The following is a 49,386-nucleotide window of genomic DNA, read 5'->3' as shown; positions in this document are numbered from 1 at the left end:
GCGTAGCAGTCGCGCACCGTGTCGACCAGGATCCGCACCCCGACCAGGTCGTAGATGTCGTTGAAGTCGCGCCCCCGCACGATCATCTTCTGGTAGATCGAGTAGAGGTGCTTCGGCCGCCCGGTCGTCTCCGCCTTGATCTTGGCGGCCTTCAGGTCGGTGCCCACCTTCTGCGTCACCTGGCGCAGCAGCGACTCCCGCTGCGGCTGGTGCTCCCCGATCAGGCGCAGGATCTCCTCGTAGCGCTTCGGGAACAGCGTGCCGAAGGCGAGGTCCTCCAGCTCCCACTTGATCGTGTTCATGCCGAGGCGGTGCGCCAGCGGGGCGAGGATCTCCAGCGTCTCCTTGGCCTTCTGCTCCTGCTTCGGACGGGGCAGGAAGGTCAGCGTCCGCATGTTGTGCAACCGGTCGGCCAGCTTGATCACCAGGACCCGCGGGTCCTTGGCCATGGCCACCACCATCTTGCGGATGGTCTCCGCCTTGGCCGCGTCGCCCAGCTTGACCTTGTCGAGCTTCGTGACGCCGTCGACCAGGAGCGCGACCTCGCCACCGAAGTCGGCCCGCATCTGGTCGAGCGTGTATTCGGTGTCCTCGATCGTGTCGTGCAGCAGCGCCGCCACCAGCGTGGTGGTGTCCATCCCCAGGTTGCCCAGGATGGTCGCCACGGCGAGCGGGTGGGTGATGTACGGGTCGCCGGACTTGCGGTACTGACCCGAGTGCCAGCGGGCTGCGGTGTCGAAGGCCCGCTGCAACAGCCGGGCGTCCGCCTTGGGGTGCGCGTCCCGGTGGGCGGCGATCAGCGGCTCCAGCACCTCGCTGACCGGTGAGGTCTGCCAGGGCGCGTTGAACCGGGCCAGCCGGGCCCGCACCCGCCGGCCGGTCGGCGCGTTGGAGAGGGCGAACGCGCCCCCGGACGTGGGATCGCCGGAACCGTCGTCGTCCGGGAACGGGACGACCGCCGCGCCGCCGTCGGCCGTCGCGTCCGGCGTGCCACCGGTGGCGTCGATCGCCCGGGGCGGCGGGTTGCCGTTGCGTTCGGTCACCGAGCCGTCCGCGTCGCCTGTCGGGTGCACCGTGCCCTCCACCGGAGGGACGACATCGTGGGACACCGGCCTCCTCACCGTTCGCCGGGATGCGCCGACCGTCCGGCCGACGTCTGGTCCAACCGACCCGAGGGTCGGCGTTGTTCCGCGCCGGTCACCGGGGCTGCGCCCCGGCGGCTCGCCGCCCGGACGGTCGCCCGCCCGGTCAGGCAAAGGGCAATGCTACCCGTACGCAGGGTACGGCACCGCTCCCCCGGGCGGTCCGTGCCGGACAGCCGACGGGGCGAGGCGGCTCAAACGGTCAACAGGGCATGGACCGGGCGCGGAGCGAGCCGTTCCCGGCCCTGGAGGAAGCCCAGCTCCAGCACGACGGAGAAACCGGCGACCGTACCGCCGGCCCGTTCCACCAGCGCGAGCGTGGCCTCGGCGGTGCCGCCGGTGGCCAGCACGTCGTCCAGCACCAGCACCCGGTGCCCGGCCGTGAAGGCGTCTTGGTGCACCTCCAGCGTCGCCTCGCCGTACTCCAGCGCGTAGGAGGCGGAGTGGGTGGCCCGGGGCAGCTTGCCCGCCTTGCGCACCGGCACGACACCGACCCCGGTGGCGTACGCGACGGCCGCGGCGAGCACGAACCCGCGCGCCTCGATGCCGGCGACCGCGTCGAACGAGTCCCGCCCGTGGTGGTCGATGATCCCGTCGATCACCGCACGGAACGCCGCGCCGTCGGCGAAGAGCGGCATCAGGTCCTTGAACATCACCCCGGGCTTGGGGAAGTCCGGCACGTCCAGCAGCCGGCTCGCGACGAGCCGGGCGACCTCCGGGCCGCTGTCTCCCCGTACGCCGGTGGTGTGGGTCTCCGTCACGGTGCGTCCCATGTCCTCTCGAAACGACGACGGCGTCCGTCATGCCGAAGCAACAGCATGACGGACGCCGTCCGGTCGATTTCGTCCGGGCCTGCGTCAGCGGCGCTTTCCGCTGCCCGGCCGGTTGCCCCCGCCACCGGCGGGGCGGCTGCCCCGGGCGCCGCTGGGGCGCTTGGCGGCCGGGCGAGCGCCGACCTTGGGCGCCGCACCGGCCAACGCAGCCGCGTCCGGGTCGATCGGCTGGTCGTCGTCGGCCGCGGGCCGCGGGGCGCCCTTCGGGGTGACCTCGCCCCGGGCGATGGCGGCCCGGCGGGAGAGCACCCGCTTGTTGTGGGCGCTGATCCGCGGGTCCTGGTTCTTCAGCAGCACCAGCAGCGGGGTGGCCAGCACGATCGAGGTGAGGAAGGCCACCGCCATGCCGACGAAGAGCACCAGTCCCAGGTCCTTCAGGGTGCCCGCGCCGAGCAGGCCGGCACCGATGAAGAGCAGACCGCCGACCGGCAGCAGCGCCACGACCGAGGTGTTCAGCGACCGCATGAGGCTCTGGTTGAGCGCCAGGTTGGACGCCTCGCCGTAGGTGACGTTGTTGTTGGCGGTGATGCCCCGGGTGTTCTCCTGCACCTTGTCGAAGACCACCACCACGTCGTAGAGCGCGAAGCCCAGGATGGTGAGGAAGCCGATGATCGTCGACGGGGTGACCTCGAAGCCGACCAGCGAGTAGATGCCGGCGGTGAGGATCAGGTTGGTCAGCAGCGAGACGATCGCGGCGACCGCCATCCGCCACTCGAAGCGCAGCACCAGGTAGACCGAGACCACCGCGATGAAGATCAGCAGACCGAGGAATGCCCGCGAGGTGACCTGGCTACCCCATGCCTCGGAGACCTGACTGCCGCTGATCTCATCGGTCTGGATGCCGAACCGCTCCGCCATCGCGGCCTTGGCCGCCTCGGCCTGCTCCGGGGTGAGCTGCCCGGTACGCATCTCGTAAGTCTCGCCGCTGGTGCTGCCGACCTTCTGGGCGGTGACCACCTCGACACCGGGCGCCTCGGCGGCGAGCACGTCGTCGACGGTCTGCTCGGCCCGCTCCAGCGTGCCGACGCTTGCCGGAACCTGGAACGAGTTGCCGCCGGCGAACTCGATGCCGAGCTTGAAGCCGTTGAGCGCGAAGCTCAGCACCGCGATCAGCACCAGCGCGCCGGCCACGCCGAACCACAGCTTCCGCTTGCCGACGATGTTGAGATCGGCCTCGCCACGGTAGAGCCGGGCGGCCAGACCACTCTTCGCCATCTCAGGCCTCCTTGACGCGCGGGTTGCGGGCGGTGCCCGACTCGGCCGACCGGGCCGGCAGTGCCCGGCCCAGACCGCTGACCCGTGGAGACAGGAACGCCCGGGTGCGGGCGAACATCGTCATGATCGGGTGGCGGAAGAGGAACACGACGACCAGGTCCAGCACGGTCGCCAGGCCGAGCGCGAAGGCGAAGCCCTTCACCGCGCCGACCGACACGATGTAGAGCACCACGGCCGACATCAGCGTGATGGCGTTCGCCGAGATGATCGTCCGGCGGGCCCGGATCCACGCCCGCGGCACCGCGCTGCGTGGACTGCGGCCCTCGCGGATCTCGTCCTTGAGCCGTTCGAAGTAGATGACGAAGGAGTCCGCCGCCACACCGAGGGAGACGATCATGCCGGCGATACCGGCGAGCGTGAGCGTGAACCCGATCGACCGGCCGAGCACCACCAGCGCGCCGAAGACCAGCAGCGCGGAGAGCACCAGGCTGAGGAAGATGACCGAGCCGAGCAGCCGGTAGTAGAAGAACGAGTAGATGATGACCAGCAGCATGCCGATGCCGGCGGCCAGCAGACCCGCCTGCAGGTGGCTGGAGCCCAGCGTCGCGGTGACGTTCTGCTGCTCCTGCGGGACGAACGTCACCGGCAGCGCGCCGTAGCGGAGCTGGCTGGCCAGCGCGTTCGCGGTCTTGCTGTCGAAGCTGCCGGTGATCTGCGAGTCCCCGGTGAGGACACCCTGGATCTCCGGCGAGGAGACGATCTCGTTGTCCAGCACCACCGCGACCCGGCACTTGCCGTCCTGGCCGAGCGCGGTCTGGTCACAGGCCTGACCCTCGTTGTTGAACGACTCGCGGGTCAGCGCCGTCCACCTCTCCTGGCCCTTGCCGGTGAAGTTGAGGCTGACCACCCAGGAGCTGGTCTGGTCGAGCACGGCGGAGGCGTCCTTGACGTCGGTGCCCTCCACCTTGGCCACATCGAGCAGGTACTTCGCGCCGGACTCGCAGGCCACCGCCCGCTGCTTCGGGTCCTTGATCGAGGCGGCCGGCCGCTTGTCGAGCTGGGCGCAGGTGACGGTGGGGACGTTGAACTGCATCTCCGTCGGCAGCACCGCGACCTCCTGCGGGGAGAGCGTGCCGAACGGCTTGAGCTTGCCGGCCAGCGACGGGTCGGCGGTGACGTCGGCCGGGGCCTGCAGGCCCGAGGCGGCGGCCCACGCGGCGGCGCCCACCTTCTGCTGCACGGCCTGGCGCTGCTGCTCGATGCTCTGCGGCACCGGCTCGGCGCTGGCGCTGGCGCTCGGCGCGGCGGCGCTCGGCGTGGCCGACGGGGTCGCGCTGGCACCCGGCGCCGGGGCCATGCCGCCCTGTCCGCCCGCGCTCGGCGAGGCGCTGGCCTTGGCGCTCCCGCTCACCTTCGGCGACGCGCTGCCCGAAGGCTTCGGCGACGCGCTGCCGGACGGCGCCGTGGTGGCGCTGGGGCTCGGCGCCGGCGCGGCTGCGGCCCCGCTGCCGTCGGTGGCCTTGAGCACCTTTCGGAAGCGCAGCTCGGCAGCACTGCCGACATCCCGCAGGTCACGGTTCTCGCCGGGCAGGGAGATGACGATGTTGCGGTTGCCCTCGGTGACCACCTCCGCCTCGGCCACGCCGTAGCCGTTGACCCGGCTCTCGATGATCTGGCGGGCCTCCTCGAGGTTGCCGGAGGTCGGCGGCTTGCCGTCCACGCTGTTGGTGGCTTCGAGCGTCAGCCGGGTGCCGCCGATGAGGTCCAGGCCGAGCCGGGGCTCCAGCCGGTCCTTCCAGCCACCGCTGGCGCCGCCCGAGAAGAACACCAAAAGATAGAGGACGACGAAGATGAACCCGAGGACGGCGAGCTGCCGTCCGGGGCGCATCTGTCCCTGAGGTGGTGCCACGGCTGTCCTGTCTCCCTGTACGGTCACTCCGCTCGCGCGGCAGCGACGACTGTCGGGTCGGGGGTGTCCGCCCGACTGCTCCGGCGGGTCGGCACCAGCTGACGGCATGTCGACCCGGACGCGACGCGGGGGCGCCGCGCGGGCCGACCCGCGCGTCGGCGTCGCACGCCGACCCAACTATCCACTTGTACGGATGTTTCCGCTGCCCCGTCCGGGACGGCTCTCAGTCCTTGATCGGCTCGGCTTCCTCGGTGATCGTCTCCGCCGCCGGCGCCTCGGCCCGCTTGACCACCCGGGCCACGGCCGGGCGCGCGTACCGGGTCTGCACGCCGGGTGCGACCTCCAGCAGGACGGTGTCGTCCTCGATCACGGTGACCGTGCCGTGCAGGCCGCCGATGGTGACCACCTCGTCGCCCGGACCGAGGCCGGACTGCATCTGCTCGGCCTCACGGCGGCGCTTCTGCTGCGGACGGATCATCATGAAGTACATGACGACGAAGAGCAGAGCGATCATGAGGAGCGGTGTCAGACCGCTGGCTCCTCCGCCACTCGCTGCTGCGTAAAGCACGGTGTCGACCTTCCGGTTGGCCTCCGCGCCGACCCTGGCGGGCACCGCAGCGGAGGCGGATTCTCACGTCCTGTAAACCGCGGCGAAGTCTAGTCCCTGCTCCTGAGAAGACCGAATGCGACACAGATCACGAACGGGTCACGGCTGGTCGGTCGATCCCGAGAACAGATCGGGTACCGGTGGGGCTCCCTGCCCAAATGTACCATTCGGGGGCGTACGGCCCAGATGATGCCAGGCGGCCTCCGTCGCCACCCGGCCCCGGGGCGTCCGCGCCAGCAGGCCGGCCCGGACCAGGAACGGCTCGCACACCTCCTCGACCGTGTCCGGCTGCTCCCCCACCGCCACCGCCAGGGTGGAGAGCCCGACCGGTCCGCCCCGGAACGAGTCGACCAACGCGGTCAGCACCGCCCGGTCGAGCCGGTCGAGACCGAGCGCGTCCACGTCGTAGACGGTGAGCGCGGCACGGGCGGTGTCCACCGTGACCACCCCTTCGGCCCGCACCTCGGCGTAGTCGCGGACCCGGCGCAGCAGCCGGTTGGCGATCCGGGGCGTGCCCCGGGACCGGCCGGCGATCTCCGCCGCGCCGTCGGGGGTGATCGGCACGCCGAGGATCCGGGCGGAACGGTGCAGCAGCGTCTCCAGGTCGGCCGGGGAGTAGAAGTCGAGGTGGGCGACGAAGCCGAAGCGGTCGCGCATCGGCCCGGTCAGCAGGCCGGACCGGGTGGTCGCGCCGACCAGCGTGAACGGCTCCACGTCCAGCGGGATGGCGGTCGCGCCCGGGCCCTTGCCCACCACCACGTCGACTCGGAAGTCCTCCATCGCGCTGTAGAGGAGCTCCTCGGCCGGCTTGGCGATCCGGTGGATCTCGTCGATGAAGAGCACGTCGCCCTCGGCGAGGCTGGTCAGGATCGCGGCCAGGTCGCCGGAGCGCTCGATGGCCGGGCCGCTGGTCACCCGGATGCCGGTGCCCAGCTCGGCGGCGACGATGTTGGCCAGCGTGGTCTTACCCAGGCCGGGCGGACCCGAGAGGAGGATGTGGTCCGGCGGGGAGCCGCGCCGCATCGCGCCCTGCAACAGCAGGTCGAGCTGGTCGCGGACCCGGTGCTGGGCGATGAACTCCCCGAGCCGCTTCGGCCGGACGCTGGCCTCCGCGTCCAGCTCGGCGTCGTTGACGTACGCCGAGACCAGGTTCTCGCTCGTCATCGGGCCCGGCCCAGGAGGCGGATGGCCTGCTTGAGCAGGACCGGCACCGGCGGGGTCTCGCCGTCGACGGTCTCGGCGACGGCGGCCACCGCCTGCTCCGCCTGGGCGGTCGACCAGCCGAGCCCGACCAGGGCCTGACGCACCTGCTCCGGCCAGGCGCCACCGGTCACCCCGGCCGCACCGTCCGGGCCGATCGCGACCGGGCCCACCCGGTCGCGCAGTTCGAGCACCAGCCGCTCGGCGCCCTTCTTGCCGATGCCGGGCACCCGGGTCAACGCGGCGGTGTCGGCGTTGGCGATGGCCTTGCGGACCGCGTCCGGGGTGTGCACGGCGAGCACCGCCTGGGCCAGCCGGGGCCCGACCCCGCTCGCGGTCTGGAGCAGCTCGAACAGCGCCTTGGCGTCGTCGTCGGCGAAGCCGTAGAGGGTGAGCGAGTCCTCCCGGACCACCAGGCTGGTGGCCAGCCGGGCCGGCTGGCCGACCCGCAGCTCGGCGATGGTGCCGGGAGCGCACTGCACGGCGAGGCCGATGCCGCCCACCTCCACCACGGCGTGGTCCGGGCCGGTCGCGGTCACCGTGCCGCGCACGCTGGCGATCATCGTGTGCCTCCTCGTCGGGCCTGCTGCGCGGCGGCGGCCAGCTTCGAGCGGGTGCCGCCGCGCCAGNCAGATGGCCAGCGCCAACGCGTCGGCGGCATCGGCCGGGCGGGGCGGCTCGGCCAGCCGCAGCAGCCGGGTGACCATGGCGGTCATCTGCTTCTTGTCGGCCTGGCCGGAACCGGTCACCGCCGCCTTGACCTCGCTGGGGGTGTAGGTCGTCACGGGCAGGCCGACCCGGGCGCCGGCGAGCACCGCGATGCCGCTGGCCTGCGCGGTGCCCATCACGGTACGCACGTTGTGCTGGCTGAACACGCGCTCCACCGCGACCGCGTCCGGCCGGTGCTCGGCGACCAGGTCGGTGAGCGAGCGGTCCAGGTGCAGCAGCCGCATCGGCAGGTCGTCACCGGGATCGGTGTAGACGACGTAGTAGGCGACCAGGGTGCAGGGGCGGCCCGGCACGCCCTCGACCACGCCGACCCCGCACCGGGTCAGCCCCGGGTCGACGCCCAGCACGCGCACGCCGCCTCCTCCCCGAGCCGCCAGCAGTACGTGTGTTCGACACACCCTACTGGTGGCGGCCGACGGGCGGACGGGCGGACACGCCGGGGACGATCGGCGCGGGACGCACCACACACCGAAGCGGTCGAGTATGTGTCGCCGCCCCATGTGCCCGAGGCCACACGCCTCGTAACTTCTTGCGCCATGACGGTAGAACCCGTGGCGGTCCCCCACGTCGTACACGTCGACCTCTCCGGTCGCAACGCCCTGGTGACCGGTGGTGGCAGTGGCATCGGCCGGGCCTGCGCCCTGCGCCTGGCGGCGGCCGGCGCGTCGGTGCTGGTGCTCGACCGCAACGTGGAGGCGGCCAAGGCGGTGGCCGCGGAGGCGGGCGGCCGGGCCGAGGGCGTGGACCTGGCCGACCCGGAGGCGGTGGACCGGCTCGACGTGGACGCCGACATCGTGGTCAACAACGCCGGGTTGCAGCACGTCGCGCCGGTGCAGGACTTCCCGGTCGAGCGGTTCGAGTACATCCAGCGGGTGATGGTGGAGGCGCCGTTCCTGCTCATCCGCCGCGCGCTGCCCCGGATGTACGCCAACGGCTGGGGCCGGATCGTCAACGTCTCCTCGGTGCACGGGCTGCGCGCCTCGCCGTACAAGGCCGCGTACGTCGCGGCCAAGCACGCGTTGGAGGGCCTGTCGAAGGTGGTCGCGCTGGAGGGCGCGGCGCACGGCGTGACCGCCAACTGCATCAACCCGGCGTACGTGCGCACCCCGCTGGTGGAGAGCCAGATCGCCGACCAGGCGGCCAGCCACGGCATCGGCGAGGACGAGGTGGTGGAGAAGATCATGCTGGCCCGGGCGGCGATCAAGCGGCTGATCGAGCCGGCGGAGGTGGCCGAGCTGGTGGCGTACCTGTGCGCGCCGCCGGCCGCCTTCCTCACCGGCGCCTCGATCGCCCTCGACGGGGGCTGGACGGCCAACTAGTGGCGCCGCGCACAATGTCGGTCATGTCGTCGCCGGTGGAGTTCCTGGAGCTGCTGGCGCGCGAGGCCGCCGCGGTCGAGTTCGAGGGCCCGCTGGTCGCCGCGCGCGCCGCCGGCCTGCCCGCCGAGCGGCTGGCCGAGCTGGAACAGGCGAAGGTGGTGGCGCTGCGGGTCCGCGCGCTGCTGGAGCGCCGGCGCCGCCGGGAGACCGAGCTGTCCGGCCTGTACGACACCGCCAGCGACCTGGCCGGCCTGCGGGACCTGGACGACGTGCTGCGGGCGATCGTGCACCGGGCACGGATCCTGCTCGGCACGGACGTGGCGTACATGACGCTCAACGACGACGAGCGCGGCGACACGTACATGCGGGTGACCGACGGCTCGATCTCGGCCCGGTTCCAGCGGCTGCGGCTGGAGCTGGGCGACGGCCTGGGCGGGCTCGTGGCGCAGACCGGAACGCCGTACGTCACGTCGAACTACCAGGAGGACGAGCGGTTCCGGCACACCGGGGAGATCGACGGCGGGGTGGGCGAGGAGGGCCTGGTGGCCATCCTCGGCGTGCCGCTGCGGCTCGGCTCCAGCGTGATCGGCGTGCTGTACGCGGCCAACCGCTCGGCCCGGCCGTTCGCCCGCGAGGAGGTGTCGCTGCTCGTCTCCCTGGCGGCGCACGCCGCGGTGGCGATCGACACGGCCCGGCTGCTGGCCGAGACCCGGTCGGCGCTGGCGGAGCTGTCCACGGCGAACACCACGATCCGGGCGCACAGCAGCTCGGTCGAACGCGCCGCCGCCGCGCACGACCGGATGACCGCGCTGGTGGTGCGTGGCGGCGGGATGGAGGAGGTGGCCGCGGCGGTCACCGAGGTGCTCGGCGGGGCGCTGCTGGCGCTGGACGCCGAGGGGCGGCGGCTGGCCCGGGTCGGTGAGATCGAGGAACCGGACCGGGCGGACATCGTGGAGGCGGTCGCCGCGTCGCGTACGGAGGGACGCAGCGTGCGGCGCGGTCCGCTCTGGTACGCCGCGGTGGTGGCCGGCGCGGAGAACCTGGGCGCGCTGGTGCTGCGCCCGGACGACGAGCTGGTCGACGCCGACCAGCGCATCCTGGAGCGGGCCGCGCTGGTGACCGCGTTGCTGCTGCTGTTCCGCCGCACGGTCGCCGAGGCGGAGGGGCGGGTCCGGGGCGAGCTGCTGGACGACCTGATCGCCCGACCGCTGCGGGACACCGACGCGCTGCGCAGCCGGGCCCGCCGGATCGGGGTGGACCTGGACGCCCCGCACGTGCTGGTGGCGGTCGGTGACGACGCGTTCGCCGAGACCGGTTCGGCCCGGCAGCGGGTGTTGTCGTGGGCCACGACGTACGCGTCGAACCGGGGTGGGCTGGCCGCGGCGCGCGACGGGCGGGTGGTGCTGATGCTGCCCGGTCGGGAGGCCGGCGGGGCGGCCCGCGCGGTGGCCCGGGACCTGTCCCGGGTGACCGGGCGGCCGGTGACCGCGGGGGCGAGCGGGCCGTCGACCGGCCCGGCGTCGCTGGCGGTCACGTTCGCCGAGGCGGAGCGCTGCCTGACCGCGCTGGGCGCGCTGGGCCGGGCCGGGCAGGGGGCGAGCACCGCCGAGCTGGGCTTCGTCGGGCTGCTGCTGGGCGCGGTCGGCGACGCCGGCGACCGGGACGTGGCCCAGTTCCTGACCACCACGGTGGGGCCGGTGGTCGACTACGACGCCCGGCGGGGCACCGCGCTGGTCAGGACGCTTGAGGCGTACTTCGGGGTGGGCGGCAGCCTGGCCCGGGCGGCCGAGCAACTGCATGTGCACGTCAACACCGTGACGCAGCGGCTGGAGCGGGTCGGGCAGTTGCTCGGCGCCGACTGGCAGAAGCCGGAGCGGGCGCTGGAGGTGCAGCTCGCGCTGCGCCTGCACCGGCTGCGCACGCCGGCCCGCTAGCCAAGAGCCGGGCCGGGCCGGGCCGGCGGGTGGGGCGGGTCAGCGGGCGCGCAGGCCGTTCAGGACCGTGTCCACGAGCCGCTCGGGCAGGAGCCGCTCGTCCCACTCGGGGTGCCAGGGCAGCATCCGCTGGGTCAGTATCGGCGCGGTGAGCAGCGCCATGGCGAGGTCGATGTCGATGTCGGCGCGCAACTCGCCGCGCTCAACCGCGCGGCGCAGCACCTCGCGCATGGCCTGCCGGCGTGGCTCGATGATCGCCTCGTACGCCTGCCGGTGAGCGGAACTGCGGGCCACCTCGGGCACCAGGCAGGGCATGATCTTGCGGACCCGCGGGTCGGCGTGCTGGCCGACGGCGCCGACCAGCGCCACCAGGTCGTCGCGGACGGAGTGCCCGCCGGCGGGGGGCGGGACGCCCTTGAGTCGACGCAGGGCGTCCACCAGCAGCGCTTCCTTGCCCGACCAGCGGCGGTAGATGGTGGCCTTGCCGACGCCGGCGCGGGCGGCGATGGCCTCGATGGAGAGCGCCTCGATGGTGCTGCCCTCGGCGAGCAGGTCGAGGGTGGCCTCCACGATCGCCTCGTCCGCGCGGATGCTCCGCGGTCGCCCGGGCGACCGCGGAGCATCCGCTGTGGCACTCATGTCAGACATTGTCCACGAACCTACGCGGTCCCGGCCAATTCCTGCTTGGTGGCCGGAGCGGCGTCGGGTGCCTCGACCGGCCGGCCCGGTATCCAGCGCAGCACGATCACGACGCCGAGCGCGGCCACCACCGCGGAGATGCCGGCCGCCCAGTGCATGGCCGAGACGAAGGAGTCGTTGGCGGCGTCGATCAGCCGGGACGCGGCCGGGCCGAGGCGCTCGGCGACCGCGTACGCGCCGGAGACCGACTCCTGGGCCGCGTCGCGGACCGGTGCGGGCAGGGTGGAGACCGCCGGGGCGACCTGGTCGCGGTAGACCGCGGAGAGCACCGAACCGAGCACCGCCACGCCCAGCGCGCCGGCCACCTGGCGGACCGTGTTGCTGACCGCGGAGCCCACCCCGGCCTTCTCCCGGGGCAGCGCCGACATGATCGACTCGGTGGCCGGCGGCATGATGTTGGCCATCCCGGCGCCCTGGACGAAGCCCACCGCCGAGAAGATCCAGATCGGCGTGTCCGCGTCGATGAAGATGAACGCGGCGAGCGCCACGGTGGTGAGCAGCAGCCCGACCGTCGCGACCGCCCGGCCGCCCCAGCGGCGCACCATCGCGGCGCTGCGCGGCGCGAAGATGAGCTGGGCCGCCGCGAACGGCAGGAAGAGCAGGCCGGCCTCCAGCGGGCTGTAGCCGCGGACCAGTTGGAGGTAGAACGCGCCGAAGAACAGCACCCCGACCGCGGCGAAGAAGACCAGCCCGACCAGGGCCACCGGGGCGGCGAACTGGGGCACCCGGAACAGCCGCACGTCCAGCGACGGGTGGTCGCTGCGCAGCTCGTGCACGACGAACCAGCCGAGGACCGCGAGCCCGCCGAGGACCGCGACCCAGACCTGCGGTCGGCCGAAGCCGTGCTCGCCGCCGTCGATGATGCCGTAGGTGAGCGCGACCAGACCGACCACGGAGAGCAGCACGCCGAGCAGGTCCACCCGGCCGGGAGCGGGGTCGCGGGACTCGGGCACCAACACCGCGACCAGCACCGCGCCGACCGCCACCACCGGCACGTTGATCAGGAAGACCGAGCCCCACCAGTAGTGCTCCAGCAGGGCGCCGCCGAGCACCGGGCCGATGGCCACGGCGAGACCGACCGCGCCGGCCCAGATGCCGATGGCACGGGCGCGCTCGCGGGGGTCGAAGACGTTGGAGATGATCGAGAGCGTGACCGGCATGATGGCCGCGCCGCCGACACCCATCAGCGCCCGGGCGCCGATGAGCTGCGCCGGGCTCTGCGCGTACGCGGAGAGCAGCGAGGAGAGCCCGAACAGCACCAGCCCGAAGATCAGGAAGCGTTGGCGGCCGAGCCGGTCGCCGAGCACGCCGAAGGTGAACAGCAGGCCGGCGAAGACGAGCGTGTAGGAGTTGATCGACCACTCCAGCTCGCTCTGGGTGGCGCCGAGGCCGTGCACCGGGTCGGCGATGGTGCGCAGGGCGACGTTGAGGATGGTGTTGTCGAGGACGACCACGAGGAGGCTGACCACCAGCACCCCCAGGATCGCCCACCTCCTCGGGTGTCCGGTGTTGTCGTGCAGTTCCACTCGGGTTCTCCCCCCGGGCTCACCCGCGTCCAATACGATACGGGACAGACTCGTAATGAAGCCGAGCGTAGGTGAGCGAGTTTCGATACGGAACGGGTTCGTATCGAATGTGCGCCAGGTCACTCCGATGTGGATCGACAGACGGCGGTGGCCTCGGTGAGGGTCCGAAGGCGGCGCGGGGCGGCCGCGACGGGTGGGAACGGCTCGATCCAGCCCGGTCCGGCGGCGAGCACCCGCACCCCCGGCGCGTCCCGTCCCAGACGCACCAGCCGGTACGCCCGACCGGTCAGCGGGGTCTGCGACCAGACCACCACCACCCGCGGCCGGACCCGGGCCACCGCGCTGGCCAACGCCGACCACGGCAGGGCCGGGCCGAGGTGCAGGCAACCCAACCCCTGCTCGCGCAACGCCGCGGCGAGCGCGTGCAGGCCGAGGCAGTGTAGTTCCTGCTCGGCCCCGGCGAGGACGATGCCGCCGGCCGCCGACGCCGGGCCGGGTTGGCGCAGCAACACGTCCAGCCCCGACCGGATCCCCTCGGAGAAGGCGTGCTCGACGGCGACCTCGGCGGCGCCCCGTCCGGGCAACGCGGCGAGCATCGGCGCGCAGACCCGCTCCCACAGCGGTGCCACACCCCACCGGCCGGCCGACTCGACGATCAGCGCGGCGACCCGGTTGCCGTCCAGGTCCTCCGCGGCGAGCGTGAGGTGCTTACGCGCGTCCTCGACCGCCTCGGGCGGCATCGGCTCGGTCACCACCAGACGCACCTTCCGGGTAGACGGTCACTACCCGAGGGTTCGTCGGAACCCGAGGATCTGGATGCGCTCCGGCGGAACACGCCGCCGGACGCGCGGGATCAGGCCGGGACGCGCTCCGGCGGGGCGGACGCCGGGACGGCGGCGCGACGCCGGGACCACAGCCACACCGCAGCGAGCGCGAGGAGCACCAGCATGGCGCCGACGTAGGCGTCGGCCGCGAACGTCTTCGCCGTCCCGGTCATGTGCCCCGACTTCCAGATCAGACCACGCGGGATGATCTCGCCGGTGCGGGTGGGACCCGGCCAGAGCAGGAACGGCAGCACCACGGCCACCGCGACGACGCCGGCGAGCACCCGCGCCGCCCCACCGGTACGGCGCGCCACGTCGCCGGCCACCAGCGCCGCCGGCCCGACCCAGAGCCAGTAGTGCGACCAGCTCACCGGCGAGACGGCCAACATGGTGAAGCCCACCACCACCATCGCCATCGTCTCCTCGCCCCGCCGCTGCAGCGCGACGGCGAGCGCGAGGGCGACCACCGCGACGACAACCACGGAGATCAGCCACCAACCGCTGTTCAGCTCGTCGGTGCCCAGCAGCCGGGCGACCGTGCCCTGCACCGACTGGTTGCCGACGTAGCGCGGGCCCGAGGTGGCCAGCGGGCGGGAGGAGTCGAACGCCCGACCGGCGAGCCAGTAGTCGTACGAGCCGCCCGGCGCGACGATCGCGCCCAGTGCCGTGAGCCCGGCGAAGGTCGCCGCCGCCACGATCGCGGCCCGAATCCGGCGGGTCAGCAGCAGGTAGACCACGAACAGGCCGGGCAGCAGCTTGATCGCGGTGGCCGCGCCGATCCCGATGCCCTTGAACCGGCTCCGGTCGGACCGGGACAGGTCCGCCACCACCAGCAGCAGGATGAAGATGTTGATCTGGCCGAGGTCGAGGTTGCGTTGCAGCGGCTCGGTCCAGAGCAGCGCGGCGAGCACCGCGGCGGACAGGCCCAGCCGCCCCCGGGCGCCCTGGTGTCCGAGCATCCCGGTGGTGAGCCAGAGCGCGGCGAGCATCGCCAGCACGCCCGCCACGCTCCAGGCGTACAGGGCGACGCGCTCGTCGAGCAGGGTCAGCGGCGCCATCAACGGCAGCGTGACCGGCGGATAGGTGTAGGGCAGGTCCAACGCGGTGTAGCCGATCCGGTAGACCGGCTCACCGTCCAGGAAGGCCCGGGCCCCGCCGAGGTACATCGCGAAGTCGGCGCCGCGCAGCGGGTAGTGACGCAGGAAGGCGGCGTACGCGCCGAGGGATGCGACCAGCGCCACCAGGCCGGGCACGAGCAGCCAGTTCGGAAGGGTGATCCGGGGCGCCGCCGGCCGTTCGGGAGGGGTTTCGGCGACGAGCCCGCGAATGCGCTCGATGATCATAGTGGGAGGAATCCTAGCCCTGAGTCGCGACACAGGGAGGCCCGTCGCCGCCCAGGCGGATCAGTCCGGGAAGGTGACCACCCAGCGGGCGCCCTCGCCCCGGGCCAGCCGGTCCAGCGCCGCGGGCGCCTCCGCCAGCGAGACCGTGCCGCTGACCAGCGGCGTCAGGTCGAGGTCACCGGCGGCGAGCGCCGCCGCCAGCTCCGGCACCTCCCGGTCCGGGTCGGTCGAGCCGTAGACCGAGGAACGCAGCGTGCGCGCCGAGTGGAAGATTTCCGACGCGGAGAGGCTGAACACGTCGTCCCGCCCGCCCATGCCGACCACGGTGACCGCTCCCCCGCGGCGGGTCGCCCGCCAGGCCGCGCGGATGGTCGCGGACCCGCCGACGCACTCGAAGGCGTGGTCCACCCCGCGCCCGCCGGTGCGGCCCCGCACCTCCCGGCTGAGGTTGTCGTCGGAGCGCAGGAACTCGGTGGCGCCGGCCGCGAGCGCCAACTCGCGCTTGGAATCCACCACGTCGACGGCGATGATCGGCGTCGCACCGGCCCGCCGCGCGGCGGTGAGCACGGCCAGCCCGACCCCGCCCAGCCCGATCACCGCGACCGACTCGCCGGCGGCCACCCGGGCGGTGTTGCGGACCGCGCCGGTGCCGGTCAGCACCGCGCAGCCCAGCAGCGCCGCCGGGGCCGGCGGCAGGCCGGCCGGCACCGGCACGGCCGCCCGCTCCGGCACCACCACCTCCTCGGCGAGCGCGCCGAGCCCGAGCGTGACGTGTGTCGGTTCGCCGGCGGCGGTCTCCCCGCGCGCCACCGACGCGGCGCTGTTCGCCGCGCAGAGCCAGGGTTCGTCGTGCCGGCAGTGCCAGCAGTCGCGGCAGGCAGGCGCCCAGTTCAGCACCACCGGCGTACCGACGGTCAGCCGGGTGCCCGGGCCGGCCTCGGCCACCACGCCGGTGGCCTCGTGCCCCAACACCAGGGGGTACGCGGGCGCCAGCGTGCCGTTCACCATGGCCAGGTCGGAGTGGCAGAGGCCGGCGGCCCGGATCCGGATACGCAGCTCCCCCGGCCCGGGCGCGGGCAGGCGTACCTCCTCGACGGCCGGGACCTCGTCCCGGCCGCGCACCACGAGCGCCCTCACCGCCGGATCGTCCTTCGCGAGGCGGACTGGTGACGGGTCGACGTGGCGGGCGGCGCGGCGCGGTCCATGGCGTCCTTCGGGTGGGAACCAGCGGTCGGACGTGGCGAGGCTACCCCGGCCCGGTGACCGGTTGCCGCGGGGCGACGGTCGCCGCGTACTCGGCGACGAGGCCGTGCAGCAACGCCTCCAGGCCCAGCGTGAACGCGCCCTCGTCGACGCTGCGCTGGTGACCGGCGAGCCGGTGGGCCTGGTGCAGGTGCGGGTGCGCGGCGTAGAGCGACGGGTCCTCGACGAAGCCACGGGCGAACGAGCCGAGCGCCGAGCCGGCCACGAAGTAACGCAGCGCCGCGCCGACGTGGGTGGCCCGCGCGGGGGGCCACCCGGCCCGGACCAGCGCGCCGTACACCGCGTCGGCCATCGTGAGCGCGGCCGGCCGACGGCCGGGCCCCCGCGCCAGGTAGGGCACCACATGCGGGTGGGCGGCCAACGCGGCCCGGTAGGAGCGGGCCCAGTGGCGCAGCGCCTCGGGCCAGTCGTGCCGGCCGAACCCGCTGACGTCGACCGTCGCGGTGACACTGTCGGCCACCGCGTCGAGGATCTCCTCCTTGGTGGCGAAGTGGTTGTAGAGCGAGGGACCGCGTACGCCGAGCGCGGCGGCGAGCCGCCGGGTGGACAGCGCGTCCAACCCGTCGGCGTCGATCAGCGCGAGCGCGGCCTCGACGATCCGGCCTCGGGTGAGCAGGGCCTGTCTGGGTCGTGGCACGCCGTCATCATCCTCCCTTCCGCCGCAAAACTTCCAGCGCTAGTTTGAGACCGACGCCGACCGAGGGGGACACCGTGGACTTCGCACTGTCCGACGAGGAACGCGCGGTACGGGACACCGTGCGCGCGTTCGTCAGCCGCGAGGTGATGCCGCTGGAGGCGGAGGTGCTGCGCCGCGAGCGGGCCCACCGGCCCGGCCTGGACCGCTCCGAGCTGCGCGAACTCCAGCTCAGGGCGAAGCGGTTCGGCTTCTGGGGCCTGGCCACCCCCGAGGAGTACGGCGGGATGGCCCTGCCCGCGGTCATGCAGTCGTTGATCTGGACCGAACTGGGCCGCAGCTTCGTGCCGTTCCGCTTCGGCGGCGAGGCCGACAACATCCTGTTCCACGCCACCGAGGAGCAGAAGCGCGAGTTCCTGCTCCCCACCATCGCCGGGGAGCGGATCTCCTGCTTCGCCATCACCGAGCCGGGCGCCGGCTCCGACGCCGCGAACATCAGGCTGCGCGCCCGGCGCGACGGCGACGACTGGGTCCTCGACGGCGAGAAGACGTTCATCACCAACGGCAACGACGCCGACTTCGCCATCGTGGTCGCGGTGACCGACCCGGAGAAGGGCGCCCGTCGCGGCGGCGCCACCGCGTTCCTGGTCGACCGCGCCATGGGCTGGCGGTCGGAGTTCATCCAGACCATGGGCGAGGGCGGCCCCGCGGCGTTGGTCTTCGACGGCGTACGGGTGCCGCACCGCAACATCCTCGGCGAGATCGGCCAGGGCTTCGCGCTGGGCATGGAGTGGATCGGCAAGGGCCGCTACACCATCCCCTCGCACGCGGTCGGCATCGCCGAGCGGGCCCTGCAGATGGCGATCGACCACGCGAACGCCCGGGAGACGTTCGGCGCGCCGATCGCCACCAACCAGGCCATCCAGTGGATGATCGCCGACTCGGAGACCGAGTTGGAGGCCGCCCGCTGGCTGATCCTGCGCTCCGCCTGGACCGTCGATGCGGGCCTCGACCCCCGGCACGCCTCCTCGATGGGCAAGCTCTACGGCGCCGGCATGGTCAACCGGGTGGTGGACCGGGTGCTCCAGATCCACGGCGGCATGGGCTACACCCGCGAACTGCCGATCGAGCGCTGGTACCGGCAGGTCCGGCTCTACCGGATCTTCGAGGGCACCGACGAGATGCAGCGGTTGATCATCTCCCGGGACCTGCTGCGCGGGTACACGAAGATCGGCGGCCACCTGGCCTGACCGGTCAGTCGGTCAGCGCCTCGACCGCCCGGTCCACGTCCTCCTGCGTGGTGTAGAGGTGGAACGACGCCCGCACCCGCCCGGCCCGGACCGCCGCCCGCACCCCGGCGCGGGCCAGCCGCTCCTGCGCGTCCGGCACGTCCACGGAGACGATCGCGCTGTCGCCGGGCGGGCGGCCCAACCCGGCGAGGAACCGGTTGGCCAACGCCACGTCGTGGTCGCGCACCGCCACCGGGTCGAGTTCGGCGAGCAGCTCCAGCACCGGGGCCGCGCCGGCGTAGCAGAGCCAGGACGGGGAGATGTCGAACCGGCGGGCGTCGTCGGCCAGCCGCAGCGGCAGGCCGTAGAACGAGGCGCTCGGGTCGCGGCCGGCGTACCAACCGGCGGCGTCGGCACGCATCCGCTCGCGCAGCGCCGGCGCCAGGTAGGCGAAGGCCGCACCACGCGGCGCCATCAACCACTTGTACGCCCCCACCAGCACCGCGTCCGCCCGGTCCGCGGCGAACGGCAGCCACCCGCAGGCCTGGGTGGCGTCGACCACCACGAGCGCGCCGTGCGCCCGGGCCGCCGCGACGATCTCGTCGTACGGGGCGACCGTGCCGTCGGCGGACTGCACCAGGCTGAACGCCACCAGGTCGGTGTCGGCGTCGATGGCGTCGACCAGGCCGTCGAGCGGGACGGTGCGCACCCGCACGCCGCGCTCCTCCTGCACCAACCAGGGGAACAGGATCGAGGTGAACTCGACCTCGGGCACCACCACCGTGGCCCCCGGCGGCAGCGCCGCCGCGATCGGCGCCGCCAACTGGGAGACGGCCGCGCCGATGCTCACGTCGGCCGCGTCCACGCCGACCAGCCGGGCGAACGCGGCCCGGGAGCGCCCGACCGACTCGTCCCACACCTCGAACGACACCCGGCCGCTCCGCCACTCGGTGAGCACCTGCTGCACCGCCGTCCACACCGGATCGGGCGGCAACCCGTAGGTCGCCGTGTTCAACCAGCCCGGCTCCGGTTGCCACAACTTCTGTGCCTGCTCCAGCTCCATGCCGTCGACGCTAGCCACCGCCCTCGCTCGCCGGACACCGCCAATCCCGGCCCGGTGGCTCCGCCCCTTCGCGACGTCCGCGCCGAGGTCCGCCGCCAGGTCGGCGAAGTGGCGGCATCCGACCGCCCGGGACACCACCACGTCGGCGAGCTGAAGTTGGTCAGCGGATGTTGCCGGTGTGCCCGAGCGAGTAGCGGCCGGGCTGCGGCCAGACGGTCAGGCCGTGCGGTCCCCGGCCGACCGGTATCCGGGCCAGCAGCTTGCCGTTCTCCGTACTCAACACGTACACCTCGTCGTGGAAGCGCCCGGAGAGCCAGAGGCGCTTGCCGTCCGACGAGAGGCCGCCCATGTCGGGGCTGCCACCACCGGGAATCCGCCAGGTCGCGGTGGGTGTCAAGCTCGCCAGGTCGAGTACGGTCACGCTGCCCTCGTCGCGGTTGGTGACGTAGGCGAGCCGGGCATCACGGCTGAAGTAGATGCCGTGCGCGCCCCGGCCGGTGCGGACGAAGCCGGTCTGTCGGGTCGCCGCACCGTCGAAGACGTACACGCCGTTGGCGCGCATGTCCGCCACGAGGAAGTGCCGCCCGTCCGGCGTGAGCCGGGTGTCCTGGGGCATGCCGTCACTCGCCTCGGTGAGCCGGAACTCGCGCACCTTGCGGAACGTGGTGGTGTCGAGCACCAGCATCCGGTTGGCGAACTCACAACTGAACAGCATGGTCCTGCCGTCGGCCGAGTAGTCCANCCCATGTCGTAGACATCCAACCGCTGGTACGCCTCGGCCACCACGATCGCCCGTTTGCCGTCCGGGGTGAAGTACAGGTTGTAGACGTCTTCGAGCTTCCTGAACCGCCCCGGCTCACCGGTGCGCGCGTCGATCGGCACCAGGCCGCCGTTGGGGATCTGACTGGAAGCCACGTAGAGCGTGCGCAGGTCGTAGGAGGGCACGACGTGCTGGGGCTCCGGGCCGCCCGGGAACTTCCGTACCACCTGGTAGGTCGCGGGGTCGATCACCCAGACGTCGTTGCTCTTGGTGTTCGGCACGTAGACCAGGGGTCGGTCGTCGCGTACGCGCGGGACCAGCTTGTCCGGACCGGCGGCGGCGTACACGTTGCCGGGCGTCGGGTACGCCGGCATACCGGCCACCAGCGGACCGAACGTACCGGCGGAGCCACCCGCGGACGGGCCGGTCAGGGCCTCTTGGCTGGACGGCCGGTCCGTGCATGCCGTCAGCCCCGCCGACAGGAGCAGGGCCGCCGAAAGCGCCAGGAGCGACCGAGGCGTCATCTCCTGAGCTTAAAGGACAAATTTGAACGTATCCGGCACTTTCTGGTCCGTCGCCGGTAGCCCGGGCTCAACCGGGCGCGGGTAGGTCCGCCAGCACCGTCGCCATCTCCGCCCGCACCCGGGACAGCGGCCAGCCAGCCAGTTCAGGCAGGCCATACCGTTCCCGCAGCCGCCGCACCGCCGCCAGGCCGACCAGATAGCCGCAGCGTCGGGGCAGGTCTCCGCGCAGTGGCGAGTCCCGGGTGAGGAAGTACGCGGCGTGATGGTCCGGGTCGGTGGCGTCGAGGTCGGCCCGGACCCGGTCGAGGATGTCCGGCCAGCGGCGACGGCACTCGTCGAGCCACGGCCGGTGGCCGAGCCGACCGAACCAAAGGTACGCCTCGTCGGGCCGGCCGCTGTCGAGTTCGGCCGTTACCTGGGTGGCCAGCCCTTCGACGAACAGGTTCTTCGCCACCCCGTGCTCCGGCCAGTCACGGATACCGGCCCGGCGGTCGTGCACCACATGGGCGGCCTCGTGCCGCACGAGGAGCCGGACGTCCTCCGGTGGGTCGAGCCGTTCCACGGCGAGGAAGAGCGCGTACCGGCCGCCCAGGTCGTCGGCCCAGCCGTTGGCCCGGTGCAGCCCGACCAGCACCACGCACTCCACCGGGCCGCCGTCGCCGGACCAGCCGAGCGCCCGGGCCGCCGCCGCGACGCCGTCGGGCAGCAGTCCGCGTACCGTCTCGGCGCGGGCCGTCAGGTCGGCCGCCCGGTCGTGGAGACGGTCGACGGCGGCCCGCACCTCCGCCGGGGCGGGCGGGCCGCCGTCGCGGTCCACCACGCGGGCGACGTCCGGATGCCGGTCGAGGTAGCGGGACCGCCACAGCACCGGCCACCGGTCGGCCGGGACCGCGCGACACTCACGCACGACGGCGACGAAGTCGGGTACGAGGTCACGGACGCGCAGCAGGTCGGCGGGGGGCATGTGCCCGATGCTGCCCGATCACCGCCCGCCCCGCACGGTCAGCTCACGTTGGCCGGGCCCAGGACGCTCTTCAGGTCGCCCATCAGCGCGGTGGTCGCGGCGACCCGGAACGGGCCGAGACGCAGCGTGGTGGTCTTGCCGCCGTTGAGCAGCTTGACGTGCACCTCGGTGTCGCCGGGGTGCAGCACCAGGGTTTCCTTGAGCCGTTCGACCAGCGGCGGGGTGCAGCGGTGCACCGGGATGGTCAACGTGACCGGCTTGTTGGCCGGGTTGCTGGTGACGTCCGGCATGGACATGTCCATCGCCATGATGCGCGGGGTGTCGTCGCGCCGGTCCACCCGGCCCTTGACCACCACGATCGCGTCCTCCGCGATGTACTGCCCGATCACCTCGTACGTGTTCGGGAAGAACAGCGCCTCGACGCCACCGGCCAGGTCTTCCAGCGTGGCCGAGGCCCAGGCCCGGCCCTGCTTGGTGACCCGGCGCTGCACGCCGGAGAGGATGCCGGCCAGCGTGACCACCGCGCCGTCGGGCACGGTGCCCTCCTCGGAGAGGGCGGCGATGGTGGTGTCGGCCGCCGCGCCGAGCACATGCTCCAGACCGAACAGCGGGTGGTCGGAGACGTAGAGGCCGAGCATCTCGCGTTCGAACGCCAGCTTGTCGCGCTTCTCCCACTCGCTGTCCCCGATGACCGGCATGACGGTGGTGCTGCCGGTGTCCGCGTCGCCGAAGCCGGCGCCGAAGAGGTCGTACTGGCCGACCGCCTCCTTGCGCTTGACGTCGGCGTACGCGTCGATGGCGTCGGCGTGCACGGCCAGCAGACCCTTGCGCGGGTGCTCCAGCGAGTCGAACGCGCCGGCCTTGATCAGTGATTCGATGGTCTTCTTGTTGCAGACCACCGCGTCCACCTTGGACAGGAAGTCGTAGAAGTCGGCGTACTCGCCCTTCTCCTCACGGCAGCGCATGATCGAGGCGACCACGTTCGCGCCGACGTTGCGCACCGCGCCGAGACCGAAGCGGATCTCCTTGCCGACCGGGGTGAACGGGCCGGCGGAGGTGTTCACGTCCGGCGGGAGCACCTGGATCCGCATCCGGCGGCACTCGGACAGGTAGAGCGCCATCTTGTCCTTGTCGTCGCCGACGGAGGTGAGCAGCGCCGCCATGTATTCCGCCGGGTAGTGCGCCTTCAGGTAGGCGGTCCAGTAGGAGACCAGGCCGTACGCGGCGGAGTGCGCCTTGTTGAACGCGTAGCCGGCGAACGGCACCAGGACGTCCCACACCGCCTGGATGGCGTCGTCGGGATAACCGTTGGCGCGGCAGCCGTCCCGGAACGGGACGAACTCCTTGTCCAGGATCTCCTTCTTCTTCTTGCCCATCGCGCGGCGCAGCAGGTCGGCCTGGCCGAGCGTGTAGCCGGCGAGGATCTGCGCGGCGCGCTGCACCTGCTCCTGGTAGACGATCAGCCCGTGGGTGGGGGCGAGGATCTCGCGCAGCGGCTCCTCCAGCGCCGGATGGATCGGGGTGATCTCCTGGAGGCCGTTCTTGCGCAGCGCGTAGTTGGTGTGCGAGTCGACACCCATCGGGCCGGGCCGGTAGAGCGCCAGCACGGCGGAGATGTCCTCGAAGTTGTCCGGCTTCATCATCCGCAGCAGTGAGCGCATCGGCCCGCCGTCGAGCTGGAACACGCCGAGCGTGTCGCCTCGGGCGAGCAGTTCGTAGGCGGCCTTGTCGTCCAGCGGCAGGCCGAGCAGGTCCAGCTCCTTGCCGTGGTTGAGCCCGATGTTCTTCACCGCGTCGTCGATGATGGTCAGGTTGCGCAGGCCGAGGAAGTCCATCTTCAGCAGCCCGAGCGACTCGCAGGTCGGGTAGTCGAACTGCGTGATGATCACGCCGTCGGCGTCACGCCGCATCAGCGGGATGTGGTCGATGATCGGCTCGGCGGACATGATGACGCCGGCCGCGTGCACGCCGCTCTGCCGGATCAGCCCCTCGATGCCCTTCGCGGTCTCGATGACCTTCTTGACGTCCGGGTCGGTCTCGTAGAGCCCTCGGATCTCGCCGGCCTCGGCGTAGCGCGGGTGCTTCGGGTCGAAGATGCCGGAGAGCGGGATGTCCTTGCCCATCACGGCCGGCGGCATGGCCTTGGTGATCCGGTCGCCGACCGCGTACGGGTAGCCGAGCACCCGGGCCGAGTCCTTGATCGCGGCCTTCGCCTTGATCGTGCCGAACGTGGCGATCTGCGCGACCTTGTCCTCGCCCCACTTGTCGGTCACGTACTTGATCACCTCGCCGCGCCGACGCTCGTCGAAGTCGATGTCGACATCCGGCATGGAGACGCGCTCGGGGTTGAGGAACCGCTCGAAGATCAGGCCGTGCGGGATCGGGTCCAGGTCGGTGATGCCCAACGCGTACGCGACGAGCGAGCCGGCCGCCGAACCACGACCCGGGCCGACCGCGATGCCCTGGCTCTTCGCCCACTGGATGAAGTCGGCGACCACGAGGAAGTAGGACGGGAAGCCCATCTGGATGATGACGCCCAGCTCGTACTCGGCCTGGACGACGTGGCCCTCCGGGATGCCGTTCGGGAAGCGGCGCTTGAGCCCGACGAACGTCTCCTTGCGGAACCACGACTCCTCGGTCTCGCCCTCGGGGATCGGGAACCGCGGCATCAGGTTGTGGAACGTGAACATCCCGGCCGGGTCGACCTTCTCCGCCACCAGCAGCGTGTTGCGGCAACCCTGCTGCCACAGCTCGGAGGAGTCGACCGCGCGCATCTGGTCGGCGGACTTGACGAAGTAGCCGCCACCCTCGAAGCGGAACCGGTTCGGGTCGGCGACGTTGCTGCCGGTCTGCACGCAGAGCAGGACGTCGTGCGCCTCGGCCTGCGCCTCGTGGGTGTAGTGCGAGTCGTTGGTGACCACCGGCGGGATGTCGAGCTTGCGGGCGATCTCGGTGAGCCCGTCGCGGACCCGGCGCTCGATGTCGAGGCCGTGGTCCATGATCTCCAGGAAGTAGTTGTCCTTGCCGAAGATGTCCTGGTACGCGGCGGCGACCTTGAGCGCCTCGTCGAACTGGCCGAGCCGCAGCCGGGTCTGCACCGCGCCGGAGGGGCAGCCGGTGGTGGCCATGATGCCCTCGGCGTGCTCGGCGATCAGCTCCATGTCCATCCGGGGCCACTTGACGTAGTGGCCCTCCATCGAGGCGCGGGAGTTGAGCCGGAACATGTTGTGCAGGCCGGTGCGGTTCGCCGCCCACATGGTCATGTGGGTGATGGCGCCGTTGCCGGAGACGTCGTCGCTCTTCTGCTCGGGGCGGCCCCACTTGACCCGNTGACCCCGGCGGCCATGGCCTGCTTGTAGAAGTCGTTCGCGCCGTGCATGTTGCCGTGGTCGGTGATCGCCACCGCCGGCATCCCGAGCCGGGCCGCCTCGGCGAAGAGGTCCTTGAGCCGGGCCGCACCGTCGAGCATCGAGTACTCGGTGTGTACGTGCAGATGCGCGAACGAATCGCCCATGCGTGGCGTCCCCCCGGGTCGTGGTCATGGTCGGCCCGCCCACCCTAGCGCCGCCCGAACGGCGACCTCCAGCAGCCGCGCGGGACGGACCTCCGTGGTGATGTGGATCTCCGCAGGCAATGCCACGCATTGTTGTCGGCCGACGCGATGTCATGCCTCATTGCGATACTGTGTGGCGCACAGTATCGTGTGTCGCATGGTTAGCGACGAGGTTCTTCGGACCCATCTCCAGGAGCTGCGACGCGGCACCGTCGTGGTGGCCAGCCTGGTCGCCCTGCGCCGCCCCGACTACGGCTACGCCCTGCTGCAACGGTTGGCCGCGCACGGCTTCGCGGTCGACGCCAACACGCTCTACCCGCTGCTGCGCCGGCTTGAGGAACAGGGCCTGCTCACCAGCGAGTGGAACACCGAGGAGAGCCGGCCGCGCAAGTTCTACCGCGTCAGTGCCGACGGCGAGGCCGTGCTGGGCCGCCTGCTCGACGACCTGACCGCGGTGCAGACCTCCGTCACCCAGCTGATCGAAGGAGTGGGGCGATGACCTCCCTGACCGACCGCTACGTCGCGGCCACCCTGCGGGCCGTGCCCGCGTCGCGCCGCACCGAACTCGCCGAGGAGCTGCGGGCCTCGATCGCCGACATGATCGACGATCGGACCACCGGCGGACAGGACCACGCCGCCGCCGAACGCGAGGTGCTCACCGAGATGGGCAACCCCGAGCAGCTCGCCGCCCGCTACAGCGACCGCACGCTGCACCTCATCGGCCCGCGCTACTTCCTGCTCTGGTGGCGGGTGCTGCGACCGCTGCTCACCTACGTGCCGGCGGCCGTGGGCGTGATCGCCGGCCTCGTCAAGGCCACGGCCGGCGACGCGCCGGGCGCGGCCATCGGCACGGCGGTCGTGGTCGCGATGCAGACCGCGGTGCAGATCGCGTTCTGGTTGACGCTCTGCTTCGCGTTGCTGGAGCGCAGCCAGACGCCGCTGGGACTGCCCGAGTGGACCGTCGACCGGCTTCCCGAGGACACCCACGATCGGCAGATCAGCCAGCCGGACAGCGTGGCCTCCGTCGTCTTCCTGCTCGGCACGATCGGGGTCCTCGTCGGCCAGCACTTCCAGCACTGGACCAACGACGACGGCTCCCGGCTGCCGGTGCTCGACCCGGCCCTGTGGAGCTTCTGGCTCCCGGCCTTGATCGTGGTGCTGGCCGCCACCATCGGGCTGGAGATCGCGAAGTACCGGGCCGGGCGGTGGACCTGGCCGCTGGTGGCGGTCAACGCGCTGCTCAACCTGGCGTTCGCGGCGCCGGTGGTCTGGCTGCTGCTCACCGACCGGCTGCTCAACCCGGAGCTGATCGAGCGGTTCGCCTGGCTGCGCGAGGGCGGGGCGGACGACGTGACCCGCATCGCCGCCGTGGTCACCGTCGTCATCGCGGCGTGGGACGTGATCGACAGCGCGGTCAAGGCCCGCCGCGCCACCCACTGAGACCGCGCCCGGCCCGGCCCTCGCCACGTACGGGCCGGGCCGGGCGCCACGTCGGCTGCCCGACTCGCCGGGGTCGTTGCGGCGACGACGGGCATAAGCTGGGTTCCCGGCCCTCGGCGAGCACTGGACGAACTGATGCCCCTCCCGGACGGCACCGACGAGCTGGCCCGGTCGGCGGCCCGCGGCGACCGGAAGGCACTCGACGCGCTGCTGGTCGCCGTGCGGCCCGAGGTGTTGCGACAGTGCGCCCGCCTGCTGCCCCACCAGCAGGACGCCGAGGAAGCCTGCCAGGACGCGCTGCTCGCGCTCGCCCGCGGCATCACCCAGTTCGAGGGGCGCTCGTCGTTCCACACCTGGCTCTACCGGATCACCGCCAATCGGGCCCGTTCCACCTACCGGACACTGCGGCGCCGGTGGCAATGGGAGGCCGGTGGCGTGCCACTGCCCGATCCGCCCGATCCCCGGCGAACCAGCGTGGTGGCCGGCACCCGGCTCGACCTGCTCGACGCCCTCGACGCGGTCCCACCGAATCTCGCCGAGGCGGTCACGCTACGGGACGTGCTGGGGATGAGTCACCGTGAGATCGCCGGCCTGCTCGACGTGCCGGAGGGGACGGTCAAGTCCCGGATTCACGAGGGCCGCCGGCAACTCCGACAGCGGATGTCCGATGAATGAGCGACCCGTCCCGGGCCGTCGGCGCGGTGCCGTAGCCATGCTCGTCCTCCTCCTGGGTGCCCCGGCCTGCGCCGACCAACCGGTCTCGCCGCTGCCCGTACGGCCGCCGGCGGCCAGCACGGTCGCCGCAGCTCCCCCGCCCGCCTCCACCTCGCCCGCCGCACCACCGTCGCGGACCACGCGGACACCGGCACGTCCCGAGTCGAGCGCGCCGACCCGGACCCGGTCGACCCGACCCACCTCGCCAGCCGGCACCACGGCGCCCACCGCGTGTCTCGGCGCGGTCCGTTACGACCTGAACCTCGCGGAAACGGAGCTGGCACTGGTGAGGTCGCTCTGTTTCGCCACCGGCGGGGTGCTGCGCATCCAGGGGATCGGGCCGGGCCAGGTCGAGGTGGACCAGGAGCACCTGGTCTCGCGCAGCTACGAGGCCGGCGTAGTGGACATCCGGTTCGTGCGCGCCGGCACCGTCGTGGTCAGCATTCCCCAGGACGGTCGGACGTACCCCGTCACGGTGGTGGTGGTCTGACCGGACAAGCTAACGGGTCCGTACCCCGGCGAGCACCGCGTCGACGAAGTCACCACCCCGGTCCGGTGGCGGGGTGAGCTGCACGTAGAGCAGGCCGGTCGCACCCCCGGCCAGCCCGGCGGCCTCCACGATCAGCGGCCGACCGGTGGGGCAGGCGTATGTGGCGACCGTCCACTCGACACTCCCCTGCCAGGTCCGCCGCAGCGGCGCCGCGACGCAGTCGGCGTGCGGCCGTTCGGCGAGGAAGCCCGCGGGACCGGTGCGGCGGGCCGTCGCGGCGGAGAGGCCCACGAAGGCGCCGGGCAGACTCGGATCGACCGCCCAGGACCGAGGATCCGGGGACATCACCAACGCCGGTTCCAGGCGCCCGTCGTCGCCGTACTGCCCGGCCCAACCGGTACCCTCGGCCCGCCACCCGGGCGGCAGGACCACGGTCAGCGGCCCGCTGCGACCGGTGACACCGGCCGGGCCACGGCGGGCCGTGTCACCCGCNCCGGCGGGGTCGCCGTGGAACGCTGCCGGCCGGGCCCTCGACCGCGCCGGCCGCCGCGCCCCGCAACGCCTCCCGGAACGCGGCCGCATCCGGATAGCGGTCGGCCGGACGGACGGCGCTGGCCGTCCGGAGCACCGCGGCTACCCCCGCTGGCACCCCGGCCCGCAGCCGCGCCCCGTCGACCGGCCGGTCGTCGGCGGCACCGCCCGACGTCGCGCCCTCGCCGAGCAGCCGCAGCCCGAGGCGACCCAGACCGAACACGTCGGCACGGGTGTCGACGACCGCGAGCGGATCGTCCTGTTCCGGCGCCATGTATCCGGGCGTACCCGCCCGGGCGGTCAGCCCGGAGGCGGAGGCGAGCGCCTTGGCCAGCCCCAGGTCGGCGATGAGCACCCGCTCGCCGCCCGGCCCCGAGTGGAAAAGGACGTTGCTCGGGGTCAGGTCGCGGTGCACCACCCGGTGCCGGTGCAGCACCGCCACCCCCGCCGCGATCTCGTCGAGCACGCTCAGAGCTTCGATCACCGGCACCTGGCCGCGCGCCAGGCGGTCCCGGAGGCTACCGCCGTCCGCCCAGGCCAGCACGGCGTACGGGCGGCCGTCGGGAAGCTCACCCACGGCGTGCACCCGGACCAGCCGGTCGTGCTCCAGCCGTCGCAGCAGTCGCGCCTCGTCGAGGAACCGTTCTCGTACCCGCAGGTCGTGGCTCCAGTTGTCGGCCAGCACCTTGATCGCCACCCGGTCCTCGAGCACCGGGTCGTACGCCAGCCAGACCGTGGCGAAGGACCCCGTCCCAAGCAGCCGCTCCACCCGGTACGCCCCGATCCGCATCGGTATGGCCATCGCTCACCTCCGGGCCGCCATCGGCGTGCACCGCGCCTTCGACGGTAGCGGGGACACCCAATCGACCGCCTGCCGAACGGAACCGGGTCGGCCGGAGACCAATGAGACAGGGAACCTGACAAAGGAGAACGTCATGAACCGTCTCGCGTCCACCGTCCTCGCCGGGGTGCTGGCCGTCGCCCCGCTGGCCGCGGCCGCCGGGCCGGCCGCGGCCGCCGTCCCGGCCTCCGGGGCGGCCGGCGACACCGCGCCGGGGCTTCGTCCGCTCACCGAGGTGCTCGGCGTCGGCGGCGCCGGCCCGTATCGCATCGGCGCCCGGCTGGACCGGCTCGCCGCCGCCGGGCTGATCGACTGGACGGCACCCGGTCGCGCCGGGGTGGAGCATGCCGGCGCGACCGGAGCCTGGGCCGGCGTGATCCTGCTGGCCTTCCGCGACGGGCGACTGGTGTCGGTGGGGACGGCCACCGTCCCGCCGCGCTCCCCGGCCGGCGCGGCGGTCGGGATGTCCTTCGCCGAACTGGCGGCCATCTACGGGCCGCGCGGCAGGTTCATCCGCAACGACGCGGGAGACGCCACGGCGTACCTGGTGCGGTTCGGATCCCGGGTGGAGCTGTTCACCGGCCATCCGATCCGGCCCGGGGTCGGCTACTACGAGGCCGGTCTGGCGTCCTTCGTCGAGGTCGGCTTCCGCCGGGGCTGCTCCTGCTGATCGAGGCCATCAGGCGATGCCGCGCCGTACCCCCGTCGGACGAGTCGTCCGGCACAGTGTCGCCCGGCCCACCTCGTGCCGCCCTTCCCGGTGGGTCGGGGTGGGCCGGATGGCATGGTCGTACCGTGAGCACCGCACCCACCACCGGCTGGCGACGACCGGCTCCCACGGCCGAGCAGCTCCGCGCGGACCTGTGGATCGGCCTCGCCGTCACCGTGCTGGCCCTGTTCGAACTGACCCTGGCGCGCAGCACCGGGGCGTTCGTGCTCGGGCCGCCGCCGAGCCTGGCCGAACAGCTCTGGTGGACCGTCGCGACGACCGCGCCGCTGGCCGTACGGCGACGCTGGCCGGCGGCCGTCGCGGTGGTCGTCTCGATCGCCTTCGTCGCGGGCCAGGCCCGGGCGGTGCCGCTGTCCCAGCTCCCGTCCGGGGCGCTCTTCGCCGCCCTCTACACGCTGGGCGCGTGGGGCACCGACCGGCGGGTGGCGGGGCGGCTCCGGATGGGCATCATCGCCACGATGTTCGGCTGGCTGGGGTTGTCGCTCGCGCTGCGGGCGGAGCAGCTCTCCGCGGAGGCGTTCGCCGGGGCGGCCGGGCCGGTGCCGCCGGTGCTCGCCGCCGTGATCAACGGGGTGCTGTACAACGTCCTGTTCTTCGTCTTCGCCTACTATTCCGGGCAGACCGCGTGGGTGGCCGCGCGTCGCCGACACGAGCTGCGGGAGCAGGCCGAGGAGTTGCGCCGGTCGCAGGCGCAGGCGCGGGAGCGCGCGGTGATCGCCGAACGGGTGCGGATCGCCCGTGAGCTGCACGACGTGGTCGCCCACCACGTCTCGGTGATGGGCGTGCAGGCCGCCGCCGCCCGGCGGGTCCTCGACCGCGACCCGGACAAGGCGCGGACCGCCCTGACCGCGATCGAGGAGACCGCCCGCACCTCGGTGGACGAGCTGCGCCGGATGCTCGGCGTGCTCCGCGACCCGCACGTCGGGTCCGGACCGGACGACACCCCCGCCGACACCGCCGGCCTGGACCAGGTCGCCGCGCTGGTCGACCGGGCCCGGGAGGCCGGCCTGCGGGTCGAACTCGGGGTGTACGGCGAGCCGGCGGCGCTGCCGCGTTCGGTGTCGCAGGCGGCGTACCGGATCGTGCAGGAGGCGGTGACGAACGTGGTCAAGCACGCGTCCGCCGCCTCGCTCGACGTGCGGATCCGCTACCTGGCCCGGGACCTGGAGGTGGATGTGACCGACGACGGACGCGGCGGCGCACCCGGGCCGGGCGGGCTCGGCCTGATCGGCATGCGCGAGCGGGTCACCGCCCACGGCGGCGAACTGGAGGCGGGACCGCGCGCCGGCGGCGGGTTCCGGGTCCGGGCGCGCATTCCGCTGGGTGTCGAGGCCGTCGGGCGGGCGGCGTGACCGCCCCGGCGCCGGACCGGCCGGTGCGGGTCCTGCTCGTCGACGACCAGCACCTGGTCCGTAGCGGCTTCCGGGTCATCCTCGAGGTGGAGGACGACATCGAGGTGGTGGGTGAGGCCGCCGACGGGGAACGCGCGGTCGCGATGGCGTACGCGCTGCGGCCCGACGTGGTGCTGATGGACGTGGAGATGCCGGTGCTCGACGGGTTGGCGGCGACCCGCCGGATCACCGAGGGCGACCCGGTCGGTCCCGCGGTGCTGATCCTCACCACCTTCGACCGGGACGACTACCTGTTCGCGGCGCTGCGCGCCGGGGCGAGCGGCTTCCTGCTGAAGAACGGCACGCCGGAGGATCTCGTCGAGGCGGTGCGGGTGGTGGCGCGCGGCGAGGGGCTGATCGCGCCGGCGCTCACCCGCCGGGTGATCTCGACCTTCGCCCGGCCCGGGGCGGTGCCGCCCGACCCCCGGCACGACGCCGCGGTGTCGGAGCTGACCCCGCGGGAACGTGAGGTGCTGGAGCTGATCGCGCGGGGGGCCAGCAACGCGGAGATCGCGGGCGTCCTGCACCTCGGCGAGGCGACCGTGAAGACCCACGTCAGTCGCGTCCTGGCCAAGCTCGGGCTGCGCGACCGGGTGCAGGCGGTGGTCTTCGCCTACGAGCACGGGGTGGTCCGTCCCGGCGGGTGAGGTCCCCCGCCCGGCGGACCGGATGATCAACCCCTGGTGGGACGCCGTCGCGCCCTCGCGGCCGTAGCGTCGCCGGTATGACCAGCGTGCTCCGCCTGGATGGCGTCGACCGCAGCTTCGGCGGCCGCCAGGTGCTCTCCGACGTCTCCTTCGACGTGACCGCCGGCCGGCTGACCGGGTTCGTCGGCGGCAACGGCGCCGGCAAGACCACCACCATGCGGATCATCCTCGGCGTGCTCGCTCCCGACGCCGGGCAGGTGCGGTGGCAGGGACACCAGCTCACCCGGGACGCCCGGCGCCGGTTCGGCTACATGCCGGAGGAACGCGGCCTCTATCCGAAGATGACCACCCGCGAGCAGGTGGTGCACCTCGGCCGCCTGCACGGGCTGGACGCCGCCGCGGCCCGCCGTCGCACCGACGCGCTGCTGGACCGGATCGGTCTCGGCGAGCGCGGCGACGACCTGCTGGAGACGTTGTCGCTGGGTAACCAGCAGCGCGCGCAGATCGCCGCCGCGCTGGTGCACGACCCGGAGGTGCTGATCCTGGACGAGCCCTTCTCCGGGCTCGACCCGCTGGCCGTCGACACGGTGGTCGGCGTGCTGCGGGAACGGGCCGCCGCCGGTGCGCCGGTGCTCTTCTCCAGCCACCAGCTCGACGTGGTGGAGCGGCTCTGCGACGACCTGGTGATCATCGCGGGCGGCACGATCCGGGCCGCCGGCGCGCGGGCCGAGCTGCGCGCCGCGTACACCCGGCCCCGGTTCGAGCTGGTGGTCGACGGCGACGCGGGTTGGCTGCGGGACCAGGCCGGCGTGGAGCTGGTCGACCTCGACGGCCCGCGCGCCGTGTTCGACCTCGACCCGGCGGTCGACGACCAGTCGGTGCTGCGCGCGGCGCTGACCCGCGGCCCGGTGCGGGCGTTCGGCCCGGTCACCCCGTCCCTCGCCGAGATCTTCCGAGAGGTCAACCAGTGAACACCTACCAGGCCACCCGGCTGGTCGCCGCCCGCGAGATCAAGGTCAAGCTCCGGGACAAGACCTTCCGGTACGGCACCCTGATCTTCCTGCTCGTCGCGGTGGCCTCCACGGTGCTTCCGGCCCTGCTCCAGGGCGGGCCGACGACGGTGGCGGTGACCGCGGCCGGCGCCGAGCCGCTGCGGGCCGCCGGCTTGGACGTCCTCGTGGTCGACGGCGACGCCGCCGCCGAACGGGCGGTACGCGACGGCGACGCGGACGCGGCCGTGGTCGCCGGACCGACCGTGATCGGCGACGACCGGACCCCGGACGACGTGGTCGGGGCGCTCAGCGTCGCACCGACGGTACGGCTGCTCGACCCGGACGCGGTGGACCCGGTCACCGCGTACCTGGTGCCGTTCGCCTTCGCGTTCATCTTCTTCTTCATGTCCCAGACGTTCGGCATCCAGGTCGCGCAGAGCGTCACCGAGGAGAAGCAGACCCGGATCGTGGAGATCCTGGTGGCCGCCGTGCCGGTCCGGGCGCTGCTGGCCGGCAAGATCCTCGCGGCCGGCGCGCTGGCGCTGGCACAGGTGGCGCTGATCGGCGTCGCCGTGGTCGCCGGGCTGCGGCTGACCGGCAACGGTGACCTGCTCGCGCTGGTCGCCCCCGCGCTCGGCTGGTTCGTGCCGTTCTTCCTGCTCGGCTTCCTGCTGCTGGCGGCGATGTGGGCGGCGGCCGGCGCGCTGGTCAACCGTCAGGAGGACATCGCCGGGGCGTCCACGCCGGTGCAGTTGGCGGTGATGGCGCCGTTCTTCGCGGTGGTGTTCGGCAACGACAACGCCACCGTGATGCGGATCCTGTCCTACCTGCCGCTCTCCTCCCCCACCGCGATGCCGGTACGGCTGTTCACCGGCGACGCGGCGGCCTGGGAGCCGGTCGTGTCGCTGGTGTTGCTGCTGCTCGCCGCCGTCGGCTTCCTCGCCGCCGGGGCGCGGATCTACCAGGGTTCGCTGTTGCGCACCAACGGGCGGNCCGGCCACCCCGGGGTCAAGGGGGGCCGGCGCGCGTCGTCGGGGCGTACGGGTCAGCCGACCGCGGCCATGACCTCGTCCGAGACGTCGAAGTTCGCGTAGACGTTCTGCACGTCGTCGCAGTCCTCCAGCACGTCGATCAGCTTGAAGATCTTGCGGGCGCCGTCCTCGTCCAGCGGGACGTTGACGCTGGGGATGAGGGAGGACTCGGCCGACTCGTACTCGATGCCGGCGTCCTGGAGCGCGGTGCGCACCGCGATCAGGTCGCCCGGCTCGGACACCACCTCGAACGCCTCGTCGAGGTCGTTGACCTCCTCGGCGCCGGCGTCGAGGACGGCCATCATCACGTCGTCCTCGCTGGTGCCGGCCTTGGGCACGATCACCACGCCCTTGCGGGAGAACATGTACGACACCGAGCCGGCGTCGGCGAGCGAGCCGCCGTTGCGGGTCAGCGCCGTGCGCACCTCGGTGGCGGCGCGGTTGCGGTTGTCGGTCAGGCACTCGATCAGCATCGCCACGCCGTTCGGGCCGTAGCCCTCGTACATGATCGTCTGCCAGTCCGCGCCGCCGGCCTCCAGGCCGGAGCCGCGCTTGACCGCGCGGTCGATGTTGTCGTTCGGTACGGAGTTCTTCTTCGCCTTCTGGATGGCGTCGAAGAGCGTCGGGTTGCCGGCCGGGTCGCCGCCGCCGGTGCGGGCCGCCACCTCGACGTTCTTGATCAGCTTGGCGAACATCTTGCCGCGCTTGGCGTCGATCACGGCCTTCTTGTGCTTGGTGGTCGCCCACTTTGAGTGGCCGGACATCTGCATACCTCCGTCTGTTGACCCACGCCTGCGTCGACTGCTCGCGCCGGCACCCGACGACTTCACGTGGCGGGCTGCGGCGGGTGATGGCCCTGCCGAACCGCCGGTAATCCTACCGAGGCCGTACCGGGGCGTCGCACACCCGCCGGCCGGACCGTCGAACGCGGGCCAGGGCCGGGTGACGGAGATCCGACAATTCCTCCGGTCGCCGGTCGCTCGTGCCGTGGAACGCGCCGACCTGCGTGTCCGCCACGGTGTTCACCGGACGCTCCACCGAACAGCCATCCACTCCTGCCGGGTTCGATCCCTGCGGAGCCGATTCCCGCCCGGCTAACGTCCACATCCCGCGATGGCAGTGGACGGAGGACGTGTGCTCGAGAGCTTCGACGAATTCTCCGCCGGGATCGACATGCTGGGGCCCGACGGGGTGGACGCCCTGAACGGGTTCTCACTCATCGTCGAACTGCCCGCGGCGCGCGACCTCCAGGGGCTGGACGCGTTGCGGCGCGAACTCGGCGCACGGCTCTACCGGGCGGTGGCGGAGGTGCTGGAGGCCAGCGAGCTGCACGAGGTGGACACCCTGCGGCTGGACTGGAGCGACGGGGACGTCGGCGTGGTCTACAAGGAGCCGTCCTTCGGGTTCCGCATCGACATCCGGCGGGACCTGCGGATCACGCTCAGCCGGTCGGGCTCGTCGCTGCGACTGTTCCACAACTGGTACCGGCTGCTGATGCCGTACATCCGGGGGCTCATCTCCCGGATCGCGATCGACCTGTCCGAGGTGCTGCACTCGGACTTCGACCTGCAACCGTTGCGCGCCGCCTACCGCTTCTCGCTGATCGTCTACGACTTCATCCCGGTGCACCGGCAGAAGCCGGTCAGCAGCCACGAGCTGATCGGCCCGTTGCTGTCCCGTCGTCCGGACGAGGACGGCCGGTTCCGTCCGGTGCCGACCGGCCGGGACGCGGCCAGCTCGCTGCGGACCGGCCGGCTCGACATCAAGATCTCCAACTTCCGGGAGGTCGCCCCGGACGTGCACCTGCGGGAGGTCTACGACATCCAGGCGCCGGCCAACCAGGGGTACCGGGGCATCTGGCTGGACTTCCACTCCATCGCCGAGACCATCGGCTCGGACAACGCGGACCTGGACGCCCGCATCGCGCCCCGGCCGGACTTCCTGCTGGAGAACTACGAGGTGCCGTACCGCGACTTCTTCCGCGACCGGGTGGTGAGCGGGTTCATGGCGGACTTCTTCCGGGAGTGGAACTTCTCCTGCGCCGTGGGGACCATGCCGTGAGTCAGGAGACGCTCAACGCGCTCCAGGTCGTCGGGTTGGCCGTCACCCTCACCCTCAGCATCATCGCCCTCATCCTCTCCTGGCAGAACAACCGCGCCACGGCCCGGGAGGCGCGGATCGCCGGGGAGCAACTGGAGACCTCGGTGGTGCCGGTCGCCATGATCCAGGACTCCCGGCTCACCTGGCGCGGGCAGGAACTGGTGGTGCTCTCGGTCCGGCTGCGCAACGTCGGCGCCGGCCCCATGCTGGGCCTGCGGATCGACGGGATCACGCTGGACCGCTCGGCGCTGGCGTTCGTGCCGCTGGGCGAGCCGAAGGCCGACGCGGTGCAGCCGATGACGGACATCGAGCAGCGGCTGCGGTTCACCGATCCGCCCCGCATCCCCGACCTGGGCTCGCTGGTGATCCGGGTCCGCTACTACGACGTCCTCGGCCACGACCATGACAAGCCGCTCAACCTGCGCGTCTCGGCCGGCTCCGGCAGCGGCACGATGACCGGTTTCCTGCCCGCCCGCATCACCCGCCGTCGGACGTAGGAGCAAGCGCCGTGTCCAAGCTGATCATCGGACGGTTCCTCGCCCGTCACCTCGATCCGGAGCCGAAGTCGCGGAGCCAGTTCGCGCTCCGCCGGCCGAGCGTCACCGACGCCCGGATCCGGCTCGGCCTGCGCGAGGAACACATCATCGCCGACGACGCGCTGGGCCCGGTGGTCGCCTCGGACGACGACAGCCATCTCATGACCATCGCGCCCACCGGCGCCGGCAAGGGCCGGGACGTGATCATCCCGAACCTGCTCAGCTACGAGGGTTCGGTGGTGGTGCTCGATCCGAAGGGCGAGAACTACGACGTCACGCACGCCCACCGGCGCGACGCGCTGGGCCACGAGATCGTGCTCCTCGACCCGTTCGGGGCCAGCAGCGGCAGCCGGTCCGACCGCGGTTCCCTGAATCCCTTCGACGTGTTCGCCGAACTGCGTCGCGGCAACGAGGACGCCGAGGAGCCGGAGGACTTCGGGCGGCTCCTGTCTGACCTGCTGATGGGGGGCGAGAAGTCGACGGTCGAGCCGTTCTGGGACGAGATGGCCCAGCTCCTGATCGCCGGTCTGACCACCCACCTGATCACCGCGGAGGCGGAGGCGGAGCCGGCGGGCACGTCCTCGCTGACCCTGCAGAAGCTGCGCAGCCGGCTGTTCCAGAGCGACCTGCTGATGTACCTGGCCGAGGCGTTGGACGACGACCGGGACGGCCGGATGCCGGCCGGCACCCGGCAGGAGTTCCAGATGCTGCTCGGCGTCGACCAGCAGAAGACCTTCCCCAGCATCGTGGTCACGGCGGCCCAGCAGCTCGCGCCGTTCAGTTCCCGCCGGACCGTGGACGCCACCGACCGTACGAGTTTCCCTCTCGCCCACCTGGTGGACCCGGGCCGCCGCATCTCGATCTACGTGGTCGTGCCGCCGCACAAGCTCCGCACCCATCAACGCCTGCTGCGCGCGTGGGTCGGCTGCCTGCTCTACTACGTGATGAACAGCCGGACGATCAACCAGTCGCGCCTGCTGTTCCTCATCGACGAGGCGGCGCAACTGGGCCGGTTCTCGCTGCTCCAGGACGCGATCACGCTGCTGCGCGGGTACGGGCTGCGCACCTGGACCTTCTGGCAGGACCTGGCGCAGCTCACCAGCATCTACCAGGGCGTCGGCGAGACGATGATCAACAACTCCGGGGTGCTCCAGGTGTTCAGCCCGGCGAACTTCGGCGCCGCCGCCGAGCTGTCCCGACGGCTCGGGGTCAACGTGGGCGAGCTGTTGCAGTTGTCCCCCGGCGAGCAGGTGGTCGCGTTCAAGAGCGAGCAGCCGACGCGGATGCAGCGGTTCAACCACCTCACCGACCCGGTGCTGCGGGAGTGGGCCGCGCCCAACCCGCGGCACCGCTGACCGACGCCGGCCGGCGCGTCAGGACGCGGCCCGGACCAGGTCGACGAAGTGGCGGTGCAGGCGCAGGTCTCCGGTCAGCTCGGGATGGAACGAGGTGGCCAGCAGATTGCCCTGCCGGACCGCGACGATCCGGTCGGCGGCCGGGCCGTCGGTCACCCGGCCGAGCACCTCGGCCTCCGGTCCGACCCGTTCGACCCACGGCGCGCGGATGAACACCGCGTGGAACGGGCCGCCGTCGACCCCGGCGAGCACCACCGGCGCCTCGAACGAGTCGATCTGACGGCCGAACGCGTTACGCCGGACGGTCATCTCGATGCCGGCGAAGCCGCGCTGGTCAGGGCGGCCGTCCAGCACCTCGGTGGCCAGCATGATCATGCCGGCGCAGGAGCCGTAGACCGGCATGCCGCCGGCGATCCGCTTGTCGATCGGGTCGCGCATCTCGAAGATGTCCACCAACTTGCTGATCGTGGTGGACTCGCCGCCGGGCACCACCAGGCCGTCGACCGCGTCCAGCTCGACGGGCCGGCGTACCGGGCGGGCGTCGGTGCCCGCGCCGGCCAGCGCCGCGACGTGCTCGCGTACGTCGCCCTGCAACGCGAGCACACCGATCACCGGTACGGCCATCCAGCACTCCTCTCCCAGGTGTTAAGAGGGGGCCCCGCCTATACCGAAGGCGTTAAGAAGGGGCCCCTCCTTACAAGCTCACCAGCCTCGGTCGGCGAGGCGGTGGGGGGCGGGGATCTCGTCTACGTTGATGCCGACCATCGCCTCGCCCAGGCCCCGGGAGACCTTCGCCAGCACGTCCGGGTCGTCGTGGAAGGTGGTCGCCTTGACGATGGCGGCGGCCCGCTGCGCCGGGTTGCCCGACTTGAAGATGCCCGAGCCGACGAAGACGCCCTCGGCGCCGAGCTGCATCATCATGGCCGCGTCCGCCGGGGTGGCGATGCCGCCGGCGGTGAACAGCACGACCGGCAGCTTGCCCCGCTCGGCCACCTCCTTGACCAGCTCGTACGGGGCCTGAAGCTCCTTCGCCGCGACGAACAGCTCGTCGGCCGGCAGGGTCTGGAGCCGGCGGATCTCCTGCCGGATCTTCCGCATGTGGGTGGTGGCGTTGGAGACGTCCCCGGTGCCCGCCTCCCCCTTCGAGCGGATCATGGCGGCGCCCTCGGTGATCCGGCGCAGCGCCTCGCCCAGGTTGGTCGCGCCGCAGACGAACGGCACGGTGAAGGCCCACTTGTCGATGTGGTTGGCGTAGTCGGCCGGGGTCAGCACCTCGGACTCGTCGACGTAGTCCACGCCGAGCGCCTGGAGGATCCGCGCCTCGACGAAGTGGCCGATCCGGGCCTTCGCCATCACCGGGATCGACACGGCGGAGATGATGCCGTCGATCATGTCCGGGTCGCTCATCCGGGACACCCCGCCCTGGGCGCGGATGTCGGCGGGCACCCGCTCCAACGCCATCACGGCCACCGCACCGGCGTCCTCGGCGATCTTCGCCTGCTCGGGGGTGACCACGTCCATGATCACACCGCCCTTGAGCATCTCGGCCATGCCCCGCTTCACGCGGGCGGTGCCGACGGCGGTGGCGTCGGTGGACGGGGAGGTGGTTTCAGACACGGTCATCGCTCCTCGGCGTGCTCTCTCTCCGGGTGGCTGCGCCGGAATGCTATGACCGTGCCGGCGCCGATCCGACAGCCAATCGACCCCCCGGTGGCCTGTCTTGCGGCTGCGCGTCACGGCCCGGCCGGCACGTCCGCCCGGGTCGCCAACGTGGGATCGTCGATGTCGAAGTAGCGGGGCCACTGGCGTCCCCGCCCCATCCGGAACAGCCGCACCACCGGTCGGCCCCGGGCCGACCGGGCGTCCCGGACCAGGTCGGTGTGCACCTGCCGGGCCAGCGCCAGCCGCCGGCTGGCGGCGATCACCGCACCGCAGGCCGGGTCGTCGGCATCCAGCCGTACGCCGCGCAACTGCCGGGTCAGGTCGTTCTCCGCGGCCTCGCGCTCCTCCGGGGCGGCGTCCAGCGCGATCCGGGCCGCCGCGTACAACTCCACGCCGTACCGCTGCTCGGCCAGCACCGCGGCGGCGGCCGCGCGGCGCATCAGGTGCGCGTCCAGCGCGCGGGCCGCCGACTCCGCGCGGACCTGGAGCCGCTGCACCCGGCCGGCGGTCCAGATCAGGTACGCCGAGACCAGCCCGAGCACCCCGACCGCGCCCGCCACCCACCACATGCCCGGCATCGTAGTGCTGCTCCTCATCCCGGCCGGCCGTCGTGGGGACCGGTCGACACGCTCGTCCCAGCGGCCGCACCGGCCACCCTGGTCAGCCCAGCCCCGCCCACTCCTGGTCCATGACCCGGCCGTCGGTGGCCTCGATCGCGGCTGCGTATACCTCCAGAACCCGGCGGGCAACCACGGGCCAGTCGAAATTCGTCACCACCAGGTCGCCGGCGCCGGTCAACGCGGCCCGCTGCCCGGCGTCGTCGAGCAGCTCGGTCAGCGTGGCCCGCAACTCCACCGCGTCCCCGGTCGGAAAGAGCCGGCCGGCCCGGCCGCCGTCCAGCACCCGGCGGAACGCGTCCAGGTCGCTGGCGACCACGGTGGTGCCGGCGGCGAGCGCCTCGGTGAGGATCATCCCGAAGGACTCCCCGCCGGTGTTCGGCGCGACGTAGAGGTGCACGCTGCGCAGCATCCGTGCCTTGTCCGCCTCGGAGACGAGGCCGAGGAACGTGATCCGGTCGCGCAGGTCGGCCGGGAACCGGCCGAGCAGCTCGTCGGCGTCGCCGGGCCCGGCCACCAGCAGGCGCAGCCCGGGGCGGTGCCGGGCGAGCGCGACGAACGCGTCGCGCAGGATCGGGAAGCCCTTGCGCGGCTCGGTGAACCGGCCCAGGAAGCCCAGCGTGCCGCCGCGACCCGGTGCGCACTCTCCCGGCCAGCCGGGCAGCGGCGGCACCCCCGCGAACTTCGCCACCGCCACCCCGTTGGGGATCTCCACCGCGCCGCCGTCCATGTGCTCGACCTGCACCTTGCGCGCCAGCGCGCTGACCGCGATCCGAGCGGTGATCCGCTCCAGCAGGATCTGGAGCACGCCCTGCGCCGCCGACAGCACCCGGGACCGGGTCATCGCGGTGTGGAAGGTGGCCACCACCGGACCCCGGGCGCAGAGCACCGCCAGCATCGACAGGCTCGGCGTGAGCGGCTCGTGCACGTGCAACACATCGAACTCGCCCCGGGTGATCCACCGGCGCACCCGGGCGGTGGAGACCGGGCCGAAGGCGATCCGGGCCACCGACCCGTTGTACGGCAGCGGCACCGCCCGCCCCGCCGACACCACGTACGGCGGCAGCGCCGCCTCCTCGTCGGCCGGCGCCAGCACGCTCACCTCGTGGCCGAGCCCGAGCAACGCCTCGGCCAGGTCCATGACGTGGTTCTGCACCCCGCCCGGCACGTCGAAGGAGTACGGGCAGACGATGCCGATCCGCATGGCGTCCCCCTAGACCGTCCCGGTGGTGGCCGGTGGCTGCGGCGACGTCGGCGACCCACCCGGCCCCTGGTCCAGCCACATCCGCTGCAACATGTGCCAGTCTTGCGGATGCCGGGCGATGCCCGCCGCCAGACCGTCGGCGATTCGCTGGGTCACCACCCGGACCCGGGCGTCCAGCGGGGCGCTGTCCTCCGCCGGCAGCGGCAGCGGTCCGTCGATCGAGGCGCAGGCGGCGTCCGGCTCGTACCACATCGAGGCCACGTAGAGCGGGGCGCCGGTGCGGATGGCCAGCAACGCCGGGCCGGCCGGCATCCGGGTCCGACCGCCGAAGAAGTCCACCTCCACGCCCCGGGCGGAGAGGTCACGGTCGGCGAGCAGCGGCACCACGGAACCGGCGCGCAGCCGGTCCACCAGCACGTCGAACGCCGGACGCGGGCCACCGCGGTTGGGCAGGATCTCCATCCCCAGCCGCTCCCGGAACGTGACGAACCGCTCGTACACGCCGTCCGGCAGCCGCTCCGCCACCGTGGTCATCGGCCAGCCGGTGGCCGCCACCCAGGCGCCGGCGGCGTCCCAGTTGCCGGCGTGCGGCAGCGCCACCACCGCGCCCCGACCGGCCGCCACGTCGGCGGCGAGCAGTTCCGCGCCGTCGAGGCGGAACCCGGCGAGGATCTCCGCCCGGCTCAGGCCGGGCAGCCGGAACGCCTCCATCCAGTAGCGGGCGTACGAGCGCAGGCCGGCACGGACCAGCGCGTCCAGCTCCGCCTCGGGCAGCTCCGGGCCGACCACCCGGCGCAGGTTGGCGCGCAGTCGACGCGTACCCCCGCCGTTGCGGCGGTGGGCGCGGTCGGCGCCCACCCGGAAGGTCGCGGCCGCGACGGGCCGGGGCAGCGCCCGGATCAGGCGCCAGCCCGCGACGAAGCCCGCCTCGGTGAGGTTCACTCCGCGCCGACCCGCTGGGCCTGCCGGTAGACGTGTGTCATCCGCTGCCCCACCGTGAAGATCGAGACGGCGGCGAGCAGCCAGAGCGCGATCTCCAGGGCCGGATCGAGGCCGAGGCCGGTGAGCAGGCCGCCGACGCCGACGATGAGCAACCGTTCGGTGCGCTCGGCGACGCCGACGTTGGCGCTCATACCGAGCCCCTCGGCGCGGGCCTTGACGTAGGAGACCAGCCCGCCGGCGGCCAGGCAGACCAGCGCGGCGGCGACGCCGGAATACTGGTGCTCGGTGGCCAGCCAGTACGCGACCGCGCCGAAGACCGCGCTGTCGGCGACCCGGTCCATACTCGAGTCGAGGAACGCCCCGAACCGGGTGGAGCCGCCGCTCATCCGGGCCATCGTCCCGTCGAGCAGGTCGGTGAGGGCGAAGACCGTGACGATCAGCGCACCGGCGACCAGATGGCCGCGTGCGCCGAAGCCGAGCGCGCCGACGAGCACGCCGACGGTGCCGGTCACGGTGACCGCGTTGGGGGACACACCCGCGCGGAGCAGTCCGCGCGCGATCGGCTCCACGACGCGGGTCATGCCCGCTCGGGCCGTCACTTGGAAGATCTTCGCCATGGCGGTCCCACGATAACGGCCGGCGGCGGTCGGGGACACAGCCGGGCGTGCGACCCGCCCGGCGGGCCTTGTGCGGGCATCGGCGGAGGTGTCTGATCGAGCGTGGGAGGTGAGCCAGCTCACCGGAACACCGGTCGGCGTGCCCGTCCCGCAGGAGTCCACCGGAAGATATCGCCGCGGCACCCGTCGGGGTCCGCTTCCCCGTCGCCCGCGGCGGTCGCCACCACCACCGGTTGAGGGAGGTGCGCCGCGATGGCGCAGAAGAACGAGAAGGGTGTCACCGGCGGCGCGCCGGTGGTGACCGAGCCCGGCAGGGTTCGCAACGTGGTGCTCGTCGGGCACTCCGGCGCGGGCAAGACCACACTGGTCGAGGCGTTGCTCGCGGCCAGCGGCACGATCGGCCGGGCCGGCGCGGTCAGCGAGGGCACCACGGTCTGCGACCATGACCCGGCGGCCGTCCGCCAGCAGCGGTCGGTGAGCCTGGCCTGCGCGCCGCTGATGCACCGCGACGTCAAGGTCAACCTCCTGGACACACCGGGCTACGGCGACTTCGTCGGCGAGCTGCGCGCCGGGCTGCGCGCGGCCGACGCGGCGCTGTTCGTGGTCTCCGCGGTGGACGGGATGGACGCCGCGACCGCCGCGCTGTGGGAGGAGTGCGCCGCGGTGGACATGCCGCGCGCGGTCGCGGTCTCCCGGCTCGATCACCCGCGCGCCGACTTCGACGAGGCGGTGGCGCTCTGCCAGCGGGTCTTCGGCGACAACGTGCTCCCGCTCTACCTGCCGATGCTCGGCGACGACGGCGAGTCGGTGGCCGGCCTGATGGGCCTGATCACCCGCCGGGTGTTCGACTACTCCGCCGGCCTGCCGGCGGCGGTGCGCGAACCGGACCCGCAACACCTGCCGGCCATCCAGGAGAGCCGCGACGAGCTGATCGAGGGGATCATCGCGGAGAGCGAGGACGAGACCCTGATGGACCGCTACCTCGGCGGCGAGGAGATCGACCCCGAGGTGCTGATCACCGACCTGGAGACGGCGGTCGCCCGCGGCCACTTCTATCCGGTGGTGCCGGTCTGCGCGGAGACCGGCGTCGGCCTGGACGCGCTGCTGGACGGCCTGGTCGCCGCGTTCCCGTCGCCGCTGGAGCACGATCTGCCGGCGGTCACCGGCCTGGACGGCTCGCCCCGCCCGCCGTTGACCTGCGACCCGGACGGCCCGCTGGTCGCCGAGGTGGTCAAGACGACGGTGGACCGGCACGTCGGGCGCGTCTCGCTGGTCCGGGTCTTCTCCGGCACGCTCCGCCCCGACCAGGTCGTCCACGTCTCCGGGCACGGCCTGGCCGAGCGCGGCCACCCCGACCACGACGCCGACGAGCGGGTCGGGCACGTCTACAGCCCACTCGGCGCGACGCTGCGCGAGGTGTCGGCGTGTGTCGCCGGCGACCTCTGCGCGATCACCAAGTCGGGCAGCGCGGAGACCGGGGACACCGTCTCGGCCAAGGACGAGCCGCTGCTGATCGCGCCCTGGGAGATGCCCGAGCCGCTGCTGCCGGTGGCGATCGTGGCGCGCAGCCGGGCGGACGAGGACGCGCTGGCCCGCAACCTGTCCCGGCTGGTCGCCGGCGACCCGACGCTGCGGCTGGAGCGCAACCCGGAGACCCACCAGTTGGTGCTCTGGTGCATGGGCGAGGCGCACGCCGACGTGGTGCTCGACCGGCTGCGCGGCGGCGGCGTCGAGCTGGACACCGAGCCGGTGCGGGTGGCGCTGCGCGAGACGTTGACCGCCGCCGCCCGGGGGCACGGCCGGCACGTCAAGCAGTCCGGCGGGCACGGCCAGTACGCGGTCTGCGACATCGAGGTGGAGCCGCTGCCCCGGGGCGCCGGCTTCGAGTTCGTCGACCGGGTGGTCGGCGGCGCGGTCCCGCACACCTACGTCCCGTCGGTGGAGAAGGGCGTCCGGGCGCAGATGGAACGCGGCCTGGTCGCCGGTTTCCCGGTGGTCGACCTGCGGGTGACGCTGGTCGACGGCAAGGCGCACAGCGTCGACTCGTCCGACGCCGCATTCCAGACCGCGGCCGCGCTGGCGCTGCGCGACGCCGCCGAGAAGGCCCAGCCGACGCTGCTGGAACCGGTCGATGAGATCACCGTCCGGATCCCCGACTCCTCCGTCGGCGCGGTGATGGGCGACCTGTCCGGCCGGCGCGGCCGGGTCCTCGGCACCGAGCCGGACCCGGACACCGAGGGCCGCACCCTGGTCCGTGCCGAGGTGCCCGCCACCGAACTGCTGCGGTACGCGGTCGAGCTGCGCGCGATGACCGCCGGCACCGGCACGTTCCGCCGCGCCTTCGCCCGCCACGACCCCATGCCCACCCACCTGGCCGACCAGGCCCGCAAGGAAGCCACCCGCTAGCCCCCTCCCCGCCCCCGCCCCCGCTCCCCCCTCTCGCGATCTTGCACTTACGGCCCCCACAAGCGGCGCATTCCGGACATCTCGCGGCCCACAACCGCAAGATCGGCGGAGGGCGGATAGATCTTGGCAGGATATGGCCCCTATGGCGGCGCGTTTTTGCCAAGATCTCTGGCGCCCCTAGGGCGGAAGGCGCGTCTCGCTGAGCGGGAGCGCGAGGGGTGAAGGCCAGGGCGGGGGGATACGCGTCCTTCGGGTCAGGGGCGGGCGGCGGGGACGGGGGGCATCGGCCAGTGGGGGCGGTCGGCGTCGCGGCGTGCGGCCGACCTGACCGCCGCGAGCCGCCGTTCCACCTCGGCGAAGTGGTCCGGGTCGAGTGGGCCGCGCTCCATCGCGGCGGCGTTCTCCTCGACCTGGGCCACCGTACGGGCACCGGGGATCGGCACCGCCCGGCCGCTGCGTGCCCAGATCCAGCCGAGCGCGCCCTGGGCCAGGGTGCGGCCGTCGGCGGTGAGCGCGCCCCGGACCGCGGCCACCCGGCGTAGCCACTCCGGGGCCGGTCGGCCGCTGCGGAACCACTCCAGCCAGGTCGGGCCGAGGCCCCGCACGTCGTCTCGGGGCAGCGTCGACTCCGGCGTGTACTTGCCGGTGAGCAGGCCCATCCCGAGCGGCCCCCGGGCCAGGCTGGCCAGGTCGTGCTTGTCACAGGCGGCCAGCATGGCCGGGGCGTCCCGGAGCACCGACAGCGCGTGCTGCACCGCGGCGGCCCCACGGGCGACCTGGGCGAAGGCGGCGGCCCGATCGGCCCGGTCGGTGCTCCACCCGTAGGACCGGACCAGGCCGTCGGTGACCAACTCGTCCAGCGTGCCGATCAGCGCCTCGGCCCGGGGCAGCGGCAGGTCACCGAGGTGAAGCTGGTAGAGGTCGATCCGGTCGGTGCCCAGCCGGCGCAGTGAGTCGACCACCGCCCGACGCAGGTACTGCGGCGAGGCGTTCTCCCCGGTGGCCTGCCGGCTGTGCTCGTCGAACGTGTATCCCCACTTGGTGGCGATCACCGCCTCGTCGCGCCGGCCGGCGAGGGCCCGCCCCAGCACCCGCTCGCCGTGCCCGGCACCGTACGTGTCGGCGGTGTCGAAGAGCGTGACGCCGAGATCGAGGGCCCGGCGGACCGCCCGCACCGACTCGTCGTCGTCGACCGCGCCCCAGCCCAGCGGCCGGGCGCCCTCGGCCCACGGGCCGCCGATCGCCCAGCACCCCATGCCGAGGGCGCTCACCTCGATGCCGCTGCGACCCAGCGGCCGCGTGCTGACTGCCATCGTCGAATCCTGTCACCTTCCGGGCACCCGCGGGCGTCTTCGTCACCGCGGACGGCAGCGACTCGTCACCCTGCGTCACGTCACCAGGCGACACTCCGGGCGCGGCGCGGAGGAGGGCGCGCCGACCTCGCGCCGGGGAACTGGGCTCCCGGGCCGGGCCTCAGCGGGCGTAGGCCAGCAGCACGAGGGCTTCCTGACCCGGCCAGGCCCCGGTGAGCCGGCCCGCCACGGGTCCACCAGGCGTCGGCGAGACGCCGGTCGGATCGGGTCGCCGGACCAGAGCCAGCTCCACACCCGCGGCCCGGATCAGCGTCGGGTCGCCGTCCGCCACCTCGTCGATCGGACCGGGCGGCCACTCCCGGTCGGTGCGGCTGCCCGCCACGGTCATGCTCGGGTCGCGCACCTGCCGTTCGCCGTCGACCTCGAAGTACTCCTGCGCCTGACCGGCGTCGGCGAGCACCGCGGCGGCGAGCGCCGGCGGGTAGACCGGGTCACCGCAGGCGTCGTACACCCAGCGGCGGCCGAGCACCGAGTGCTCCATGACGCCGACGAGGAAGCGGTCCGCGTCGGCCAGCGGGGCACCCCGGTAGGTCAGCGGCACCTGGAGCACCGGGCCCTCGCCGGCCCGGACCAGCAGCGTCTCCATGCCGACCGCGCCGGCCGGATCGTCGAACCGGTACGCCGCCACCCGGGTCACCGGCGCGCCGGCCTCGCCGGCGAACCAGGAACGCCCGGGCAGCCATCCGACGAGCAGGTCCAGTTTCGAGGGGCGGATCTCCGCGCGATGCAGCAGGGCCATGCGCGCGATCGTACTGTCGGCGGGGTGCCGCCGGTCAGGCCGGCCACGCCTTGGCGAGCAGGTCCCGGGTGTCGGTGAGCAGTTGCGGCACCACCTTGGTGCGGCCGATCACCGGCATGAAGTTGGCGTCGCCGCCCCAGCGCGGCACCACATGCTGGTGCAGGTGCGCGGCGATGCCCGCGCCGGCCACCCCGCCCTGGTTCATCCCCAGGTTGAACCCGTGCGCGCTGGACACCTGCCGGACCACCCGCATGGCGGCCTTGGTGAACACGGCCAGCTCGGCCGTCTCCGGCGCGTCCAGTTCGGTGTAGTCGGCGACGTGCCGGTAGGGGCAGACCAGCAGATGCCCGGGGTTGTACGGATAGAGGTTGAGCACCGCGAAGACGTGCTCGCCGCGCGCGACCACCAGGCTCTCCTCCGGCGGCAGGCCGGGAGCCAGGCAGAACGGGCAGCCGGCCGGCTTCTCGTAACCGCCCTCGGGCCGGTCCTCCCCGGAGATGTAGGTCATCCGGTGCGGCGTCCAGAGCCGCTCCAGGCCGTCCGCCAGACCACTGTCCGCGTGCCGCTCCACCCCTGTCACCCCCTGATCCTACGGCGGCCGCCAGACTCGGCCGAGCCCGACCCTTATCGACGTACGTAGATGTTGTGGGGAGCGGTTCCCGCCTTCGACAATCCCTCCACGCATCACGACAGTGATCGATAGAGGGGATCGTCATGAGGAAGCTCATCCACCGGCTGGGCCGGGCCCTGGCCGCCGGCGTGCTCGCCGTCTGCGCCACCGGCGTGGCGGTGACCGCCACCGGCGGGGCCGCGTACGCCGACGGCTGCTACACCTGGGGCCGGTCGCTGGCGTCCGGCGCGACCGGCGAGGACGTCCGGCAGTTGCAGATCCGGCTCGCCGGCTACCCCGGCTACAACGCGGTCCTCGGCCTCGACGGCTCCTTCGGGCCCGCCACCCGCAGCGCCCTGATCCGCTTCCAGCAGGCGTACGGCCTGACCGCCGACGGCGTCGCCGGCCCGCAGACCTACAACAAGCTGTACGCGCTCCAGGACGACGACTGCACCCCGGTCAACTTCGCCTACGCGGAACTGAACACCTGCAACAGCAACTGGTCCGGCGGCGCGGTGTCGGCGGCCACCGCGCGGGCGAACGCGCTGGTCGCCATGTGGAAGCTCCAGGCGCTGCGGCACGCGCTCGGCGACCAGTCGATCCGGGTCAACGGCGCGTTCCGCAGCTATGCCTGCAACAGCGCGGCCGGCGGGGTCGCCAACAGCCGCCACCTCTACGGCGACGGCGTCGACCTCGGCTCCGGCCCGCACTCCCTGTGCCGGCTGGCCCAGCAGGCCCGCAACCACGGCTTCCAGGAGGTGCTCGGCCCGGGCTACCCGAATCACAACGACCACACGCACGTGGCCACCGCCCCGTACCACCTCTGGTCGGCACCCACCTGCGGCATCTGACCCGCTGAGGCGGGGCCCCGCTCAATCGTCGAGTGTTAAGCGGGGCCCCTTCCTCTACCGCAGGCGTTAAGAGGGGGCCCCTCCTTACGCGGTGGGGTTCGTGTTGGTGCGGGACTCGACCACGTCGCGGACGTGCGCCACCGCCTCGTCGATCGGCACGCCGTTGCGCTGCGAACCGTCCCGGTAGCGGAACGAGACCGTGCCGGCGGCCACGTCGTCGTCCCCGGCGATCACCATGAACGGGATCTTCTGCTGCTGGGCGTTGCGGATCTTCTTCTGCATCCGGTCGTCGCCCAG

The 49,386-nt window shown here is 72.8% G+C and carries 46 protein-coding genes and 3 pseudogenes (1 of these 49 only partly in view); 17 read left to right on the top strand and 32 right to left on the bottom strand.

Annotated elements, in window-relative coordinates:
- The 8 genes and pseudogenes from B1205_RS31345 to ruvC all read right to left on the bottom strand — a co-directional run.
- A partial coding sequence (locus B1205_RS31345) for an HD domain-containing protein (RefSeq protein ID WP_441338473.1) occupies positions 1-1,109 on the bottom strand: 1,109 nt, incomplete at its 3' end.
- Positions 1,110-1,336: 227 nt separating this feature from the next.
- The gene (locus tag B1205_RS12555) at positions 1,337-1,903 is read right to left on the bottom strand and encodes an adenine phosphoribosyltransferase (RefSeq protein WP_089155870.1); all 567 of its coding nucleotides are present in this window, start codon (positions 1,901-1,903) and stop codon (positions 1,337-1,339) included.
- A 96-nt stretch (positions 1,904-1,999) separates the two neighbouring features.
- Positions 2,000-3,190, bottom strand: a complete 1,191-nt coding sequence (gene secF / locus B1205_RS12550; RefSeq protein WP_089155752.1) for a protein translocase subunit SecF — start codon at positions 3,188-3,190, stop codon at positions 2,000-2,002.
- Between the two features lies 1 nt (position 3,191).
- Complete coding sequence (secD, locus tag B1205_RS12545) at positions 3,192-5,099, bottom strand: protein translocase subunit SecD (RefSeq protein WP_176308559.1); 1,908 nt, start codon at positions 5,097-5,099, stop codon at positions 3,192-3,194.
- A gap of 223 nt (positions 5,100-5,322) precedes the next feature.
- The gene (gene yajC / locus B1205_RS12540; protein WP_089155869.1) at positions 5,323-5,667 is read right to left on the bottom strand and encodes a preprotein translocase subunit YajC; all 345 of its coding nucleotides are present in this window, start codon (positions 5,665-5,667) and stop codon (positions 5,323-5,325) included.
- 138 nt (positions 5,668-5,805) lie between these two features.
- Positions 5,806-6,870, bottom strand: a complete 1,065-nt coding sequence (gene ruvB, locus B1205_RS12535) for a Holliday junction branch migration DNA helicase RuvB (RefSeq protein WP_089155750.1) — start codon at positions 6,868-6,870, stop codon at positions 5,806-5,808.
- Complete coding sequence (gene ruvA / locus B1205_RS12530; RefSeq protein WP_089155749.1) at positions 6,867-7,469, bottom strand: Holliday junction branch migration protein RuvA; 603 nt, start codon at positions 7,467-7,469, stop codon at positions 6,867-6,869. Before ruvA ends, ruvB begins: the two co-directional genes overlap by 4 nt.
- Positions 7,466-7,988: pseudogene (ruvC, locus tag B1205_RS12525) on the bottom strand (crossover junction endodeoxyribonuclease RuvC). Before ruvC ends, ruvA begins: the two are co-directional and overlap by 4 nt.
- 183 nt (positions 7,989-8,171) lie before the next feature.
- Here ruvC and B1205_RS12520 point away from each other — a divergent pair.
- Together B1205_RS12520 and B1205_RS12515 are read left to right on the top strand one after the other, a co-directional pair.
- The gene (locus B1205_RS12520; protein WP_089155748.1) at positions 8,172-8,954 is read left to right on the top strand and encodes a 3-hydroxybutyrate dehydrogenase; all 783 of its coding nucleotides are present in this window, start codon (positions 8,172-8,174) and stop codon (positions 8,952-8,954) included.
- A 14-nt stretch (positions 8,955-8,968) separates the two neighbouring features.
- Complete coding sequence (locus B1205_RS12515) at positions 8,969-10,888, top strand: helix-turn-helix domain-containing protein (protein ID WP_089155747.1); 1,920 nt, start codon at positions 8,969-8,971, stop codon at positions 10,886-10,888.
- Between the two features lie 39 nt (positions 10,889-10,927).
- Here the strand turns inward: B1205_RS12515 and B1205_RS12510 are convergent, their stop codons facing one another.
- The 6 genes from B1205_RS12510 to B1205_RS12485 form a co-directional block, all read right to left on the bottom strand.
- On the bottom strand, positions 10,928-11,536 hold the full coding sequence (locus tag B1205_RS12510; protein WP_089155746.1) for a TetR/AcrR family transcriptional regulator: 609 nt from the start codon (positions 11,534-11,536) through the stop codon (positions 10,928-10,930).
- A gap of 11 nt (positions 11,537-11,547) precedes the next feature.
- On the bottom strand, positions 11,548-13,113 hold the full coding sequence (locus tag B1205_RS12505) for an MFS transporter (protein WP_089155745.1): 1,566 nt from the start codon (positions 13,111-13,113) through the stop codon (positions 11,548-11,550).
- Between the two features lie 119 nt (positions 13,114-13,232).
- Positions 13,233-13,868 carry a transcriptional regulator gene (locus B1205_RS12500; protein ID WP_254909883.1) on the bottom strand — a complete coding sequence of 212 codons (636 nt, stop codon included), beginning with the start codon at positions 13,866-13,868 and terminating at the stop codon, positions 13,233-13,235.
- Between the two features lie 98 nt (positions 13,869-13,966).
- Entirely contained in the window at positions 13,967-15,280 is a 1,314-nt protein-coding gene (locus B1205_RS12495) for a glycosyltransferase 87 family protein (RefSeq protein WP_089155744.1), read from the bottom strand.
- Between the two features lie 60 nt (positions 15,281-15,340).
- Positions 15,341-16,417: a zinc-binding dehydrogenase gene (locus B1205_RS12490; RefSeq protein WP_441338472.1), complete on the bottom strand. Its 1,077-nt coding sequence runs from the start codon at positions 16,415-16,417 to the stop codon at positions 15,341-15,343.
- 109 nt (positions 16,418-16,526) lie between these two features.
- Positions 16,527-17,180 (bottom strand): TetR/AcrR family transcriptional regulator, encoded by a 654-nt coding sequence (locus B1205_RS12485; protein ID WP_089155742.1) that lies wholly within the window; start codon positions 17,178-17,180, stop codon positions 16,527-16,529.
- A gap of 74 nt (positions 17,181-17,254) precedes the next feature.
- Between B1205_RS12485 and B1205_RS12480 the strand changes: the two genes are divergently transcribed.
- Positions 17,255-18,427: an acyl-CoA dehydrogenase family protein gene (locus tag B1205_RS12480; protein ID WP_089155741.1), complete on the top strand. Its 1,173-nt coding sequence runs from the start codon at positions 17,255-17,257 to the stop codon at positions 18,425-18,427.
- Positions 18,428-18,431: 4 nt separating this feature from the next.
- On the opposite strand, the gene B1205_RS12475 is transcribed toward B1205_RS12480, so the two are convergent.
- The 5 genes and pseudogenes from B1205_RS12475 to dnaE all read right to left on the bottom strand — a co-directional run bounded on the left by B1205_RS12475 (position 18,432) and on the right by dnaE (position 25,231).
- Complete coding sequence (locus B1205_RS12475) at positions 18,432-19,469, bottom strand: aminotransferase class V-fold PLP-dependent enzyme (protein WP_089155867.1); 1,038 nt, start codon at positions 19,467-19,469, stop codon at positions 18,432-18,434.
- A gap of 160 nt (positions 19,470-19,629) precedes the next feature.
- The gene (locus B1205_RS31340) at positions 19,630-20,184 is read right to left on the bottom strand and encodes a YncE family protein (RefSeq protein WP_254909882.1); all 555 of its coding nucleotides are present in this window, start codon (positions 20,182-20,184) and stop codon (positions 19,630-19,632) included.
- A 92-nt stretch (positions 20,185-20,276) separates the two neighbouring features.
- A pseudogene (locus B1205_RS32900) lies at positions 20,277-20,603 on the bottom strand (YncE family protein); the annotation flags it as partial.
- A 217-nt stretch (positions 20,604-20,820) separates the two neighbouring features.
- On the bottom strand, positions 20,821-21,717 hold the full coding sequence (locus B1205_RS12465) for a hypothetical protein (RefSeq protein WP_089155740.1): 897 nt from the start codon (positions 21,715-21,717) through the stop codon (positions 20,821-20,823).
- Positions 21,718-21,755: 38 nt separating this feature from the next.
- Positions 21,756-25,231 (bottom strand): annotated as a pseudogene (dnaE, locus tag B1205_RS12460) (DNA polymerase III subunit alpha).
- 196 nt (positions 25,232-25,427) lie between these two features.
- Here dnaE and B1205_RS12455 point away from each other — a divergent pair.
- From B1205_RS12455 to B1205_RS12440, 4 genes are all read left to right on the top strand, one after another.
- On the top strand, positions 25,428-25,769 hold the full coding sequence (locus tag B1205_RS12455; RefSeq protein WP_089155739.1) for a PadR family transcriptional regulator: 342 nt from the start codon (positions 25,428-25,430) through the stop codon (positions 25,767-25,769).
- A complete protein-coding gene (locus B1205_RS12450) occupies positions 25,766-26,710 on the top strand; it encodes a permease prefix domain 1-containing protein (protein WP_089155738.1) in 945 nt (314 codons plus the stop codon). Before B1205_RS12455 ends, B1205_RS12450 begins: the two co-directional genes overlap by 4 nt.
- 135 nt (positions 26,711-26,845) lie before the next feature.
- Entirely contained in the window at positions 26,846-27,385 is a 540-nt protein-coding gene (locus B1205_RS12445; RefSeq protein WP_089155737.1) for an RNA polymerase sigma factor, read from the top strand.
- Positions 27,386-27,422: 37 nt separating this feature from the next.
- A complete protein-coding gene (locus tag B1205_RS12440) occupies positions 27,423-27,914 on the top strand; it encodes a hypothetical protein (protein WP_254909881.1) in 492 nt (163 codons plus the stop codon).
- A gap of 9 nt (positions 27,915-27,923) precedes the next feature.
- Here B1205_RS12440 and B1205_RS31330 read toward each other — a convergent pair whose 3' ends face one another.
- A complete protein-coding gene (locus B1205_RS31330; protein WP_254909880.1) occupies positions 27,924-28,346 on the bottom strand; it encodes a hypothetical protein in 423 nt (140 codons plus the stop codon).
- Positions 28,347-28,398: 52 nt separating this feature from the next.
- Positions 28,399-29,235, bottom strand: a complete 837-nt coding sequence (locus B1205_RS31325) for a serine/threonine-protein kinase (RefSeq protein ID WP_441338483.1) — start codon at positions 29,233-29,235, stop codon at positions 28,399-28,401.
- Between the two features lie 145 nt (positions 29,236-29,380).
- On the opposite strand from B1205_RS31325, the gene B1205_RS12430 reads away from it, so the two are divergent.
- The 5 genes from B1205_RS12430 (at position 29,381) to B1205_RS12410 (ending at position 34,140) form a co-directional block, all read left to right on the top strand.
- Positions 29,381-29,956 (top strand): hypothetical protein, encoded by a 576-nt coding sequence (locus B1205_RS12430; RefSeq protein WP_089155735.1) that lies wholly within the window; start codon positions 29,381-29,383, stop codon positions 29,954-29,956.
- A 125-nt stretch (positions 29,957-30,081) separates the two neighbouring features.
- Positions 30,082-31,368, top strand: a complete 1,287-nt coding sequence (locus tag B1205_RS12425) for a sensor histidine kinase (RefSeq protein ID WP_089155734.1) — start codon at positions 30,082-30,084, stop codon at positions 31,366-31,368.
- Positions 31,365-32,054 (top strand): response regulator, encoded by a 690-nt coding sequence (locus B1205_RS12420; protein ID WP_089155733.1) that lies wholly within the window; start codon positions 31,365-31,367, stop codon positions 32,052-32,054. Before B1205_RS12425 ends, B1205_RS12420 begins: the two co-directional genes overlap by 4 nt.
- Positions 32,055-32,131: 77 nt before the next feature.
- Entirely contained in the window at positions 32,132-33,025 is an 894-nt protein-coding gene (locus B1205_RS12415) for an ABC transporter ATP-binding protein (RefSeq protein ID WP_089155732.1), read from the top strand.
- Complete coding sequence (locus B1205_RS12410; protein ID WP_089155731.1) at positions 33,022-34,140, top strand: ABC transporter permease; 1,119 nt, start codon at positions 33,022-33,024, stop codon at positions 34,138-34,140. The genes B1205_RS12415 and B1205_RS12410 overlap by 4 nt, the downstream gene beginning before the upstream one ends.
- On the opposite strand, the gene B1205_RS12405 is transcribed toward B1205_RS12410, so the two are convergent.
- On the bottom strand, positions 34,092-34,841 hold the full coding sequence (locus B1205_RS12405) for a YebC/PmpR family DNA-binding transcriptional regulator (RefSeq protein WP_089155866.1): 750 nt from the start codon (positions 34,839-34,841) through the stop codon (positions 34,092-34,094). The two genes, B1205_RS12410 and B1205_RS12405, sit on opposite strands and share 49 nt — an antisense overlap.
- Before the next feature lie 370 nt (positions 34,842-35,211).
- Here B1205_RS12405 and B1205_RS12400 point away from each other — a divergent pair, with 370 nt between their 5' ends.
- The 3 genes from B1205_RS12400 to B1205_RS12390 are packed head-to-tail and all read left to right on the top strand — an operon-like array spanning position 35,212 to position 38,068.
- The gene (locus B1205_RS12400) at positions 35,212-36,138 is read left to right on the top strand and encodes a hypothetical protein (protein ID WP_089155730.1); all 927 of its coding nucleotides are present in this window, start codon (positions 35,212-35,214) and stop codon (positions 36,136-36,138) included.
- Complete coding sequence (locus tag B1205_RS12395; RefSeq protein ID WP_089155729.1) at positions 36,135-36,674, top strand: hypothetical protein; 540 nt, start codon at positions 36,135-36,137, stop codon at positions 36,672-36,674. The genes B1205_RS12400 and B1205_RS12395 overlap by 4 nt, the downstream gene beginning before the upstream one ends.
- Positions 36,675-36,685: 11 nt before the next feature.
- Positions 36,686-38,068, top strand: coding sequence for a type IV secretory system conjugative DNA transfer family protein (locus B1205_RS12390; protein WP_089155728.1), 1,383 nt, complete (start codon positions 36,686-36,688; stop codon positions 38,066-38,068).
- 18 nt (positions 38,069-38,086) lie between these two features.
- Here the strand turns inward: B1205_RS12390 and pdxT are convergent, their stop codons facing one another.
- From pdxT to pgsA, 6 genes are all read right to left on the bottom strand, one after another.
- Complete coding sequence (gene pdxT / locus B1205_RS12385) at positions 38,087-38,692, bottom strand: pyridoxal 5'-phosphate synthase glutaminase subunit PdxT (protein ID WP_089155727.1); 606 nt, start codon at positions 38,690-38,692, stop codon at positions 38,087-38,089.
- 78 nt (positions 38,693-38,770) lie between these two features.
- Positions 38,771-39,691 carry a pyridoxal 5'-phosphate synthase lyase subunit PdxS gene (pdxS, locus tag B1205_RS12380; RefSeq protein WP_089155726.1) on the bottom strand — a complete coding sequence of 307 codons (921 nt, stop codon included), beginning with the start codon at positions 39,689-39,691 and terminating at the stop codon, positions 38,771-38,773.
- A 110-nt stretch (positions 39,692-39,801) separates the two neighbouring features.
- Positions 39,802-40,308: a hypothetical protein gene (locus B1205_RS12375; protein ID WP_089155725.1), complete on the bottom strand. Its 507-nt coding sequence runs from the start codon at positions 40,306-40,308 to the stop codon at positions 39,802-39,804.
- Positions 40,309-40,390: 82 nt separating this feature from the next.
- A complete protein-coding gene (locus B1205_RS12370; protein ID WP_089155724.1) occupies positions 40,391-41,551 on the bottom strand; it encodes a glycosyltransferase family 4 protein in 1,161 nt (386 codons plus the stop codon).
- Between the two features lie 9 nt (positions 41,552-41,560).
- Complete coding sequence (locus B1205_RS12365) at positions 41,561-42,493, bottom strand: phosphatidylinositol mannoside acyltransferase (RefSeq protein ID WP_089155723.1); 933 nt, start codon at positions 42,491-42,493, stop codon at positions 41,561-41,563.
- Complete coding sequence (pgsA, locus tag B1205_RS12360) at positions 42,490-43,110, bottom strand: phosphatidylinositol phosphate synthase (protein ID WP_089155722.1); 621 nt, start codon at positions 43,108-43,110, stop codon at positions 42,490-42,492. Before pgsA ends, B1205_RS12365 begins: the two co-directional genes overlap by 4 nt.
- A gap of 252 nt (positions 43,111-43,362) precedes the next feature.
- Here pgsA and B1205_RS12355 point away from each other — a divergent pair, with 252 nt between their 5' ends.
- The gene (locus B1205_RS12355) at positions 43,363-45,516 is read left to right on the top strand and encodes an elongation factor G-like protein EF-G2 (RefSeq protein WP_089155721.1); all 2,154 of its coding nucleotides are present in this window, start codon (positions 43,363-43,365) and stop codon (positions 45,514-45,516) included.
- A gap of 254 nt (positions 45,517-45,770) precedes the next feature.
- On the opposite strand, the gene B1205_RS12350 is transcribed toward B1205_RS12355, so the two are convergent.
- The 3 genes from B1205_RS12350 to B1205_RS12340 form a co-directional block, all read right to left on the bottom strand.
- The gene (locus tag B1205_RS12350) at positions 45,771-46,829 is read right to left on the bottom strand and encodes an aldo/keto reductase (RefSeq protein ID WP_089155720.1); all 1,059 of its coding nucleotides are present in this window, start codon (positions 46,827-46,829) and stop codon (positions 45,771-45,773) included.
- A 160-nt stretch (positions 46,830-46,989) separates the two neighbouring features.
- Positions 46,990-47,628: a CG0192-related protein gene (locus tag B1205_RS12345; RefSeq protein ID WP_089155719.1), complete on the bottom strand. Its 639-nt coding sequence runs from the start codon at positions 47,626-47,628 to the stop codon at positions 46,990-46,992.
- Between the two features lie 34 nt (positions 47,629-47,662).
- Positions 47,663-48,208 (bottom strand): HIT family protein, encoded by a 546-nt coding sequence (locus B1205_RS12340; protein WP_089155718.1) that lies wholly within the window; start codon positions 48,206-48,208, stop codon positions 47,663-47,665.
- A 134-nt stretch (positions 48,209-48,342) separates the two neighbouring features.
- Between B1205_RS12340 and B1205_RS12335 the strand changes: the two genes are divergently transcribed.
- Entirely contained in the window at positions 48,343-49,089 is a 747-nt protein-coding gene (locus B1205_RS12335) for a D-Ala-D-Ala carboxypeptidase family metallohydrolase (protein ID WP_089155717.1), read from the top strand.
- A gap of 84 nt (positions 49,090-49,173) precedes the next feature.
- Here the strand turns inward: B1205_RS12335 and thrS are convergent, their stop codons facing one another.
- On the bottom strand, positions 49,174-49,386 hold the end of the coding sequence (gene thrS, locus B1205_RS12330) for a threonine--tRNA ligase (protein WP_089155716.1). 1,794 nt of this gene lie beyond the right edge of the window; the window shows 213 of its 2,007 coding nt (coding positions 1,795-2,007); its start codon lies beyond the right edge, outside the window; its stop codon occupies positions 49,174-49,176.

The organism is Micromonospora sp. NBS 11-29 (genome assembly GCF_002140155.1).
Lineage (GTDB): Bacteria > Actinomycetota > Actinomycetes > Mycobacteriales > Micromonosporaceae > Micromonospora.
Note: the sequence above shows the minus strand (reverse complement) of the source record. Positions and strands in the feature narration are given on the sequence as shown.

Coding starts and splice junctions, on each gene's coding strand:
- secF (WP_089155752.1), bottom strand. CDS start 3,190: ATGGCGAAGAGTGGTCTGGCCGCCCGGCTCTACCGTGGCGAGGCCGAT.
- ruvB (WP_089155750.1), bottom strand. CDS start 6,870: ATGACGAGCGAGAACCTGGTCTCGGCGTACGTCAACGACGCCGAGCTG.
- ruvA (WP_089155749.1), bottom strand. CDS start 7,469: ATGATCGCCAGCGTGCGCGGCACGGTGACCGCGACCGGCCCGGACCAC.
- B1205_RS12520 (WP_089155748.1), top strand. CDS start 8,172: ATGACGGTAGAACCCGTGGCGGTCCCCCACGTCGTACACGTCGACCTC.
- B1205_RS12515 (WP_089155747.1), top strand. CDS start 8,969: ATGTCGGTCATGTCGTCGCCGGTGGAGTTCCTGGAGCTGCTGGCGCGC.
- B1205_RS12510 (WP_089155746.1), bottom strand. CDS start 11,536: ATGTCTGACATGAGTGCCACAGCGGATGCTCCGCGGTCGCCCGGGCGA.
- B1205_RS12495 (WP_089155744.1), bottom strand. CDS start 15,280: ATGATCATCGAGCGCATTCGCGGGCTCGTCGCCGAAACCCCTCCCGAA.
- B1205_RS12475 (WP_089155867.1), bottom strand. CDS start 19,469: ATGGAGCTGGAGCAGGCACAGAAGTTGTGGCAACCGGAGCCGGGCTGG.
- B1205_RS31340 (WP_254909882.1), bottom strand. CDS start 20,184: ATGCTGTTCAGTTGTGAGTTCGCCAACCGGATGCTGGTGCTCGACACC.
- B1205_RS12465 (WP_089155740.1), bottom strand. CDS start 21,717: ATGCCCCCCGCCGACCTGCTGCGCGTCCGTGACCTCGTACCCGACTTC.
- B1205_RS12455 (WP_089155739.1), top strand. CDS start 25,428: ATGGTTAGCGACGAGGTTCTTCGGACCCATCTCCAGGAGCTGCGACGC.
- B1205_RS12450 (WP_089155738.1), top strand. CDS start 25,766: ATGACCTCCCTGACCGACCGCTACGTCGCGGCCACCCTGCGGGCCGTG.
- B1205_RS12445 (WP_089155737.1), top strand. CDS start 26,846: ATGCCCCTCCCGGACGGCACCGACGAGCTGGCCCGGTCGGCGGCCCGC.
- B1205_RS12440 (WP_254909881.1), top strand. CDS start 27,423: ATGCTCGTCCTCCTCCTGGGTGCCCCGGCCTGCGCCGACCAACCGGTC.
- B1205_RS12430 (WP_089155735.1), top strand. CDS start 29,381: ATGAACCGTCTCGCGTCCACCGTCCTCGCCGGGGTGCTGGCCGTCGCC.
- B1205_RS12415 (WP_089155732.1), top strand. CDS start 32,132: ATGACCAGCGTGCTCCGCCTGGATGGCGTCGACCGCAGCTTCGGCGGC.
- B1205_RS12405 (WP_089155866.1), bottom strand. CDS start 34,841: ATGTCCGGCCACTCAAAGTGGGCGACCACCAAGCACAAGAAGGCCGTG.
- pdxT (WP_089155727.1), bottom strand. CDS start 38,692: ATGGCCGTACCGGTGATCGGTGTGCTCGCGTTGCAGGGCGACGTACGC.
- pdxS (WP_089155726.1), bottom strand. CDS start 39,691: ATGACCGTGTCTGAAACCACCTCCCCGTCCACCGACGCCACCGCCGTC.
- B1205_RS12375 (WP_089155725.1), bottom strand. CDS start 40,308: ATGCCGGGCATGTGGTGGGTGGCGGGCGCGGTCGGGGTGCTCGGGCTG.
- B1205_RS12370 (WP_089155724.1), bottom strand. CDS start 41,551: ATGCGGATCGGCATCGTCTGCCCGTACTCCTTCGACGTGCCGGGCGGG.
- pgsA (WP_089155722.1), bottom strand. CDS start 43,110: ATGGCGAAGATCTTCCAAGTGACGGCCCGAGCGGGCATGACCCGCGTC.
- B1205_RS12355 (WP_089155721.1), top strand. CDS start 43,363: ATGGCGCAGAAGAACGAGAAGGGTGTCACCGGCGGCGCGCCGGTGGTG.
- B1205_RS12350 (WP_089155720.1), bottom strand. CDS start 46,829: ATGGCAGTCAGCACGCGGCCGCTGGGTCGCAGCGGCATCGAGGTGAGC.
- B1205_RS12345 (WP_089155719.1), bottom strand. CDS start 47,628: ATGGCCCTGCTGCATCGCGCGGAGATCCGCCCCTCGAAACTGGACCTG.
- B1205_RS12335 (WP_089155717.1), top strand. CDS start 48,343: ATGAGGAAGCTCATCCACCGGCTGGGCCGGGCCCTGGCCGCCGGCGTG.